The sequence below is a fragment of the Rhizobium sp. 10N427 genome, assembly GCF_056394605.1.
This window is the reverse complement of the sequence record NZ_JBFTID010000006.1, coordinates 279,836-334,378: the sequence shown is the minus strand read 5'-3', so window position 1 is coordinate 334,378 and position 54,543 is coordinate 279,836. Positions and strand designations below refer to the sequence as shown.

The following is a 54,543-nucleotide window of genomic DNA, read 5'->3' as shown; positions in this document are numbered from 1 at the left end:
CTCGGCGACCTGGCCGACCGTTCCAACCAATATGGTACAAGGCTGGTCAAGAGCGGCAACCGCGCACGTTTGACGATCGCCGGCTAGGCCGGACCTCTCCGATTACTCCGGTTCGTTCTCCTCAGCGATGGTGCTCAGCAGCGTCGCAACCTTGCTGCGGAGGCGCGGTGACAGACGAAGGACGCTTTCAATCAGCTGGCGTCCCTCGGCTGTCGAGATATAGGCGATCCGGTCGTCGACATCGGCGACCGCCAACGGTTGTTGGCCATCAGCAGGTTCGGGCAATCCGACAAAGAAAGTCGAGACCGGCGTGCGCAAGCATGCAGCGACCTGGTAGAGCATCGATGCGCTGACCCGGTTGCGGCCGTTTTCGTATTTTTGGACCTGCTGGAAACTGACACCGATCCCCCTGGCGAGATCGTTCTGGGAAACATTCGACTGGATGCGCCGGATGCGGATCTGCTGGCCGACATGGCGGTCGACCGGATGAGCATCGGTCTGTGCGACCTCTGCCGGGCGCCGGGCCGATCTAGCAGAACGATGGCTTGCTGCGGATTGACGGTTCATTACGAACTCCCCGTGAGAGAGTTTCAAGCGGTACGTCCCCGCCTGAAGAAACTCACTTAACCCGTTGATCGGGGAGTTAGTAACCGTACACGACGGCCCTGTGACCTTTAGTTCCGGGGAACCTGGACATACGTCACAGGCTCCTCGACCAAAGGTAAAGGAGTTTGATGCCGCATCGGTCGGCATCAACCGCGTGTAGGGGTTACTAAGCCCCAAGGCAGCACGTACTGCCTCATCCAGAAACATACACGCGGAGCGGGCATGTTTCAAGACAAAATATGATAAGATTCAAAGACTTCTAATATTTACAACCGCTCACGCAGGAAGTGGCGGAGTGCGAGTGCCAACCACTTAGGCGAAGGCCCATGGACCACGCATCGTGCTGGCCGTTCCGTTGGCAAGCGCTGCTGCCAGTTCGACCCATAAGGGGTCATCGATGAAGCTTTCGAGGCAACCGCAGGAGCGGTCAAACGTCTTGGCACCATAGCGCGACAGCAGGGAGGGCACCTCGCCGTTCCTCGAATTGAGCAGCGCGAAGGGTTCAACTTCATCGCTGATTACCCGGTGCCCCCACGCTCCGGCTCTCTTATCGTGCAGTATCGATCGCAGAAGGTCATCGTCCCGCTCGCTATCTACTAGCCCCGAACAGAATGCATAACGCATCAATGGATAGTAGACAGTGTGGCGGCTGCCACCGAGCATCCTTATACCTGGAAGAATGGCCATCACAATGAAGACCAGAAACAGATTGGGAACGATCCGCTTTGCGGTCAGCCCGCTCATGAGTCCCTCGGGCGTAAATGCAATCCCTTCGCCAACGCCGTCAGCCGGCTTCAGGATGCCGGCCTCGAGCAGCATCGGATAGATCCGGCCATTATCGCATCCCCAGAAATAATGCGTGCTATTCTTCAGCCAGTTTCGCCAGGGTGTCGACGCAAGCCGATCGACCGCTCGAAGCATTGTCACCGGCAGCGTAGCATCGCCCAAGAACTTCGAGTGTAGCCAGGAATTCGGATCAGCCAGATGAGAAACGACGAGATCAATCACGTCGTCGTCATCAAGTTGGAGGAAATCGACGCGGGGATCGAAATACTCGAGCCACAATCTCTGGTTTGCGGCCTTGATTGCAGCTGCTCCAGATGAAAAAGACTCTTCCGGCAAGAACTCGCGAAGTTTCTGGATGGCAGGTGAATGACTCGTGTAACCATCGGCCGGCTGCAGCCGGAATTCATAGTCCCTGTTCTGCGCTAAAACACTATAGGGTATCATCTCGCGGCGGCTGAGGCCGAAGACGTTCACGGCCTGCCCATCGAGGCGCAGCCAGCCCGGTCCCTTGCGGCTCTTTTCGACAAATTTCACGGTCGAACACGCATAAGACACATAACTGGTAGCGTTGCGCGCTCGGAGTCCGAGGAGGCTGAAGATATGTGTGTAGAATGCGTCGGGCTCTATAAGCAGATGTAGGTGCGGCCCTGTCTGCAGAACCGGGAAACTGTCGATTTCTTCGGCAATCCTGTCGGCCCTCGCGGTATCAAATCCAACTTTAATTGCTTTCTGTCTGATCCAGCGGCACATAGCGTGTCTTGCATGAAGGCGTGTCGAGCAGGTGAGATCCGATCGAGTTTCAAAGAGTGCGGCGGCATAGTCTCGGACCGGGCGATCGCGATAGACCCGCGACCAGGGAAAGAGATCGAACAGCACAGCGAGAAGCCGCTCACGATCGATCGACGACGCCGCGCTCATGTCCCTGACCAACTGCGAGACGCAGCCGCTCCTCTATATCGCAAGATAAGTAAGGCGCCGACCAGCAGCATGAGAAGACCAAAAAAGCCGAAAACAGTCGCCGGTGGGAAGCTGTTGCCGGCTGTCGCCACGGCAGCATATGTCAGCAGCCCCAGAGCCACGCATACGGTATGCAATTGAGCCCTACAGCGCCCCAGCGCTTCGATCGGAACCACCTGTTGGATATGCACATCGATGACGATACGGGCGACGTTATACGCAATGCCGAGCACCGCCATCTGGAGAAAGGCAATATTGATATTCTGGATGACTAGGAAAACGGCCAGCACCGAACCAGAAATCAGAAGCAGGCCGGCCTGGCTCTGCAACCGCACACCCCCTATAAACACATAGAGACAGCCCACAATGGATCCCGCCGCCCAGAACGCTTCGAGATAGCCGAACTCGAGAGCAGACCTCCTGAACTGGCTCAGCACAAGCGCTGACGCAAGCACGCTGACGAGCATGCCCATCGCATAGATCAGCGCGTAAACAACCGCGATGAGCCGCAAAGGCTCAGGCGGCAAGGCGGTCGGAAAAATGCCCCGGTCCCAGATCCTCAGGTGCGGTGCCGGCGTCATCTTTAGGATTTTAAATCCTCGGGCCGATAGCGCGCAGAACGACATCACGTAGCAGCACAAAGGCAGGAGCAGGGAAAGCGCGTGCGGGATCATCGTCAGCAACAGGCCGGCAGCGACGGCCGCAATCAAATTGCCTATCTGCATGTTGATGTAGGACATGGAGTTGACGCGCGCGAGGCGATCTGGAGGTGCCAGCGCCGGGATCATCGCCTGAAGTGTCGTCAGATAAGTTCGGTCGATGACGGAGTAGGCAATCCATGAGACCGTTAGAACAGCCAGTGGATTGAGCAGACAGAGGCCTAGAATGGTCAGGGCCATCAGGATCATTCGCAGTCCATCGCACACCAAGCAAACGAGTTTGCGCTCATAGCGATCGGCGATGATGCCACCGAGATTTGTTGTGAGAAACTCCGCGACGCTGCCAGCAGCAAGAAGAATAGCGACGAAGGCAGGACCGTTGCTGATATCCACGCCCATCCAAGCCACGATGACAAAGTAGGCATTCCGACCGGTTGCCGACGCGCCTACACTGGTCATGTAATGTCTACATAGATCAGGTCTCGATAACGACATCATATCCGGTCCGCTGTTCAGGAAGCCCCCATTCCTGCACAGCCTATCCAAGCTCACCCATTCCAGCTTTCAGGATTTTGACATTATTTCTCGCTCTTGCCCCAGACAGAACGATAGACATTTGGCGATACTCCCAGGACCTGCGTAAAGGTGGTCGACAGGTGACTGGCGCTTGCGAAGCCGCAGATGAAGGCGATCTCCGTGACCGTACGCGGAGTGGTGCGCAAGAGCATACTGGCGTGCTCCAGCCTTCTGCGATTGAAATAGGCATGGGGACTGACACCCGTCGACTGTTTGAACGCACGGCTGAAATGTGCCGTACTCATCCCAAGGTCTTGACATAGCCCGGACAGAGTGACCCTCTCGCCGACCTCGCCCAGACGATCGAGAACGCGCTTCAAGACAGTCGGCGCCAAGCCACCTTTGATCGGCCGTTCGGCATGATTGATCCGCCGGGATAGGTGCCCGAAGATGGTTGTAAGATAGCCCTCGACGATCAGGCCGCTGGCATGGTCGATGCGCGGGAGCTCCGCTGCGATCTTGCGTGCAGCAAACTGGATCGCAAGGTCGTGAAACCCCAACTCCGGCCGAAGATCATCCGATCGGCGCGGATCATCAAAAAACCGTCCGGCAAATGCGCGATCAACCGCGAGGAACAGGTAGGCCGCAGTATCATCACCGTCGTCCCATCCGCTCCATGTCCGGCCAGGCGGGACATAGGCGAGAGAGCCCTCGGGCCGGGCAACAAAGCTCGTGCGCGTCCCATCGATAAAATTCTCGCCGGATCGGGCCGCGCCCTCGAGATTCAAAAGTATTGCATGCATGTCACCCCCGACCCGGATTTCCTGTCGCGTCAAGCCGGTGCGACGCACAAATTCAGCCCTGAAACCCTGCCACTGTTCGTGACGTTGCACGACGACGTCGGCCGTCGATGACCTCGTATGTTCGTTGTCGAAATCTATTGTCATTGTCCTTACCACTAATCACAAAATCAAAAATAGAAGGCTACCGTAATTTACCGATGGTTGCTAATCAAAGACGGGTTAATCGAGGGTGGAATTTCGTATCAAATTTATGAAAGTACATCAAAATTTTGAATGCGGACGGCCGGACGGCGCATGCACAATGCCCACCAGTAAGCCGCCTCCGCACTTCCTTCAGGTAGTAGCGGTCTCGCGTCATGAAGGCGGAGCAGCGGCGCAGGCGAAGGGCCGTTTTTGACATGCAGGACTTTACGGATTTCATCGCCGAGTGCGACCGTGCGCCTCGGCTTAACGAACTTGCTGCGTTTTTCTCGTCCACTGCGGCGGGACGCTCGGGAATGCCGTCCCAGCGACCGGACGTTGACCGCCGCCTTCTTCGCCGGGGTTCATTAACAGCCCAATTTATAGCGCTCCATGAAAAGCGTCAGGGGCCGTTCGACCAGCACTACCTCAGCAGCATCCCCTACAGATTTGAGGAGGAATGTCGTTTGGGAACGGCGATTCTGCGCTACGCCATAGACCGAAGCGAGCCGCTGAGTTTGTACAGCCTTGGGACCGCCGAAGCCACAATGGCCCGAACCATTAGTGAGATCGCCAATGGCCACGTGAAGTCTCTGTCATGCAGCCCGAACGTAGAAAATGAGCGTAGCTTCTTCGCCTATGGCAAGCCGCCCCACGCGTTCTTTTTCCACGGTCCCTTCCACCATCTTACACCAAGCGTGATCGCGAGCCGTGAAGATTTCCGTCCCTTCTCAAACGGCTTCGACATCATCATGGAGGACACGACCTTCCAAATGTATTCACCGAACAGGAAGGATCAGATTGGTTTTGTCCGACAACACTTGAAGCCGGATGGTATACTTCTCCTTGTCGAGAAATGCCGACATATCGATCCCTCTGAGTATCGACGACGCGAATATCAGAAGGATTTTGGCTTCAAATCCCGTCACTTTACCAGTGAGCAGATCCAAGCCAAGGAAGATGAAGTTCTAACACGGATGAACGGAAACGAGGTTACGCTCCGGCAGATTGCAGACGCCTTAAGCGATCACTTTGTCAGTTCCTTCGTGACTTGGAACAGCGGCAACTTTTATACAATTGCCTCGAGCAATAGCCCTCGGAATTTGCAGCGCCTAATTAGAAAGATGGGAAGGCCAGCGCTCCCGACCGAATACGTATATCAAGCGCTACCTTCTCGCCTCTACGACCACCTGGCGCGCAGTGACAAAAGGCGCAGACATGTTTAGTCCCGGCAGCAACCTACTCACTTCCTCACGACGCGGCGCGAAAACTCCGAAAAGCATGCTGAACCACACTCATCGTGGCTCTTTGAGGTCGATATCGAGAGGGGTCCCATTTTCGGATTTCTGCAGCGCGAACACCGAGTCTAAAATAGTAGCGACGGTGCGCAGCGTCGATGGCGACAGTGACTGGATCATCTTGGTAATCCGACGCCTCTCGTTCGCTTCCTCCTCGGAGGCGCCCCAAATATGAGGAGCGGCCTTGAAAAGCAGATCGTCGGGGTAGATGCCGAGGACCTCGCAAAGATGAAGGATTTGCGTAGCATGGAGTTTCGTTATCGCGCGCTCGTATCGTCCGTAGACCTGCTCCAGCGAGCCAATCAGGAGAGCAAGCTCTGCCCTGGATAGATCCTTCTCGATTCGAAATTGTCTCAATGATGCAGCGATCGCTTCGTCCATCTCCTGAGGCGTGGGGATACCAGCGAACCCGGGCCGCCGATAGATAGGTCGTTCTACTTTCGGGTCCTCCGTCGGCTCGAGCCCCGCCTCGTTGATAAATTCGTCAGTCCTAGCCGTCATGCATTCCCGCCCAATTCCGTGCGGAGAGTTATATCACCCGCGCTGCGATTGGCTATGTGCTTTTCACAAATCCGATGGTGCCTAGCGCTTTTCGATTCAAAGTCAGCTGCCGCTTCAACACTACAACACGTGTCAAAAATGGATAAAGACCACGAGGCCCGAGCCGAACTGGAACTGCTCGCAAACGCACATATTCGTTCCGCGCTCCGGCTTTCTGCCTTTGAAAGCCGGGCGCGATYAGGCGATCCGGTGAGCGTCGAGTTCATCAAAGCGGCTGCTGATGAGGCTTCGTCTCGCGAGGCCTTGATCGCATGGACCGCTCCGGATGCCGATCTCCTGACGGAGAAACTTTTGCACCTGCTCGTCAACGTTATCGAGATGGACAGAGGGTTGGACGACATCTCTTTAGGTAAAATCACAGCCGAAGTGACCCGCTTCATTGGCCGAACTTCCGAGCCTCCGTGCGGGTCCTGAACTCCCCCGCCTTACGAGAGATATTGCAGCGGGCCGTGCTATCGACAAGATACGACTACGACCAATGCGGGCGGTCAATGCTGCAGGTGCGAAACTCTCCCCGATCTATTTACTCAAATCAAAATAGAATCGGGAACTGACTTGCGTTTGCGGGTCTCTGATATCGAAGAAATAGGGTTGCTGACGGCGCGGCCGGGCTACGTATTCCCTGTATCCACATCCCCGACCTCCGTCGTAAACTCTTGTAATACCGTCTCTGACTTCGGTTCGCGCGCCCTCGCCGCCCCTTCCAAACTGACGTCGACCATCGTGACAGTCACTTACGGCCCGGGTGCAGCGTGACAGCTCCGAGTTAGCAAAGCCGTCGCGACCGTGTTCGCCCGCGGTTGGCGACCAGCCGGCCGGGCACTCGGCGAATGCTTCATACCCAGGCTTGCCGGCCGCGCCTTCTGGGCAGGTCGGCCAAGAGAACCCGGGCTTTTTCATCTCCGAGATCAGTCGGTCCATTGGCGGATGGCACTCCGGTACCCCGTGCCAGGATGGATTGGACGACGCCGCACACAGCAGTACCTCGCATCCCCACTCGTTGGCAAATGCAAGGCGTGGACAGATCGCAATCAAAAACGCGACAATAACAACGAAAATGTGCTTCATGGACTTTTCCCAGATGTTCGTCAGCGGTCGGTGCGCTTATGCAAGCGCCTGGCGTCCGCAAAGGATGGCGAGATTTCGAGGCGCCTTTCACGCAAAAGATTGTAGTCGGCGATCGGTCGTCTGCTGACAGTCTTGTCGACCGCTTTCTCGCGCCACTCATCCATGTCGAGGACGTACGTCGCCCACATCCCGTAGCGCGCCCTCCTCGCCTGGCTTTCAGCCAGATGGTAGCCGATCGACAAGCCCACGTTTTCCACGGCCCTCGCCCAGCCAACCCTGAGGAGCCCGAGCGCAAGATCCCGGCCTCCGGCCCGGCACTGTCCGGCCAGGCCATCACGCCCTGCCAGAACACGACACTCCACCCGCCTGTTTTCGATCGTCCGCTTCAACCAAGCCTTGGCGAACGCCCCGCAGGGCACCGGCTTGAGCTTGTCACCATTTGCCTCGGCACGGTCCGGATCAAAGGCCCATTGCGGCAATTCGCATGTGTCGATGCCAGCAAGCCGCACTCGAAGCTCATATCTTGGAAGCCAAAGTGTCCGGCCGTCGATGACCGATGCGTCACCGGTCAATGTAACGATTGGCTGGATGGGCGATGTCGGATGCAAGGCCTCTTGCCCTTCCGGCAGAAGATCTGCCGCGTGCGTCACGCTGGCGACAAGCAAAATGGCCAGAACGGCCCCGCATTGCCTCATCCTCATTTCTGCGCCTTCCTTTGGGACTCCGCTGGTCCCAAAATCAGTGCGGGATGCTGCACATCCGCGAATTGCCAAAGCCCTGCCCTGGCCGCCCTCGCCCGTTGCTCAGCAACCGCATAAGCTGGGTTTGCGGGAAGCCCGCGATTGTCGAGCGCTGCGAACGCGTAGCCGCTGCCCACAAGGGCGGTGCCGAGATCCACCGTTTGATTGCCAATCGCAGCCGAGCAAACGACGTAGGCAAGCTCGGATGTGATTACCAAAGGAGTGCAGCGCGGATTAGTATCCTTGATGAAGGCAGCGAGGAAAGCCATCGAGGCATCGCCGCAATCGAGCCGCTGACCCGTCGCGTTTGTAAACCAGGTGCCGCGCAAACAGGACTGGACACCGAATAGCCGGTATCGCTTCCCATCTTCGAGCCAGGTATCGCCGGAGACCAGGGTTACGCCGGGGTGGATAATAGTGATGTCCGGCGGAAGGGAAGCAGCGGCCACATAAGCACTGGCGCCCAACCAACAGGCCGCTGCGAGGCGTACGATATCCCCTTTCATCTGGGTACCCTTGGATCAGCCCACATCCCAAACCCCTGGCGGCCGATCCTTTCAGCATCCGCCAAGTCCGGACGCATCAGCGTGCCATCCGGCTTCTTCGCAAGCCGCAAGGCACCGAATGACAGGAGTTCCTCCTCGAGATTGTCGACGCTGTCGAGCGCGCCCGGAAAATAGTAATATCCGAAGCACGTGACATCCTGCTTGATCGCATTTTCCTCAGAGACGAATGCCCGGCAGAGGATCACCTTCGGTGACGTCAACAGAATCTGGAGCTGTTGCTGCGCAAAGTCAGCGCACGAGCCCGAATAGTTCTCTCTCCGATTGACCATGTCGCCGGCACAGGGCTCAAGGCCATACAGGTGCAGGCTTGTCTTGCCGTCGACGACAATGTCCAAGGACGAGGCAGCTCGAAAGCCAGTCGAGGAGGCATATCCTTTTCGCGACACAACGGTTTTCGCGCCATCATAATATTCAATGACCAGCACCGCTTTGCCGGGCGCTGTAAGAGATTTGATGTAGGCCGGATCGACCGCGCCCACTGCGAAGGCGCCCTTCACCGCGGTCAGCAGCGCCGCCAGCGCCACAGCCCATATGGTAGTGCTTAGAACTAAATCTGTTCGGTCCATTTCATCTCACTCCTAGAGTTGAGAGCGGCTACCTGAAAATAATTAAACCTATTTCAGTTCATTTTGCAATTGACAATATGGAAGAATTGCTGTCGCTTGCCGTCGAATGCAACGCACGGGTAGCCCTATGTTCAACAGGTTTTTCCTCAGCCTCACCGCAACGCTAGCATGCCTTTCTGCCCCGAAGATCCATGCGCAGAGCCTAAAGACCTTTGATTCTGAACGGTTTTATGCCGCTGCAGCTGGAGAGAGTGCCAAGCGCTCGATTAATGCTACAGAGTTCGCGATCGACGGTTCAGGCATCGTCAGCCGGGTTATCCCTCGCTCTCAAGAAAAAACCTATTTTGGTTCAATATCGAGTTTGAACCCCGATGATGCGGATACTGCTACAGGCAGCACATTTCCGCTGAAGACGGAAACCGAATCGGTTCATCCAGGCCTCACATCGGTTCAGGGACCCTGCGGTCCCTCCCCGGCGTCGATCGAAGAAATCAAAACGTTGGTGGTCATCGCAGCAAATCGGTACAGCGTCGATCCGGACTTTGCGTTGGCCGTCACATGGACGGAAAGTCGCTTTGACCGCGTTCGAAATAGCCCCAAAGGCGTTCGCGGACCAATGCAGCTTATGCCGCAGACGGCACGGCTCTTTGGTATTACCGATATTTGCGACCCTGTCGCAAATATCGACGGCGGAGTGCGCTATCTGCGTCGCCTCCTCGATGAGTTCAAAAACCCGATCATTGCTGCCGCCGCCTACAATGCGGGTGAGCAGGCGGTCTACGACAGCGGCGGCGTGCCGGCCTATCCCGAAACCGTCCGCTATGTCTCCTCTGTCATCAACCATCAGTTTGGTTTTCCCACCCCGATCACGGCAAGGGCGGACGGCAAATCACCCATCGAAATCAGTGAGACCTCCACGATCGACGTCATCGGCGCGCGAGCACCGAAATTCGTCAGCGGCGTCATGCAATTCTGAAGCAAAGGAGCAGATCATGAAACCTGTCTCATCGCCCCGCCGGAAGCTTCTGGTAAAGGGTATGGCCATCGTTGGCGCATTTGCCCTCGTACAGCTTGCCTCCGCTGATCTTGCCATGGCGCAAGCGACCAATCAGGCGTTTGCGCCCCTCCAGACGGTCGTGCAGGCGGTCGTCGACTTCATCACCGGGCCTTTTGGTCGGCTCATTGCCATCATTGCCGTCATTGGCCTCGGATTTCTCGCATTCGCTGGCCGGCTAAGCTGGTTCACCGCAGGCGCGGTCGTCCTCGGCATCGGACTGGTCTTCGGGGCGCCCGCGATCGTCGATCAGTTGATCTCCACGGTCGGGAACTGATCCATGGCGACCGCTCAGGATGACAAGCCTCACTTGACCCCGCTGGTGATCGGCCTCACCCGGTCACCCACGCTCTGGGGCGTCCCCTACATGGCGGTCGTCCTGGTGATTGGCCTGACGATCATCGCCTGGCTCGTGACCAACGCACTTTGGGCACTGCTTACGGCGCCTGTCGCTTATGCGGCTCTCTTCACCCTCTGTAGCTGGGATGCACGCGTGCTCGACGCGCTGCAGGTCTCCAGCCGCCTGACGCCCCGAACGCCGAATAAGACGTTCTGGGGCGCCAATTCCTATGGGCCCTGACCATGCTGAGCGTTATCCGCGAAGAGCTCGGCTTCGGCCCGATTGGCCACCGCGAACGGCCCATGGCAAAGCACATTCCCTATCTGCGTCATGTTGCAGACACCGTCATCAAGCTTGATGGCGGCGCGCTCATGAGCGTCATCAAGCTGGACGGTCTTTTCTTCCAGACGGAAGATCAGGCCGAGATCAATATGCGTTCGCTCGTGCAGAACACGCTGATCAGAGCCCTTGGCTCCAGCCGGTTTTCGCTGTGGTCCACCGTTGTCCGGCGGCAGGTCGATACATCCATCGACGGTGAGTTCGACGATCCTTTCTGCGCCGAACTCGACAGGCGCTATGCGGCCTCGCTTGGCGGCAAGCGCATGTTCACCAACGAACTTTATCTTACGGTACTTCGATCGGGGATGCGCGGCGCACTGGCCGCAGGTGATCGCGCGCGCCGACTGATCGGTCTCGCGTCTGGGCGCGATGGGCAAGCTGATCAAAGCCGAGAAACGATCAACGAGCTCGAGGAACTTGTCGGCAATATCGTCCGTGACTTGAACAAATATGGCGCAAGAGCGCTCGGCATCCGCTCGATCGAAGGGTCGCCCTATTCCGAACCGGCAGAATTTTTGAACTCGGTCCTCACCTGCGGAGTACAGCGAAAGATGCGCTTGCCGCGCATGGGGCTTTCGAATTTCGTTGGCACATCGAGGCTGCATTTCTCCAGGCGGACCATGCAAGCGCAAGGGCCGGTTAAGCAAGACGACCGCTTCGGCGCGATGCTGTCGATTAAGGAATATCCGCCCTTCACCGGGCCCGGGATGTTGGATGGCCTGCTTCAGGTGAACCACGAATTCATCCTGACTCAGTCCTTCACGCTTGCAGACAAGCCAATCGCGCAGGAGCGGATTACACGTCTGAAGCGACAGATCGGCGCTTCGGACGAGGCTGGAAGCGATGTCGAAACCGATATCGATTTCGCGCTGAACAGCCTTCTGAACCAGGAAGCCGTCTTCGGCTTCCACCATCTGTCGCTCCTCTGCCTGTCGCGGGATCTGGACGGGGTCAACAAGTCGGTCTCCGACCTTGGCGCCTGTCTTACTGACATGAACATCAACTGGCTGCGCGAAGATCTCAACCTGGAAGCGGCCTTCTGGGCGCAACTGCCTGGCAATCATGCCTATATCGCGCGACGCGCCATGCTCTCAAGCGCCAACTTTTCCGGCCTTTCGTCGATGCACAATTTCGCGGCCGGACAACGAGAGGACACGCACTGGGGAAGCCCGATCACCATCCTCGAAACGACGAGCCAGACACCCTACTGGTTCAATTTTCATCGGCGCGATATCGGCCACTTCCTCGTCACTGGACCGACCGGATCCGGCAAGACAGTCGCCCTCACCTTTCTCTTGGCCCAGGCCTTCCGAGTAAAACCCTCACCGCGCGCTGTCTTCTTCGATAAGGATCGCGGCGCGGAAATTTTCATCCGGGCAATGAACGGCTCCTACGAGATCCTCTCACCCGGAACTTCTACCGGTTTCAATCCGCTGCAGCTCGAGAACTCCGGTGAAAACCGGGAGTTTCTCCTCCGTTTGCTGAAGGCGATGCTGCGCAAGGATCGCTCGGATGCCTTCGATCAGGAGGAAGAAGACACGCTTGAGCGCGCGATCGTGCGGATCATGTCCGAACCGGTGGCGGAGCGAACGCTCGTCAACTTTTCCGGTCTCCTGACCGGCCGTTCACGTGCCGATCCTAACGATCTCAATTCTCGGCTTCGGCCCTGGATCGACGGAGAAAAGGCTTGGTTGTTCAATGCAAGGCACGACGTCTTGTCCTTTTCCGGCCGCCGCGTATTCGGCTTCGACATGACGAGCATCCTCGACAACGACGAGGTTCGCACCCCGGCTCTGATGTATATCTATCACCGTCTTGACGAGCTCTTCGACGGCACGCCTGTGATGATCTTCATGGACGAAGGATGGCGCCTGCTGCGAGATCAGACCTTCAGCGACTTCATCGTCGACAAGATGAAAACGATCCGCAAACTGAATGGTATTGTCGGATTTGGCACCCAATCGGCTGCCGATATCGTGAACTCGCCGGCGGCCCATACCCTGATCGAACAGTCGGCGACCAATATTCATTTCCCGAACCCCCGCGCCGACGAGGAAAGCTACATCAACCGTTTCGGGCTGACGGCGAAGGAATTCGGCTTCATCCGCAATACGCCGCCCGAAAAGCGCTCCTTCCTCATTAAGCACGGCAATGACAGCGTCATCGCCAGGCTCGACCTCGGGTCTATGCCCGACCTGATCAAGGTCCTCTCCGGGCGCAAGGAGACCGTCGAAGAATGCGCAGCGCTTCGTGATCAGTTCGGTGACGACCCCATGGGCTGGCTCGCGAGGTTCTGCGGCTGGGAGCAGCAACCGTGAGAGGCAGCCGCACTCCGACATATGCCACCGCCGTGCTCGTGCATCTCGCATGCGGGCTTGGCGTTGGTCCCTATCCTGCAATGGCCGACGTACCAACGATCGACAGCACCAATTTCGACCCAAGAGATCGTCGAGACAAAACGACGAGCAATCTCGAAGACACGGATCACGACCGTTACACCATCCACACATCCGTAACCTGCTCGATGTATCGGCCGGGCCAAAAAAACGATCCGGTCGGGGCTGCGCAAGCCAACCCAGAAATCGCCGGGCTCGCCCGTCGGGTCGCGCAGGAACAAGGCGTCGACGAAAGCCTCTTTCTCGCTCTCATCTATCAGGAAAGCCGGTTCAATCCCTGCGCCAAGTCCGCCGCCGGCGCGACTGGCCTGACACAGCTCATGCCGGCGACAGCGGCAGGCCTCGGCGTTGACGAGAACAATATCGAAGACAACCTGCGCGGCGGCGCGCGATATCTGAGAGAGCAACTGCTAAAATTTGGCGGCGATACCAATCTGGCACTTGCCGCCTACAACGCAGGTCCGGGAGCGGTCAGCAAGTATGGCGGGATTCCGCCGTTCAAGGAGACGCAAGGCTACGTCGCCTCGATCACGCGGGACTGGCTGCCGGCCTTCGGTGGCTCAGACAAGTCGGGGATTCCCCTCAATTTTGGCGGTGGGGAGACCGCCTATACCGGCATGCGGTCATCGACGCTCAATGCCATGAGCGCAAGCGCGTCGACGTCGGACAGCCTTGGCAACGTTGCAAGTTGGTACCAGCAACTGGGCGCGATGCAGACCGGTACGATCCAGGACAGTTGGGACCAGAATTCGACGGCCCGCAACGCCAATCTGGAAATGATGAACAACGTCATCAAGTTGACGACGGCGATGGCCGACCTCGTCAATTCTCGCAATGCGATGTCGGCAGCCAATCTTTCCGGATCATCACGGACAGCCGCCGGCAGGTCCAATGATACCTCGCCGCGCGATACGACCGGCTTGTGCGACCCCCGACAGAACCTGGTGTGGAGCGACGAGCAAAACGGCTGCATTCAGAAGCGCCCCAATACCAACGATGTGCGGCTACTGCTTCAGCCGCAATGAAGGAGGACTGCAATGATAATCAAGGCCTCGTGCACATTGATCCTGTTCTTGTTGCCGGCAGCCGCGCTTGCCGACGTTCCGGTGATCGACAAGACCAACTACGCGGTCGCCAAGCAGACCGCGGATACGACGGACAAGATCCTCGATACCAACAAGAACATCCTGACGACGGTGCAGGATACGCTGAAGGCGGTGACGGGTGACCGCGGCAGCACCGCCGCGCCCCTGAAGGACCTGGCGATCGGCAACGGCTTCAGCATCTCCTCCATCCCGTCCTTTGATCGCATCCTCAAGGAGGGCGTTCCCAATTTTGGATCGATGGGCGGCGATATCGCCAAGGCAGCCACCGTTTTCATCAATGGCTTGCAGCTGGTGAAAAGCCTGTCGGGGAAGGAAAACAGCAGCTTTTCCGGTGACAAGTCCTACGAGCAGCTCGTCAACTCCGTGCTCAGCGTTTCAGCGCTGATCAACGGATCACAACAGGCAATCGAAACGCGAAGGAGCGCTTTTGAGCAAGCAGGGTCGCAGATCGGCAGCGCTCAGGACATCAAGGGGTCGATCGATCAGAACAGCCAGCTCCAGGTCCAGTCGGGCCTGACGTTGAACGAGATGATCGGTGTGATGAACGGCGCAGTCTCAGCGCTGCAGGCGGAGAACCAGCGGCGCCTGACGGATATTTCCAACACCAAGAAGGCGCTGAGCTACGGCAACTGAATCATGAAAAACGCGATCCTGAATGCCGCAGTCGTTGCAAGCCTGTCGATGTTGGCAGGCTGCGGCACGGTCAAGGAAAAGACCGCCCCCTGCAAACGGCCGGCCAACCTGACCTCCTTTGCTGCTGATCCCCGAAACGATTGCGGGCCGATGCGGGCGGTCAACAATCCCGCCGCCGCCTTTGCCGCGATAGGCATCCCCGAACCAGGCGGCAAATAGGGTCTCAAGATGCAAGATTTTCTGGGCGATCTCCTTCAGCGGATTGAAGATTCCGGCTCGAGCTTCTCGCAGCAGGCCTATACCGTTGTCGGCAACGAATTAATGCCGCTCTTGCGGATCATGCTGATAGTCTATGTCGCCTGGTATGGCCTGCAACTTGTTATGGGCACCTCGCGTCTATCGGTCGGCGAAACCATCGGCCGGATTGTCAGGATGATGATCATCCTGGCGCTTGTCGGCTCCTGGGCAAATTTCAATAACCTCTTCTACCACTGGCTCAACGACACACCCGAGGATGTTGGTCGGGCCATTCTTGCGGCTTCCGGAACGGGGATTACCGATCCCACCAATGGCCTGTCGCAGATCTGGAAGACGGCCAACGAGGCGGCCTCGGCTTTCGCCGAGCAATCGGGCTACTTCTCCATCCTCCCCAGCATGATTGGCATCCTGACCATAGTCGGCGCCGGCGTGTTCATCGCGATTGCGCTAGCGATCCTCATCCTCGCGAAGGTGATGCTTTGGGTGCTGGTCGGTGTCGCGCCAGTCTTCATCGCCTGCATGCTGTTTGAACGAACCCGGGGATATGGCATCGGCTGGTTCAATCAGGTCCTGACCTACGCGCTTATTCCACTGTTCATTTATGTCATCGCCGCCTTTCTGATCGCAGCGATGAGCCCGGAGCTCACCAAAATCGATGCAGCAAGCGGATTAAGGACCCTCACCCTTGCCGACGTCGCAGGCTTTCTGCTGCTCTGCGTCGCCGGTGGATTTGTCATGCTCTACATCCAATCGATCGGTCAGGGGATCGCCGGCGGGATTGCCGTTGGCGTCGGCAGCGCCGCACGCCGCATTTCGCAGTTCGTCGGAATACAAGTTCCGCTGACGGCGGCGCGCGGCAGCACAGCTGCCGGCCGAGGTGCCTATCGCGCTGGCCGCTCCCTTGCCAGCAGGTTCAGCAACCGCGGTGGTGGCGACGAAGACACCGACGGAGCGCGGACCGCGATGCAAACGAAGATTTCCCGCCAGGGCCTCCCAGGCTGATCAACCGGATATGAAGCACCAACATGGCAGATACCAAAGAACTTGACCTTCGGACCTATTATCAAAGCGGGGACATCTGGGAGCAGGAGATCGTCAAGAAGGCGAAGCGGTCCCGTACCCTTGCCTGGTTGGTGACGATGATATTCGCTGGCATAACGTTGCTGAGCCTGCTGGCTTTGGTGATGCTCGTGCCGCTGAAGAGCTTTGAGCCTTACATCATCGAAGTCGACAGGAACACCGGCTATCTCGAGGTCAAGAGCGGTCTTACCCGACCGGCCAACCTCACTGAACAGCAGGCCATCACCCAAGCAAATATCGTGCGCTATATCCGGTCGCGCGAGGGTTACGATCCCTATGCCATCGAGCAGAATTTCGAGATTGCAGCACTCCTGTCGACCGGCAACGCTGCCCGCGAATTGCAGGATCTCTACAGCGCCGCCAACGCCAAAAACCCTGCCAAGGTCTACGGAAAAACGAAACGGGTCACAGTCGAGATAGCATCCGTGACGTTCCCGAACAGTTCTACCGGGATCGTGCGGTTTGCCACGACGGAAGTTTCCGACACCGACGCGGTCACCCGTCATTGGATCGCGGTTGTTCGCTATCGCTACACGGACACGCCGGCGACCAACGAATGGCGCTTCGAAAACCCGCTTGGCTTCCAGGTCTACGACTATCGACGGGATCAGGAAACAGTAACGGAGAGCAATCGGTGAGGCGGTTCTTTCTAAACGGCTTTCTGCTCGCAGCATGCATAGCGAACACATCGAACGCGGTTGAGACGCCAGCCGCCGGCCGGCTCGATCCCCGCGTGACCAGCGTCGTCTACCAGCCGAACAATGTCGTGCGTGTTTTTGCGACTTACGGCATCTCGACGATGATCATCTTCGACGAGGACGAAAAATTCGAGACGATTGCTGTTGGTGACACCTCAAGCTGGGATGTCGTGCCAACCGACAAGGGCAACATCCTCTTTGTAAAGCCGAAAGCGAAGGATGTCGCGACCAACATGAATGTCGTGACCACCAAACGCATCTACTACCTTGAGCTCAATGACTATGCGCCGGAGGACAACAAAAAGGTCTTCGGCATCCGTTTCGTTTATCCCGACAAGGATTTGAATGCCTCGCTGCGGAAGGAGGCCGAAGCGCGCGCCGGCTATCCGAACATTTCCAGCATCGACAAGGCGAACGTCAACATCGACTACTCCTTCTCCGGCGATACGGCTCTTAAGCCGCTGATGGTGTTTGATGACGGCAAGAAAACCTTCTTCAAATTCGGTCCGAAGGTGCCGGCGATCTTCGCGGTGAACAGCGACTTTAGCGAAACACTGCGTAACTTCCGGCGCGAGGGCGAATACATCGTGGTCGATGGCACCGCGACGCAATATACGCTGCGCGATGGCGACCAGTGGACCTGCATCTTCAATCTGCGCAAGCCGGATTTCGGCCAGCCTGAGGCTGATGTCTTCGGCCCCCTACCTGACGGCCGGGCGACGACACGACGAAGGAGCGGCAACTGATGCAGCGTTCTCCAGAACTGGAAGCCATGCTCGCCGGCGACGAGGTCGCGGTGCGCGATAGCCGCGCCCGTCGGAAACACCTTCTCGGCGGGACCGCCTTGCTGCTTGGTGGCGCAGCCCTCGTCTACGTCGTCTTCTTCGGAGCTCAGAAGCCGGCGCACGATGCCTTGCAGGGCGACGAGGAATTTTCGACAACAACCTTCAGGCCGCCGTCATTTCTGCGCCCGGAGCCTCAACCCGATCCAAAGCCAGCCGACAATATCATCCAGATACCGGAGCCGCCGCCCGAAAAACCTGCACCGCCCGACACGACCGAATTTGCCGTGCCGCCACCGCCGGCGGTTGCCGCAGCAACGCCTGCGGCCGAGCCCGAACCGGAAATATTCCCAGAGCGATTCCGCTCGAAGCAGATCGTCGTCGATTCCGCGAAGGGTGAAAGCGACGGATCATCATTCGGTGGCAGCAATGCTGCCGGCGGCCCAACGGTGGCGGGCGAAGATCGCAACAGCAAATTCCTCGCGACAGCGTCGGCCGTCGGCGACCGGTCAGCCCAGGCACGCAAGATCGACCGGATTGACGCGATGATCCCCGAAGGCACGCTCATCCCCGGTATCCTCGAAACTGCGATTAATAGCGATCTGCCGGGCCAGATCCGGGCAATCACGTCCCAGGACGTGTATTCCTTCGATGGTAGGCGCGTCCTGATCCCAACGGGCACGCGACTGATTGGTGAATACCAGTCGGAGGTGACCCGTGGGCAGAAGCGCATCTTCGTCATCTGGACCAGGCTGCTGCGTGACGATGGCGTCACCGTTCGGCTGAACAGTATCGGAACGGATAGCCTCGCACGCTCCGGCCTCACCGGCATTGTCGACAACAAGTGGCGTGAGCGTTTTGGCTCCGCAATCCTGCTCTCGATTGTTGGCGCCAGCTCGTCTTACCTGACGGGTTACGGAAGCGGCCAATACAGCTCGGGCAGTGGCAACGGAGAATCCGATTCCGACCCGGCTGCAGACCTCGCGCGCGAAACGATCGCCCAGACCTTCTCCGACATGGCAAACCAGGCGCTGTCGGAGAACCTCAAAATTCCACCGACCATCAGTGTGCTCCAGGGCGAGCGCATTTTCGTCTACGTCCGGCAGGATCTCGACTTTTCCGCCATGTATCCCGATCCGGTCGAGGAAGCACTGAAGGAGATCAAACATGAACGAGGCCTCGATCAAGGTCGTAGCCGGTAACGATCCGTATTATTTCCTGCGCCGCGCCCTGGCGCCGCTCGGCGAGTTCCTCAATGACCCCGGCGTCATCGAGATATCGGTCAATAGGCCAGGAGAAGTGTTTGTCGAACGCCTTGGCGCGGACGCAATGGAATTCCACGCCATTGCCGCCCTGACAGCTAAGGAGATCGAGCATATTGGCGAACGGGTCGCTTCGGCCAGCAACCAGTTCATCAGCCGGATCAATCCGTTGCTCAGTGCCGCACTTCCCACAGGCGAGCGCATCCAGATTGTCCTGCCTCCGGCTGCCGCGGACGGTGGCTCGATCTCGATCCGCAAGCAGGTCGTCAACGACTTCACGCTGGCGCAATATCGCGACAACGGCGGGCTCGACAGAGTGTCCGTCACCGTTGGCGGCGCGAGCGAGATCGAGACGAGGCTGACCGCTCTGCTCGAAGCCGAGCGGATCCATGACTTTATTGAAACGGCGATCCGCGAACGTGTGTCGATGCTGATCAGTGGCGGCACATCGACGGGAAAGACGACGTTTTTCAACGCCTGCCTCAAAAGCATCGATCCGCATGAGCGCATCTTGACGCTTGAAGATACCCGTGAGCTTTTCCCGCCCCATCGCAACAGCGTGCATCTGCTGGCGTCACGCGGCGACCAGGGCACGGCGCACGTCTCGATCCAGACCCTGCTTGAGGCATCGCTTCGTATGCGGCCGGATCGTTTGTTCGTCGGCGAGATCCGCGGCGCAGAAGCATTCGCCTTTCTGCGTGCGATCAACACTGGACACCCCGGAAGCATGTCGACGGTTCATGCCGATACGCCAACCGGCGCATACGAGCAACTCGCGATGATGATGATGCAGGCCGGCATGTCCTCCGGCTACTCCAAGCAGGATCTGATGTCCTACATCCGCATGGTCATCCCGATCGTTATTCAGTTACGGCGCGACGGCGGGCGAAGAGGCGTCTCCGAGATCTTCTACGCAAGGCGGACAGCATGAGCCGGGAATATGCCGCCGTCTACCTGTTCTTCTGCGCTTTGCTCGCAGTCGCAGTCTGGATGCTTGCCTATTCGCTGATTTTGCAAGTCGTTTGGAAGGATGGGCGCGTCCTCCATATGATGACGACGACCAACCCGCTCGTCCCGTTTCAGCAATTTGCCGCTTATATCGGCAACCGGCCGCTTCAACTGGTCGCCTGCGCAGCCGCGATCCCGGCATTGGCTGCCGCTGTCGCAGCCGCGATGTTCGGACTTCGACGACCATCCAATCCGTTGGGAGACGCGGCGTTTCAGGATATGGCTACCCTGCGGCGCTCAGGCTGGTTCCGCAAGGATGGCCATGTCCTCGGCGCCTACGGTAGCAGTATCTTGAGGCGAAAGGACGATCGTCACCACCTGATCATCGGACCGACCCGCTCCGGCAAGGGTGTCGGCTATGTCATCCCGAATGCGCTGATGTTTCCAGGCTCGATGATCGTCACGGATCTCAAGGGCGAAATTTTCGAACTGACGGCCGGATACCGGAAATCGCGAGGGCATCAGGTATTTCTGTTTTCGCCAGGGTCGCCGAAAACGCATCGCTGGAATCCGCTTGACTTCGTGCGGTCCGATCGCGGCAGCCGTACGATCGATATCCAGAATATGTCAGCGATCTTGATACCGGAGACAGTCGGATCGGAGAATGCCGTCTGGCAGGGCACGGCCCAGCAGGTCATTGCGGGTATCATCAGTTACATCCTGGAGAGCCGCCACTATCACAATCGGCGCAATTTCGGCGAAGTGAATGCTTTCTTCAATGCCGGCGTCGATCTCCAGGCCCTGATGAAGCTTATCAAAGAGAATGAAACGGATCTGTCACGCTTCACGGTTGATAGCTTCAATGCCTACATCTCACTCAACGAACGCGCTGCGCGCTCGGCGCTCCTCGATATCCAGAAGGCGCTGGCTCCGTTCCGCAACGAGCGCGTGGTCGCGGCCACCAGTATCACCGACATCGACATCGCCTCTCTGCAGCGGCGACCGGTCACAATCTATCTCGCACCCAACATCACCGATATGACCATCCTTCGACCACTGCTGACACTCTTCGTTCAGCAGATCATGGATCTCCTGACCCGCGAACATAATCCGGCTGCCCTGCCCGTCTACTTCCTTCTCGACGAATTCCGGCAGTTGAAACGAATGGACGAGATTCTCAACAAACTGCCCTATGTCGCGGGCTACAATATCAAGCTAGCCTTCATCATTCAGGACCTGAAGAATATCGACGAAATCTACGGTGAAACCGCGCGGCACTCGCTGCTCGGCAATTGCGGCCTTCAACTCATCCTCGGCGCCAACGACCAGGCAACCGCCGATTATACCTCTCGTGCACTTGGGAAGCGGACGATCCGCTATCAGTCAGAATCGAGGACGGTCGAGTTGATGGGGCTTCCGCGCCGCACCAAGGTCGAGCAGATTCGCGAGCGCGACCTGATGATGCCGCAGGAGATCAGACAAATGCGGGAGGAGAACGCGATCCTGCTGGTAGAAGGTCAACGGCCAATCCAGACCAAAAAGATCCGCTACTACAAGGTCGAACCGTTCAAGACCGCTGCTGCTGCTCCGTATCGCAATGTGGTTGAAATTCCTGAGGTCGAACTCACGCCGATGCCGATGGTGCCGGCTGTGCTGCAGGACTACAGACAGTCCCCGACCGAAAACCTTGAAAAGCCTGAACTTTCACAAGCAACCGACAAAGAAGCGTCTCCTTCGATAATGCCGAGAAGGACCCGCACTGTTGATCTCGCTTCGAAGGGCAGCATCCCGATGCAACAGGCGCCTGAAAAACTCGTGACAGCAGAGCTGCGTCTCATGAAGACGGCACAAAAATTGAAGGCCGCTGTCGAAAGAGTAGTCGATGACAATCCCAATCTGTCGCTAAAGCAGCGAAAGAGTATTCACGACATCCTTGCAAACACCGTCCCTGATCCGGCGGAGATTGACACCTAGCAACAGCATGCAGCCTACTATAGAACCTGCGCTGGCTCGCCGCTGGCACCATAATGCGTGTGTTGAGAGCGCCAATTCACGACACCATGGGAACGCTCCGTTAGCTGTCTTGCGCCATAGGTTTGTCCCTTTGACGGCAATCTAACGTCCGCAGTCACCACGACGACTAGCAGACCGCCCACATAGCCTTCCATCCCTCGAAGAGGCACACGGAAAGTCTGTCATCAGCTCTTTCACTTGAGGTCGACAAGACATCCTGCATCACGTCAGGCCCCTGCCTAGACGGTTGTCAGCGTTAGCTCTGGATCAACCAATGGAGCCGACAATTGCTTGAGACGGGCGCGACCCTCATCTGCCATCAAAACGGGAGAGCATGTTTCTCAATTGGTCGTTCTGTGTTTCCAGTTTTTCGGCAAGTGTGGCCCTGAGCTGTTTGATATCATCATCCAAGCTGAACGCTGCGGTAACATATTCCCCCCGCTCGTCACTTGGCGGCGTCTCAACGAGTTTGGTTGGGGCTTTGGCCCCTGCGGACTTCAAGGAGACCCGAGACGCCTTGGCCGCTTTCTTCTTAGTTCGAAGATCGTAGGTAGGTCGAGCATCGCTGATCGTTAGCGCATCCTCAGAAACTTGATGCGCATCTCCGGGCTCTTCCGCTATCTCGGTGTGCGTCAGCTGTTCAGTCACCGTCGAGTTTTCCGAGGATACGTGGTGGGCCGAGACCCTGAGGACGACGCGCTCATGCTCGCGTACCATCGCATCTGCAGCCGGGGCGGCCTGTGTGGTCCTCAACTCGTCAGAGGCAACGCTCAACGAGGCCTCTACGCTACGGGGAATTGCCGGCTCATGGGCTGGTTTTGCAGCTTGAGCCGGGGCCTTAGACCTAAATTTCGAGATAATGTTCCATGGCGACATCGACGTTCCCTCTCGCTTGACGCGCCAATATACGCGGCGCAGAGACCGGATCGGAAAGTCCGATCGGGCGAACGATTCTCTACATGGAGTTTAACCGATGGCGGATGCGAAGCAAACCATCCGCCATCGACAGGTGATCACTTCAGTCCAAGACGGCTGCGAAGATCAGCGTTCTCACCGCGAAGCTTTTCTGCCAGCGATTTGCGGAGGCGCTGATTTTCTTCCTCGAGCTGGAGAAGTTCCGCGAAGTCGTCTGCCAGAGGAGATGTGGCCGCTGTTGGATTCGCAGAACGGTTTGGCCCGCGTTTGCCTGTCGTTGGGCTTGCTGCTGTGCGCTTACCGCGGGTCGCTGTGGTGCTGGCAGCTGCCGGCGATGCAGCAACCTCGGTACGCTTGGGACGACCACCACGGTTTTTCTTAACGGGCTCCGCAGTCGTTGCAGCTGCCTTCGCATCCGCCTTTTTGACACGAGGTGCACGTTTCTTCTTTGCCGGGGCTTCCGGCGCTACAGCGGCTGTGTCTGGAGCGATGCTTGGATTGTTTTCGTCGGCCATTGGCGTATCTCCTTGTTTGGCAATTTCGTTGTCGTTCGTAGATTCGAGGCTGTCAATATCGCATGCGATACTTCAGCACTCGAGCATAATGCCCAATCTAGTTTGCAATTGTCTTGATGCGCATCGTTGGAGATCTCACAGCGGCACCGAATGTCGGGCGAAAATGATGAGTGCGATGACACACCACACTAAGCCGCCTGACGCGAACGCGCCCTTCAGTACACCTAACGTGTGCCGGATTGTCAGCCCGAACGTCGTTCCAGAGATCACGACGAATACCGCGCCGAGCCCCAGAAGCATGTAAGGGGCAACTGGGCCGGCCCTCGGTGGGATTTCCAGCAAATACAGAAATGCGAAGGCTGAAGGGATCGCAAGCACTACGGAGGTGGCACCTTTGATACCGCCGCGGTTTGATACCACGCCGCCTATAGCACCGCCCTACACGGCGGCGTCTAGACCGATGCTTACTGCGGTGAAGTTTTCCCTTACGTTCACGAGACTGCGCTCCTAATTATCCGGTTAGCGAGCGCACGGGATCGCCGTTCTATTGAGGCGACCGAAGTGCTCAAAAATTGAGAATAGGACTCTCCCCGCTCGGCTCTCCGACAGACAGTCAATTCGCAAAGGAGCACGCCTGTTACGAATACAGCGTCTTCGTATCGTCAATGTAGCCCATTTCGACGAGCTCCGAATTGATCAGATCGGAGGCCCTCTCAATTGAGCGATTGAGGGCCCGAAGATCAATTTGCGACGATCGTCATCCACCGAGTCTATTTAGGTTTTTGGAGCGCACGCAGACCATACGAACCTCAGTGGAACCGGCCCGCAAAGGAAAACCCTGGCTTAGGCTACCCGCCTCCGCTCGGCCTCCGCCTTGATAGCGGCGTCCTTTGCCATTTTGATAAGGTACACAACAAACGGTTGATCGCTGAATTCGGCGAGTTTTTTGGCTGCTTCGAGATGATCAATCAGATGAACCTGCGACATATAAACCTCCGTTGCAAAGCGCATATTCAGTATTGCTAATGGACATTAATCAAAGCTTACGATGCGAGGTTTGGTCCGGCACCGTACAACTACAGGGGCTGTGGGTGGCGTCTCAGGATCGTCGTTGCCGACGATCAGGTGACGACGACGCAGTCGCGAGAATGGGATAGCGTGCAAACACTATGCCGAGCTCCAGCAGGGCGGCCACCACCTGATCCTTTGCCACCACTATGCTTTCCGGACATGGGACCAGATGGGAAAGAAGTCTATAGATCTGCACGGTCACTCACACGAGCGGTTGAAGTCCCTTCCCCGCCAATCGGCGTCGGAGTTGACGCACAGGGGCTGCGTCCAGTCACCCTCTATGTGGTCCTTCGGAGAAGTCGGCGGCCGACGAGGAGTGAGGTAGCGTTGAGGACGATTAGCACGCGAGACGCCGGAGGACGAAAGCTGCCGGCGACCAATTCTACAGGCTATCGCGCCATTATGGCGAGTTATCTTCTGTCTTCGGTTAAAGTCGGAACATTCAACGCGCGTGCTCGTTCGCTACTAACCCAAAGAGGAGGAGCAATCATGACCAATGTCTACAACGAAAGCGCGCCCGTATACGCGGGTGACCTGGCCAAAAGTACTTTGACTGCATTCTTTGACAGCCGGAGCAACGCCGAGACTGCCATCGAAAAGCTGAGGTCGGCAGGCGTCGCCGACGTCCGTCTAATGCCGGGCTACGAGGCTGACGGCGAAAACGTTGCAAGCGAAAGGGAAGGTTCCGGGTTCTGGGCCGGGCTGGCCAACTGGTTCTTTCCCGACAATGACCGCGACGTCTATGCCGAGGGCCTTCGTCGCGGCGGCTTTCTCGTCTCCGCTTCGGTCGACGACAGCAACTACGACACGGCCCACGACATACTTGACGACGAGGGATCGATCGACATGGACGAGCGGGCGGACCTGTGGCGCGCCGAAGGCTGGTCGGCCGACGGATATAACCAGCAGGCCTTAGCGTCCAAGGAGGACGTGTTCCAGGCTGATGCGACCGCAGGCAGCGCGACCGGTATCGGCCGATACAGCAGGAGTTCCAAAGCGACTTCGCCAAGGGTTCGCGGATACGATCTGGCTGAAGACGTTTCGAGCGACGTTGTCGACGACGTTATCCCGACCGGCCACCAACGCGACGTGTCAGAGGGCGACCGCAATGCTAACGAACGGATGTCGCAAAGCCAGTCGATCGACGACTTACGGCAGAGCCAGAGCCTGCCAGGCAGTCGCTGATGCCGAAGACTTTCGAAGCCGCGCACGGTCAGCGCGGCCTCGTATGACTGTATCTGTAAGTGCGTTCGATTTCCGCTGCCTTTGATGCCATCTAGCGGCGGTTATGCGGCGAGCCCGATCAAGGTTTGAGCCAACGCCTTCCGATTGTATGGCTTTGTGAAGAAAATTCCGCGCTCCGGCATCTGGTGGAGGAGCGGTTTCGTCATCGCTGATACAACAAGTATCTCAATCGGCGGATATCGTTTACGCACGGCTTTTGCGCACACGAGGCCATTCATCGAGCCCGGGATGTCGATATCCGTCCAAATTATTCGAATACCAGGCTCCGCTTCCAATAGCCGTAGAGCGTCGTCCGCGTTGGTTGCTTCGAAAACCTCGAAACCAATATCTTCGACAAGGTCCAGCGCCATCATCAAAAGAAGCGGCTCGTCTTCGACGACTAATACTTGGATCACCGGATCCTCCCCGTTAAGTAGTGCGAACTGCCAGCCTGCAAGGGAGCCCCATAGCTTAATGACTATAATCGAAGGATGCATTATCGAACCTGAGCTCGCTGTCTGCGGCGTTCCGCGAGCTTGAAGCTCTGGGCCGCTCCACATCCACGCAAGAGGCGTCGGCCCTTGCTGCCGAACAAGCCTTAGGTGGTCTCGAATTCAGTGAAACCCGAGCAGAAACCTCAAATACGAGCGCTTTCAAAATAGTGGGAAACACCATATCAGCAGTATATTAGTGTTGGGGCGGGCAGCGTGAACGAAAACTTCCAAAAGGACATCGCTAAAGTCCAGCGAATTTCTGCGGTCCCATCGATACTCGATGTCGTTTGCCGATCGACAGGCATGGGGTTTGCTGCCGTAGCCAGCGTGACGGAAGAGCGATGGATCGCATGTCAGGTCTTGGACAATGCCGATTTCGGGTTGCCGGCGGGTGGCGAGCTGAATGTGGAGACCACTTTCTGTCATGAGATCCGGCAGTATCACGAGGTCATCGCCATCGACAATGTGGCTGAAGACCCGATCTACAGTGACCACCAAACACCGCGGATCTACGGCCTCCAAAGCTACATCTCAGTGCCGATCATACTTCCCGACGGAACTTTTTTCGGCACTTTGTGCGCTATCCACTCCAAGGCAGCGAAGGTCAATAACCCCGAGACAATAGGTACCTTCAAGCTGTTCGCAGAACTGATCTCCTACCATCTTGACGCAAGTGACAGGCTAGATGCCGCACAACTAGATCTTGATCACGAAAGAAAGCAATCCGAGCTGCGTGAACAATTCATCGCCGTACTCGGCCACGATCTTCGCAACCCGATCGCCAGCGTGGACGCCGGGATCAATAGGCTTCTACGGGACGGCTGGACCGACAAGGCGCCACAACTGTTACGCATGATGAAGGCAAGCCTGGTGCGCATGGCGGGACTGGTAGACAATGTCATGGATCTGGCGCGCGCGAGGCTCGGCGGCGGGATCAATCTTGACTTCGATCCCGACCGAACCGTTGAGGACACGATCGAGCACGTCGTTCAGGAGTTCAAAATCGCCCATCCCGAAAGAGAGATCGAGGTGTCGGTGGAAATCGAAGCTCCGCTGCGGATCGACCATGCGCGGATAGGACAGATGTTCTCCAATCTCCTTGGAAACGCCCTAACGCACGGTGCGCCAGACCATCCCGTGCGGGTGAAGGCAATCACCACGGATGACAAATTCGAGTTAAGCGTCGAAAATCGTGGCGAGCCTATTCCGCAGCAATCTCTCAATAAGCTTTTCCAACCTTTTGAAAGAGCCGAGGGTTCGAAGAGTCACGGGTTGGGGTTGGGCCTCTTTATTGCTTCAGAAATTGCCCGCGCCCACGGAGGGACGTTGGGGGTTCTGTCCGACGAGAAGATGACTCGCTTCAGCTTTTCCATGCCCAACGAGTTTGATCCCGTTGCAAGATTGGCTCCGAAAATGAGCGCCGTTGGACACCAAGGCATTGCTGGCGCCGTTCAGGTCGCTCGCCGCCGCCGGACAGATACCGCGCCCACTTCCCGTTCTGGACGTTAGACACCGAGGCAGATCGCATCGGGCATGCATCGGGCATGCATCGGGACGATGCTAGCCCACCGTACCTTGCTCGCAAGTGTAAACCTCGGATTTAATCACCGCTGTATCGAGGTAAGGAGCGAATATCTTGGGCCCAAGAGAGCTCCGATGAGCACCAAAACTGTGCGCGTGGTCTGAGATCTTGCCGCTGCGTTATGGTCCCAAGCCGGATTCCAACCTGATTGGCATCCTCGTGTTCGCCGCTCGTATAGATCGGCGAGCCGCAGTTGGAGCAAAAGTATTGCATTCTTCTGCGGCCGTTAGCGGCGGTCTTCACGTACAGCGTTGGATGGCCAGAAGTTAGGCGGAAGTTCTCACGTGAGGCCGTTACGGTCACGCGGTACGCCGCACCCGTAAGCCGCTGGCAGTCGTTACAATGGCAGATCGTGACGTCCTGGGCTTGGACCTTAGCGACGTACATGACCTGTCCACACTGGCACGCGCCGTCGATGTCGATATGCATCTCATCTCCAACCATTTATATCCTTGGCGAAATAGGGGTTGAATGCCTGATGTCGATGTGAGTGTGTCAGATTTTCAGGTCCCCTCACTGATAAAAATCGGAGTTCTTTGGAGCGCCTGCAATCCCAGCGAAACTCAGTGGGATCGAAAGGCTTGGCGGACACCTTGGCAATACCAAAACACGCACTACATGCGTAGTGGGCATGATGACTTCCCTCTTCGTCGTCTTGTCCGCTCCTAAGCTCAATTCCCGAGCACAATTCAGCGCCACCTCCCAGCGGCGCTATTTTTTTCCTTGAATTCTGGGCTATTCTGATTCCCGTGTGGAATTGCCAGTGTCGAGCGGCCGATCCTGACCGGACAAGTTTATGGTTGTGCTCGATTTTCGCCGGCGTTTGACGGCGACAAGGCTCCCCGGGGGCCGCAGACGGACACCACGGCACGCATCGTACAAAGGCCTCCGTGAAAAACAGGGCAGCGCCAATGCAGCGGTTTATGGGTTCACGACAGAGGAATTAGCAAGCCGCTACGCGAGCAAACCAGTGTCGACTTGGTCTTCACTTCACATTGTCCCACGGTTAGTCAGCGCGCTCGAGAAAATATAGACTTAACATGATGATGCCGAGATACCTCTTGACGTTGGACCGATACACCGGCAGACCCACAGCGGTCTTTCCACGGAAGCTAAACTCATAGATGTCTTGGCCGCGGAAGATCTGCCATCCATCATGCAGCCTGACGGGCTTGTTGCAACCATGCAGATGGATATCGAAGGAAGCGGCATCGCAATCCACGAGTCCGCTTTGGACGCCATCAACATGTGGAAGCTTGAACTAACGGTGGTTGCGTGATGATGATCGGTGCGGCCCAATTTAGCCGCACCGCGTAGAAGGCAAATCGCCGTGCATATCTGGCTTCAGAAGCCCCAAGACGCGGTCTACCAGTCTGCAGCGACGTTCAAAGCCGTCTTTGACTTCGTGTCTGCCTTCGCCAAACTCTGGAGAATTCGCTCGTCGGAAAACGGCTTCCCGACCACGTCGACTGCGCCGTCCAAGCCATGACCAACCTCTCGGGGCGTTCCGGTGACGAAGATCACTTTCGTACCATAGCGGTCAATCAACCTTCGGGCCAAGGCGGCTCCACTCAACCCATCTGCCAGACCAAGGTCGACCAGAGCAGCCTCGACACGAGGGGCATGAGCGAGCGCCTGTTCCACTGTGGAAACTGGACCGACCGCGGAATGCCCGGCGTCCGTAACAATCCGCTCAAGCTCCATAGCAATGAGCGTCTCATCTTCAACAATCAAAACCCGCATATGCTCCTCCTGAATATCCGGCGAGTTAGGTCACGTTTCATGCACGTCGAGGTTTGTTCACGGGTTTTTGACGGCGAGCCAGCGGCTCGATGAGGAGATGTGTGACCGCTCGCAATGGTACGACCCGACTCTCCACATGCTACGGCGCTCTAGCCCTACCTTTAAGCAAGGCTGTGGTCGTAGCCCTCCTTTCCAGCTGCCCGTCATCAGCCCTGCCTGAAGCAAGGTTGCTTGCATAAGATGCCGCTCATGAACTTGGAGACGCGAGATGCGAATTGTCATAGATACCATCGATACAGAAGGTGGGTGTCGTGCGTTGATCGTAGAACCGATCGATTGCGACGGCATCGTGCTGATTGTTCGGCGCAACGCGAGGGATATCCGAATTCCACTCTCCGCTATCGCAGACTGGAGCCCGGTAGACGGTGAAGAAGGGTCGCTTCCGCTTGATAGCTGGATTAAACGACGACACGATGTCGTTTGCTTCTGACGTTGTTTTTCTGGTTGCAGGCTTCAAAAAGCCATTGCATGTTGCTGCCCGTAAAAACGCCAAGGGGAACAAAAATGGCAACAGGTACAGTCAAATTTTTCAACATGGACAAGGGGTTCGGCTTCCTCACCCCGGATGGCGGCGGAGCGGATATCTTCGTCCACATCTCCGCGCTTCAGGCGTCCGGCATCCAATCCCTGCGCGATGGTCAGAAGGTTTCGTTCGATACGGAGCCTGACAAGAGGGGTAAGGGCCCCAGAGCCGTCAACGTGCAGCTTGAGACCGCATGAGGCTGTATGCCCCTGCGGTGCTGCCACAGAATTCTGTCGCAAGTAAACGGTGCCTTAGAAAGATAATCTTGGTCGGTTTCGGCACTCTACAACTACGCTTCGGAATTGAAAGCCGAGGGATTGGGCGTCTTCAAGCCAAGGCGAACGCTTTGGCCTGATGCCCACGAAAGTGCAAAATGAATGCCTGAAAAATCCTGCTCGGTGACCTTGCCCAGCTCGGTCACCCAAACGATGTATCTGTCTCCGCGAAGGATGAGATCAACAGCCGACTGTTTCCTTTTTTCGTCCCATGATCAGTGGAAATACAGTTTCGTGCGTCGGGATCGTGCGAACCACTAAGGTTGACGCGCTTCGCCCAACGCAGCCAGCAACTCGCTTTTGGTTGTATATCCGGCCTGCAAAAGGTCGAAGAGGCGCGATACCAACGAGCATCCCTCCTGGCTGTTCGGACTGACGCGGTGAGTTTCACACCACTCAGCCATGGCCTCAAATACCGGTGTCACGTCATCACTGAACGAAATCGCGCGGAATAGCTCCGACATAGATCGCCCTCCTTGTTAGAGGGGCGAGAGCTCGTATTAACTCCCAAGCGGCCGTTGCCATTGCATTCCAGCCGACGAACAAACATACGCTTATAGGTCGATGCCGCCAATTAATTTTGACATGGTACGGTCTCACAAATTGCCCAACCTCAGAAAAGACTCTGAACTCTGCCGTGACGTCATGGTCAACGCGCTCGTTTGGGGATCTTCATACATTGGAGGGCAAAAAGTGAAACGGATCGAGCCTCGGCGTACAATTTTGTCGCAATATCGCCCATCGATAGTGAAAAGCTAACTAACCGAAACCAAGTCCGGAGTTGCCGATGTCCGACAAATCCTGCCCAGTCCCAACGCCCGAAGAGCGAAAATACATTGAGATCAAGGACGCCGCAGAGCGCGCGATGCTCGACAAGGTTTTCGCGGCTATCAATGACGCTGCCGCGGAGGTCGCGGACAGATTTAGAGAGGCCGGACTGGCGTTCGAGCCAACAAGCGCCGACTATTTTAAGTTCACGGTCCAGCAGGTCATGTTCGTGAGCTTGAGCGGGGGAGATCCCAACACTATGGAGGGCGGCGATGCCGAGATCGGCCAGCGCATTGTCAACAACGGTCAGCATATTATCGACCACTACTGGCGGAGCGCTGGCGAGATAACTAACGACGGCTAGAGCCTTGGCGTCATCCGTTCCGGCATGAAAGCCATATCCTCTTCGTCTGAGCTACCGCGCCGCTTCTCGACGAATGGCCTGATGTCCTCGGTAGCCAAGTAACGGAGCCTGTCGATACCGTCAGTCGCAGCGTCGTATATGACATTCGCAACCTGTTTGCTCGTCGCCAAGCCACGCTTCTGGGCCTCAGCAATTGCTGGCCTCTTGGTCGACCTGCAGATGATTGACTTTGGTCTCACCGAATACCGCCGCAGAACTGATCTCTACCCCACGGTCACCTTGGAGCCGGGATCGCTGATGGTCGTTCACACGGAAGGCGAGCAAGCATACGCTGACATGGTAAGAGGCAATCCTCCGACCTTCAACCGTTCAGGGCGGGCGGCAGTCGATCGACTGAGATCAAGATGTTTAGTCAGCGCGGACCACGGTGGTCGCTTGAATGACGCTCTGAACGGCGCTCACTGCCATCATCGATTGTAGGACTTGGCTGGAACCGTGCATCCGCAGGCAGGTCGCTGCGTGAAACATCCACCCTTTATGACGTCACCGCGATGCCAACGCGGGGGATCGGGCTAACCAGCATCTTCGCGAGGTCAATGCCGCTCAGTCCGCCCGGCATATCGACATCGGTGAAAACCGCGTCGATATCGAGCACGTCTGCCAAGAAGAGGCGGATGAGCGGCTCATGTTCTACGACGCGTTACAGCTTATTCATCTCGGTTCCCCGTGGTTGTTCAGGGAGGTAACGCGATACGGGGCTCGGCTCCCAGGGGATCACGGTGTGGTGGTCCCGTTGTTTTCTAGCAACGTCGTCTGATGCCCCCGAGAGCGCGCGCGCTCGTCGCCCCAATAGCGTCTGTCGCAGTCTGCTACCTTTTCGCATGACCTGTTTCAGGACCCTACCCCCAACGCTCCCCGCCCCGCACCGCGCCTCTTAGGCGATTGCCCGACGGTGCCAGTGGGCAGACGTAACGGCTGGAGTACGAGCAGGACGGGAAATAAGCAAAGTTGAAGTCGAGAATGGCGCTTCCGTCCGGGCGCAACGTACCGAGGTCTGCGCCCTTGATCGTATCGAGAAGGTAGCGCCCGCCTCCGTAAGTTTCGTTGCCTGAGGTGGCGTCAGTGAAAGGTAGGAATACTCCGCCGCCGTAGCCCTCGATCCAGTAAAGCGTCAGTTCTCCTCCAAGCACATCCTGTAACCCGCCGGTACGTGCGAAGGCACGCATGGTCAACTCGCCATCAGCGCCCGTCGCAACGGTGATCCGTTCCTCGCGTGTTTCCTCGAGGCGGACAGTCAGACGCAGCGAAGGATCATAGGGAAACATTGCGGGGCCCTGATAACCTTGTCGGTCCTGGGCCTCGATGGGTGATTGGGGATGCCCCCGGAACAGTTGGGAACGGGTGTCGCACCACGTTTGCCAGGCGATCGCGGGGTCTTCGCTCGTTCGGATATTACAGTAGAGATCCGCAATGGTTTGCCGCCACTCCCACAGTTGCTCGATCGAGTTCACCGGACGCTCCTTTTGTAAAACCTTGCCTTCGCCGCCCGACCCGGTGGTCGTCGCGATCACTTGGGACTCGGCTTCATCAAACATAGGAACGGCCATCCGAAAGCCAACCGGATTCCCGCTAACTTCCGGTCTGGTCGAGACCAAAAAAATATGGCTCATAAAGCGGGAGAGGTTTGCCGGCGGCTTTGGCGAAGGCGCGACCGCTATCGCCCCCTGAATCCCGTGATGCTACGCGAAACCTTAGAGCCAGCGCAAACACCTCGATGGCTATTCCTTTTGGCAGTAGTTCGGAATCTCTAGTTACAACGTGGCGGTGTTCTCAAAAGAAGGCGTGTCCACACGAAAATCCGAATAGCCGATCAGCGGCGATCAAGGTCATCGGGCGATTGCTTTCGTCTTCGGCTATGATCGTAATCGTGTTGTGCGCGTCCGTCGACGCTCTTTACACTTCGCTACGCTTCAAGAGGTAGTCCAGGCCGCCGGATCGATACCAACGGAAGCCGTACGGCTCGAGCACCATTCGATGCTTTCCGCCTTGGTCGATATGGCTATCGTGGCCGTCGAGAATGTCGATCAGCACCGACGCGTCTTCGTTGTCTTCGATCCGGAAACTGATCTCGACAGGCTTGTCGTGGAAGCTGTGGATGATCGCCAATACGTTCCTCCTCCATTCGTAACGCAGGATCAGGACACCGGGATCATCGCAGTCGATGACTGCGAATTCGCCCCAGCCGATCTCCGGTGCCTCTTTCCGCATGCGGATCATCCGCTCGGTCCAGTTCAGCATGGATTCGCTGTCTCGGCGCTGAAACGCGACATTGACGTGATCGTATCCATATGGCCCATCGGAAATCACCGGTAGGACCGGCTTCTCGCCTTTGGTGAAACCTCCTTGCGGTTCGTTGGACCACTGCATCGGGGTGCGCGCGCAATTCCGCTCGGGAAGCGTCAGGTCATCGCCCATTCCGATTTCGTCGCCATATCGGAGGACGGGTGTGCCAGGTAACGAATACATCAGGCTGTACGCCAGCTTGAGCCGGCGGACGTCTCCCCCAAGCATGGGCGCAAGCCTGCGCCGAATGCCGCGGTCGTATAGCTGCATGTCCTTCTCTGGCCCGAACGCGGAAAACACTGTTTGCCGCTGACTTTCCGTGAGCCTGCCGAGGTCAAGTTCGTCATGGTTCCTCAAGAACACGCCCCACTGCCCGGTCTTCGGCAGGTCTCCAGTGTCACGCATCGCTTTGACGAGCGGTCGAGTATCAGCACTTGCCATTGCATAGAATAGCGCTTGGTTGACATGGAAGTTGAACATCATCTGCATTCGGTCGCCGTCATCGCCGAAATATTCGAGGTTTTCCTTCGGCACGACGTTGGCCTCGGCGAGGATGATGCTGTCACCCTTCCGCCACTGAAGAAATTCTCGGAACGTCCGGAGCATTTCGAACTGCTCCCTGGGTTTCTTGACGTCTGCGCCCTTCTCGGCGATGACGAAAGGCACGGCGTCCATGCGAAAGCCCGAAACGCCGAGCTGAATCCAAAAACCCATAATTTTCAGAATTTCAGCCTGGACGAGCGGGTTCGCGGTGTTCAGGTCGGGTTGGAAATCGTAGAAGCGGTGGAAATAGTACTCGCCGGATTGCTTGTCCCGCGTCCACGTTGAATTCTGGACCCCTGGAAACACCATCCCTTCGTCGGCGTTTTCCGGCTTCGTCTTCGACCAAACATACCAGTCTCGGTAACGGGAGTCCTTATCCGCCCTTGCCTCCTTGAACCAGGGGTGCTCGTCGGAGGTGTGGTTGACGACGAGATCGATAAGAACGCGAATGCCCCGTTGTTTTGCGCCATGAGTGAACTCGACAAAATCACCGAGCGTGCCGTAACGAGGATCGACGTTATAGTAGTCGGACACGTCGTAGCCGTCATCTCGTCCTGGTGACGTTTGGAAGGGCATGAGCCATATCGCTGTGATGCCAAGGCCCGCCAAATAGTCGAGACGGCGCTGCAGCCCCTGGAAATCGCCGACGCCGTCACCGTTCGAGTCCATAAACGTTTCGACCGACAAGCAGTAGACAACGGCATTCTTGTACCAAAGATCGTTAATCATGGGTGTTGCTCCCGCCACCGAAGATGGTGACGGAAGCGCTTTAGAGCCCGAAAAGTTCCGAGCGCGCACGCGGAGCGGTTCCTATCGGTGAGTGTCTGGCGACTACATCTTTGAAGATGCGAATATCTGCCTCGTTACTCGCCGAAGGTCACGAGGCCGTCGATGTCGATTGCGTGGCCGTCGGCGTCGTCGACGTACCTACGAAAGCCCCGTGGCCGGGCGCGTCAACTTTGCGGATGAGCGTTCCCCAGCCTGCACCAACTTTTCGAGGAGCGGCTCGACTTCGTCCTGTCTGGGGACGTTGTGCGAAAGCGATGTTGCTGCTGGACCGGGACCAGCCTTGCGAGAGATGTGGTCCTCCAACGACGATCTGCGGAAAGTCCGAGGACGAACCCGTTCTTTTGGTAGAAGACTATTTCGTCGTCCTCAAATATCGGCTTCCAGCCGAACCTTTCAGAGAAAATCGGTGGGAGCATTTGAGGTCGGAAACACCAAGCGCAAAATAGCGGAAATTTGCTGTTGCATGACCAACACCTCTCATTCGCAGCGAACGCCGTCGATTCACGGGCAGAATCCGTGGCTTACGACCTCTCATTCACGGAATATAGGAAGATCGGACCAGCTGTGGCGGGAGGTCTGTTTCCCAGTCAGCCAGGTGAAACCGGCGATCGCCAGCCAAGCGACGTGCCGATCGGCGCTCGGCTTCAGCTCGAAAAGGTCACACCCTTAACAGCTGGTCAGCGACAGCGGCGACATCTTCGCCGAGAGGGCGGTCTTCCTCAACGAACGGCGACAAAACGCGAACGAACGAATGCGTCTTTGCCGTCTCTCGACCACACCGATGGTGCGGACGCAGGTCGACGGCCTGAGCGGCGGCGAGTAATTCGCAGGCAATGACAAGCCGCCACAGGTCGAGCATCTTGCCGAATTTTCGAACGGCAAGCGCCGATTGCGTCGCATGGTCTTCCACGCCCTCGGACACGGTGAGGAAATCGAGCATCACCGGGTTGGCCTTGTGCCGGATATCAGCCATCAGCGCCGCGACCGTCTTCTGCAAAGGCACGAAACCGGCCGATGGTCCGCCTGCGAGAGAAAGGTAGCGCGGCAAGCCATTTCGGGCCGAACCGGTCAGCTGGATGAAACGGCCAGCGGAGGCCGAAGCCGCTTGAGCGACCGCGAGGCCAAGTGTCTCGAAAGCCAGTGCGAGCGATGGTGTATGAAAATTTCCGCTCGACAGAACCCGCTTTTCGTCGATCAGCACCACCGGGTTGTCGGCCGCCGCGTTAAGCTCGGTCTCGACAGTGGCTCTGGCTGCAGAGAGCGCCGTCGCCAGGGAACCGTGAATGGGTGCGAGGCAGCGAAGGCTGAGAGGGTCCTGCAGGGCCGTTGTTGTCTCGAACAGTGTCGATCCTTCGAGCGCGCTCAGCAGGCGCGCCGCTTCCTCTGCCTGCCCGGCTGCCGGACGGGCGGACTGTATTCCCGGAGACAGGATAAGCGGATTTCCACCAAGCGCCTCGAATGTCAGGCTGGCTGCCTTCCGCTGGGCATCGAAAATGCGTTCCGCATCGAAGAGAAACAGAGCGCCTGTTCCGACGGATAAGGCGGATGCGTTGATGAGGGAAATCCCATCCTTCGGCAGTAGCCGGGCAGGCGAAAGGCCGGCCAGCCGCAAAGCCTCCTTCGCAGGGTGGAGCGTCCCCAGGAACTCAGCCTCGCCCTCACCCACAAGCGAGCGGGCCATGGCAGAAAGGACGACGAGATCGCCCGCGCCGATTGAACCCAGCGACGGCATGACAGGATGCACCCTGGCATTCAGCATCGCAAGCAGCGCCTCGAAGGCCTCAAGCGAGATGCCCGAGCCGCCAACTGCCAGCGTGGCGATCCGCGTGGCCAACACCGCGCGCGTCGCGTCGCGTTTCAGCGGCTCGCCGACGGCCATCCCCCGTCCACGAATGAGGGTCAGCTGGAAAGCCTCGAAATCGCCAGTGACCGCCGTCTTGAGGTTTGCCCCAAGGCCGGTATTCATCCCGTAGATTTGTTGCCCGGCGGCTGCCGCCTCCTCGAGGATGCGGCGAGCGGTCAGCAGACGGCCGCGAACGGTTGAGGATGCGGCGACCTCCTGATCATCTCTGGCAATCGCGGCGATATCCTCGATTGTGACATCTGCGCCGGAGAACTCGATCGTCATGCGAATCTGAGCCTCTGGCCGATGCCTTCCTTATGGGCCTTCATCAACAATGCATGCCCAAGGGCTATATCGCTCAGCGACAGGCCACGATGCCAAAGTAGGATCGTCTCGTCGTCGTTCGCGCGCCCCGTCTTTAACCCGGCGACGACATGGCCAAGCTCGGCATGCAATGTCTGTTCCGAGAGGCGGCCGGTCTCCACGTGAGCCCTCAGCGAGCCGAATTTGCCGGATCTGCATTGGCCCCAGTCATCGACGACCAGCTTGTCCATAATATCCGTCAGCGATAGTTCGACCGCGCTCATCGTCCCATACGGGACGACGAAAGCACCCTTCTTGATCCATTCCGTCTTCAGCATCGGCTCTGGTTCGGAAAGACGCGATGCCTCGACGACGATGTCGGCGTCCTCCACGCAGTCGCGCCAGTTGTCGACGACGGTTATCTTCTTCCCGAGATCGGCTTCCAGCTTCGCACCGAAGGCTTCGCGGCTTTCAGTTCGTCGCGAATGAACGCGAATTTCGTCGAAATCGAAGAGATGGTCGAGAAGACGGACATTCCAGTAGGCCGTACCCCGCGCACCGATATGACCAAGCACCTTGGAGTTCTTTCTCGCGAGGTGGCGTGCGCCGAGCGCGGTAACCGCGCCGGTGCGCATATCAGTAATGACAGTCGCGTCGAGGATCGCTTTCGGCACGCCTGTGCGTGGATCGAAGAGGTTGAGAACGCCGAATTCGGAAGGATAGCCAAGTTTATAGTTGTCGACGTAGTCGCCGACGACCTTGATCCCTGCAAGGCCGATGGGTGCAACATAGCCGCGCAACACGTTGAAATGTCCGTGGAAACTCGCGTCGGGCTCGAGGTGGACCCGTGGCTCGATGACGGTCTGGCCATTGCCCTGGGCTTTGAGCGATGTCTCGATGGCGGCGAGGATTTCGGCGTCCGTCAAGGCCAGTGCTTCGATGTCGAAGGCGTTCAGGTAGTCGATATAGATCGGGTCCATTGTCATCTCTTTTATCGTTTGGACGGCGCACCGACGCCGAGGTTTTGGCGCAGGGTGCTGCCCTCATAAGTTTCGCGGAAGAGGCCACGGCGGCGTAGTTCCGGAACAACATGGGTAACGAAATCCTCAAGCCCCGAAGGAAACAGCGGTGCCATGACATTGAAACCGTCAGCAGCCCCTGCCTTGAAACGCTCTTCCATCGCGTCGGCGATCTGTTCGGGTGTCCCAACGACCTGCCAGTGGCCGCGCGCACCGGCGAAATGGCGAGCCAATTCGCGAATGGAGAGGTTCTCGCGCCGGCCGAGATCGATGATCAACTGCTGCCGGCTCTGGATCAGATTGGTCGGTGGCATGTCGGGTAGAGGCCCGTCGAGCGGATAGGCCAAGAGGTCCTGGATACTGAGATAGCTCGCCAGCAAGGCGACGCCGACCGCGTCCGGGATCAGTTCCTGGAGCTCGCGATATTTGGCCTTCGCCTCGCCTTCGGTGGACCCAATGATCGGCGAGATGCCCGGCATGATCTTGATGTCGTCTGGCTGGCGGCCGTATTTGGCAATCCGCGCTTTGACGTCGTCGTAGTAAGCCTTGGCCTCCCCCAGCGTCTGCGACGCGGCGAACACCACATCGGCAGTACGCGCCGCCAGTTCCTTGCCGACGTCGGAAGCTCCTGCCTGAACCATGATGGGGCGGCCCTGCGGCGACCTTTGGCTCTGGAGCACCCCCCCGACGGTGAAGTGCTTTCCGCGATGGGAGAGCGGATGGAGCCTGTCGTGGTCGAAGAACCTCCCTTCCCCCCGCGGAAGATACGCCCCCTGGTCGACGCCATCCCACAGAGCGAGCGCCGCGTTGGCGAACTCTTCGGCACGCTCATACCGCTCCGAATGCGGACGCAAGCCGCTGCTTGCGAAATTCTCGGCCTCCAGCTCGCTCGCCGACGTCACGAGGTTCCACCCCGCCCGACCGCCGCTCAGTTGATCGAGCGAGGCGAAGGTCCGGGCCAGCCCGAAGGGATCGTTGTAGGTGGTCGACGCCGTTGCGACGAGGCCGACATGCGAGGTGTTGACGGCAAGGGCCGCCAGCAGGCTCAAGGGCTCGAACCCGGTGGAGCGGGCCGCCTGACTCGCCATATCCGGATTGCGCTCGCGGATTGCGGCTGCGTCCTCCACGAAGATCATGTCGAACTTGCCACGTTCCGCTGTGCGCGCAAGCTCGATGAAATGGGCAATGTCGACACCAGCGGGCGCGTGGGCGTCGGGATGACGCCAGGCAGAGATATGATGGCCGCCGGCCATCAGAAAGGCCCCAAGACGCATCTTGCGATCGCTGCTCATGATGCGCTCTCTTCAGTGGCAGGATGGGGAGGACGTGGAAGTCCAAGATGCGACCGCAACGTCTTGCCTGTTTTTGCCTCGATCAGCCCTCGCCTGCGCAATTCCGGCACAACGTCGGCAGTGAAGGCGTCCGCGGCCGACAATGTCGGCGGCAGGATCGTGAAACCATCGACCTTCGCCACTGTCTGCCACGTCTGAAGCGCGTCGGCGATTTCGGTGAAGCTGCCGATCGAAACAAGCCCCGCAGGCACGTCGAGATTCGTGCTCTGCAGCCTATCGTATTGCGCTTGCGCGATCTCGCGGGTGGCAGCGGCGAAGGGAACGACGTTCGACAGCAGCCGCACATCGCCGCGCGAGCGACCAGCCGCCTCCAGCGCGGCCTCGAACAATTGAACAGCTTCGACTGTGCCTTCTCCCGATGTCTCCTGAAGCAGCACCACTTCGCCGAACTCGGCAGCAAGGGCATAGTCCGCAGTCGTCAAAAGGTGCGCGATAACCGGCCGGCCCTGAGGCGACCTGTTGACGTTGAGCGGTCCCCGGACCGAGAAATGTTCGCCCTGATGATTGAGAACATGCATCTTGGTGGGATCGAAGAAGCGGGCATTCTGCTTATCGTACACGAACGCGTCGTCCTCGAAACTGTCCCAGAGAGCCCGGACGAGATCGATATACTCACGGTCGCGCGCGGGCTCACCCGCTGACGGGATGTTAAACCAGCCGCTGCGGCCCTGGCTGATCTGATCGAGCGATGCAAAGCGGCGTGCAAGATTGTAGGGCTCGTGCTGAAATGTGGCCGCTGCTGCGAGCAACCCGAGACGCTCAAGCTTGGTGGCAAACGCGGCAACGAGCGTCGTGGGCTCGAAGGGTGTCGCGATAGAAGACAGCGCATCCAGCGGCCTAGCACCATGGAGGTCCGCGATCAGCGCGAAGTCGAAGCCGGCGTTCTCGACCTTTACCAGCTGCGACAGAAGCGCCTCAAACGAAAGCTCTTTGACGTCCGCGCCTTCGCGCCACGCCGACAAGTGATGTCCGAAAGGCGTAAGCGAAAATCCGAGAAGCATGGACATCTCCATTTTCAAATCGAAAAGATCGCATCACGCGTCAGTCTCCCGATGACCTCGTCACCGTCGACGACCGCCAGCTGGTCGCAATCTGCTGCAACCATGAGCGACAGGGCTTCGCGCAGGTTGGCGTTACTTGGAACACTGGGGGCCGTCATCGGTGACGGTCCCGCCGTCATCGCGTCTTCAACTGAAAAGAGACTGAGACGTTTGATCGCCCTGTCGATGCCCACGAAACTCGATACGAAAGCGTTTGCCGGGCGCGAGAGGATAGCGTCCGGCGTATCGTATTGGACGATCTTGCCCGACTTCATGATGGCGATACGATCACCCAGTCGAATCGCCTCGTCGAGATCGTGGGTCACGAGCACCACGGTCTTGCGAACGCGTTTCAGGATTTGGCGAAACTCGTCCTGGAGGCGTGTGCGGGCGATTGGATCGATCGCTCCAAAGGGCTCGTCCATGAGCAGCACGGATGGATCGGCCGCAAGAGCGCGGGCAACGCCGATGCGCTGCCGCTGGCCGCCCGAAAGCTGACGCGGATAACGCTTCAGCATTTCGCCCGGATCGAGCCCTACCAGATCGAGTAACTCATCGACGCGCTTGGCGGTTCGGGCTTGTTCCCACCCGAGTAGGTTCGGAACTGCGGCGACGTTCTCGCCAATCGTCATGTGGGGAAAAAGCCCGACGTTCTGGATGACGTAACCGATATGCCGGCGCAGTTTCACGGGATCAGCCTCCGTGACGTTTTCGCCGTTTACGAAAATCCGTCCTTCCGTCGGCTCGATCAGGCGGTTGATCATCCGCATCGTCGTCGTCTTGCCGCAACCGGACGGGCCGATCAACGCGACTGTCGAGCCCTCGGGCACGTCGAGCGTCAGGTTCTCGACCGACGGCGCAGTGCTTTCGCCGTAGCGCTTGGTGACGTTCTCCATGCGGATCATACGGCAGCTCTCTCTGAAAAAAGCAGTTTCTCGACGCGCCCCAGCACGAATTCGGTCGTCAGCGCGAGTATGGCGATCGGCACAGCGCCGACCAGAAGACGGGACATGTCCATCACGCCGATGCCGGTAGCGATAAAATCGCCGAGCCCGCCACCGCCGATGAAAGGAGCAAGCGTCGCACCTGCCAGAACCTGGACGGCAGCGGTGCGGGCACCGGCAAACATCGCGGGCGCGGCGAGCGGGATGCGGATCTTTCGCAATAGCTGGCTGCGGCTCATTCCCATGCCGATTGCAGCTTCGACCGCGTCCGCGTCGACGTCGCGAAGGCCAACAAAGGAGTTCAGGAGGATAGGTGGCAGCGCGAGCACGGTGAGAGCCACGATTGACGGCATGAGCCCAATGCCCAGAAGCGGCAGCATGATCGCTAGGATCGCCAGGCTCGGGACCGTCCTCAAGCCGTTGATGACATTGATCACGGCGAACGCCAGTCGGCCATAGGTCACGATCAGTACCGCGAGCGGCAACGCAATCACCAGCGCGATGGCAAGTGAAATGCCCGACATCAGGAGGTGCTGCCCAAGGGCGCGGAAAAACTCCGTCTGATGGTCGACAATCCAGAAGAAGGCCGTGCTCAGCATCGCCAACCTCACTGCCAGCCGACGAGCCGCTTTTCAGCGCGCGTCAGAAGGAAATCGAAGATGATCGCGAGAAGCGCCGTCAGAATGCCACCGACAAAAATTTTCTCGGGATACTCCTGGTCGATGCCGATCAGGATGATGGTTCCAAGCCCGCCACCGTCGATGAACGCCGCAACCGTGGCAATTCCTATTACCGTGACAAGCGCGATGCGCGTCCCTGATATGATCAGCGGCATCGCAAGCGGCAGCTCGACCCGAAAAAGCCTCTGCCAGCGGCCGTAGCCCATGCCGTCTGCAGCCTCAAGCACGTCGGCCGGAACGCCGCGAATGCCTGTAACGACGTTTCGCAGGAGGATCAGCAGACAGTAGGAGGACAACCCGATAAGCGCCGGCTCCATGCCAAGCCCGACGAATGGGATCAAGAGTGCAAACAGCGCAAGGCTTGGAATAACGAAGATGATATTCGTCACGGTCAGTGCAAAGGCGTAGAGCCTTGGACGCCTCGCGCAAGCAATTCCGAGCACAAGCGCAATCACCATGCCGATCAGCACCGACGTGATCGACAGGAGAAGGTGCTGCCAGACGGCAAGCGCTATCTCGGGAATGTGCTTGGGTGCCCAGTTCAAATGGAAACGATCCTGCCTGCTGTCACGCCGATACGGCCAAGAGGAGAACTTGGCCGCATTTTGCTTCCGGGGGAATGAAAACCTTCACGGTAATCAGATGCCCTGCGACTTCAAGAATTCCGCGGCGACGTCTGCCGGTTCTTCCTTGTCGCGGTCGACCTTGGCGTTGAGACCACGCATCGTGTCATTGTTGAGCAGCGGGCTGATCTTGTTCAGTACCTCGGCAATCTTGGGGTTCTTAGCGAGAGCGTCCTGCCGGACGACAGGCACGAGATAGTAAGGCGGGAAGAGGTTCTTGTCGTCGTCAAGGATGACGAGCTTGTTATCTGAGATCTGCCAATCCGTCGCGAAACCGTAGGAGACATCGAGGTCCTTGCTGGTCAAGGCGCTGTAACGAATTCCGAGCTTTGCGAATATCTTGAACTCCTTGAATTCGATACCGTAGGTCTGCTTCAAGCCCGGCAGACCGTCCTTGCGTTCGCTGAACCCGCCCTCTGCGCCGAAGGTCAGGTCCTTGGAAACAGGGCCGAGGTCGCTCAAGGTCTTGAGCTTGTACTTCTCGGCCGTCTCCGGCAGCGTAATAATCGCGTAGCCGTTATTGATCTTTGTCGGCTCGAGAAGCGTCAGCTTCAGGTTCTTCTCGTAGTAGCCCTTGACGTCGGAATAGATCTTCTCGGCGGAGCCCGACAGGTCGCCCTTGACGACTGCCGCGAGAGCGGTGCCGGTATATTCCGGATAGAGATCGATTTCGCCGTTGGTCAAAGCGGTGTGCGCAACAAGCGTCGCGCCAAGATTCAGATGACGATCCACTTCAACGCCCGCCTTCTCCAAAGCCTGGGCATAGATTTCAGCGACGACGAACTGCTCGGTAAAATTCTTGCTGCCGATCTTAACCGCATCGGCATGGGCCGGTGCGATGGCTGCGACGGCAACGAAAAGGCCCGCAATCATCGCTGCCAAGGTCTTCGAAATCATTGCATTCCCCTCTTCGTTGACTTCACCAAGTGTTTTAAAAGCTCTGAATGACTTCGGCGCGCAAACGCGTGCCAATTTCTGCCTATCTAGGAGAAAATTGCCTTTGGGCCAGAGCTCGGCTTTCATCCGCGGTGACCGACCCGTGGGGGTTCAAATTTGGTTTTGCCGGCAGAATTGCTTCGCAAAAATCATGATATGGTAGAATCGACTACATCTTGCGTTTTGATGACGGGTGGACGGACTCGGCGGCGGCCATCTTCATGAAAGCCTACTCCCATAAGGAGTCTCGCTGTAGCCCATTCGTCGCTAGGACAATTTTATGACTGCACACTAGACGCTCCGCTGGTCCAACTAGCGAATGCAACACTAATCGAGGTGATTTCGAGACAGTGACCGGTCGGATTTGTCGTCTCATTGTGCCCGAAGGACTGCCTACCCGGTTCTGCGTCTGATCCCTTATTCCAACACATACAAATAACCAATCACTTAGGGACTGAACCTATGCTCTCCAACGATCAGAAGCTTTCTTTCGCAGAGCTCTTCACGAGCCGCCGTCCGACGACCGAAGGCGAGGCAGATGCCTATCTTGAGGTGGAAAGCTTTCAGATGTTCGCCCCCCTTCATGACGGTAGCCATTTGGCCCGGCTTGCCTTGTCCAGTACAGAGACCATGGACATCGCGGTCAATCCGATCTGTGCACTTCGACTAGCGGCGACCCTTCTTGATCAGCTTGCCAAGTCAGGAGACTTTGTCGTCGATCTTTCGATTTACGATGCCGAGACGGGAGATCAGTTGGCACGTGTTCGCCCTTCAGGCTCCGTCATTTCGTGAGCTTTGCCACATGTGAGACACGTCCACTTGAGAAGTTTCTATTTTGGGATGGAAGACAGACATGCTTCCTGTGCAAAAAGCGATAATCGGACGACTGGGCGTCTCCAGAGTATTCAGCCTGGATGCGGAAGCGGCAAAACGCATATCTTTCCTGGAGAGCTACATGAGGGCATCGGCATGCCGCGTTTATGTCCTGGGTATCAGTGGAGGCGTCGACTCCCTCACCGCCGGGTTGTTGGCACAGCGCGCAGTCACGAATCTCCGAGCTTCTAGCTACGATGCGCGGTTCGCCGCTCTGAGGCTGCCTTACGGCGACCAGGCAGACGAGGTCGACGCGCAACTGTCGTTGGATACCATCAAACCCGACAGGATCGTCACCATCGATGTCAAGCCGGCCGCCGACGCTATGATGGCGGCCATATCAAAAGACGCAGGTGACCTTCTGGAGGTTGACCGCTTCCACTTCCATTTGGGGAACGTTAAAGCTCGCCAGCGCATGATCGCCCAGTACGCTCTAGCGGGTGCCACGCGCGGCCTCGTAATCGGCACCGCCCATGCAGCGGAAGCATTGATGGGCTTCTACACGAAGTTCGGAGACGGAGCGGCCGACATCCTACCCTTGTCGGGCCTCAACAAGCGTCGTGTTCGTGCCCTCGCCCAACATCTCGGCGCACCCGAGCAACTCGTGTTCAAAACCCCCCACGGCCGACCTAGAGAGCGATGCTCCGTTGAGGCCCGACGAAGATGCCTACGGTGTAACCTACGACGAGATCGACGATTTTCTGGAAGGCAAGGAAATCAAACAAAGCTCGCTGGACCGCATCGTGACGATGTATCGTGCGTCGGAACACAAACGCGCCCTGCCCGCTGCACCATCGGAGTAAGCGCTAGACGATGGCAGTCCAAGGGGGCCAATCGCTATTTCGGATAAAATTTGGCGGCCGTTGCGTGTCCCAAACGGTTTTGGCTGTAACAGGATCATTCGCGATCGCCGCCGTCTGAGCACTGACTGGCAATCGCGCCCACCCATGGAGCCCAGATAGATAGCGGCTCCGCGCCCATGGCGAAATCTAGGGATACCGGAGCACTCTCGTTCCGTTACGTTAGGCGACGACAGTGTCCGCTGTCAGTCGGCCGATGGCGACCTCCATTGACCGATCTCCTGATATTTACGGCCCTCTTCACCTTCCGTGAGAGGGCCTTTTTTTCGGCTATTGGCCTTCTCCGAAACCAAAGGGTCCGAGGGCGCTCGACCTTCAGGAAAGGGAGCGACCCTCTCACCCCGCGCGCAAGCCTCACGCATGCGCCGGCGGACGCGGCTTCGGAGGCTCGTGTGATGTGGGGTGGCCGATCTAAAATGGGGTCTTGGCGCTCCCTTCTCAAGACCGTGACGTGACGCGTCCGTTACAGGACAAAGCGTGTTGATGCGTTTGAAGGAGCGGCCACACCTTCCCATATGGACGAAATCCCCAAAGGAAAAATTATCATGGTGAGCAGGATCAGAAAGACACTGACTGTGGAACAACGGGCGGCAGCTTTCGAACATACCAACAAGATTGCTACGGACTTCGCCGACGAAGAGCGCCGGCTTCGCCACGAAAAGAGCGAGCGTCTACGCCGGATAAGGCTCGCTGGGAACCAAAATCCGACCTCGAAATAGTTCGGCGGAACCAGAATTCTGCTTCGCCGTTAAATGCGGCGAGAAGGAGCATTGAAATGGATCAGATTTCGCACATACCGCAGTCGACAGCTGCCAGCCTCAAGGCGTCTCGTATAGCCAAAAACTACAGCTTGGAGGACCTCGCGATCGCCACTGGACTGACCGTATCCGAGATTTCAGTCGCCGAGGATGAGCTGGGCACAGCTCCATCATCTCATGTTGAGCGCATCAAACACGCGTTGGCATGAACTTATGACGCCAACTCGATTGGCGCTCTCCGCCCCACACCCTTATGGGACACCCAAGGGGAAGTCTTATGCCCGGCACTTTTTCTTCCATCAGCGTATTCGCATTCGACCTCGATGACCGCGGCCAGGCCGTACAGGCTTGGGAGACTGTTGTTGACGCCTCCGACACTGAAGGGATCGAGGAGGCGAAACAGATGGCGTCCAGCCACGCTGGCGTCCTTGTCGTTCGTCGTGATGGAAATCCGGTCGTCGGCGAAGAAGGCGACCCGGTTGTCGTGTATCGCTCCGGAAAGACGGACGGTTTCGACTGACGGTCTACGGCCGCTGCTCTTGAGGGCAACGACACCTTCGTACTCAATGTCATGAAAAGGCAGCCATATTGGACCAAACTGGGGAACCGTCGATGGGGATTGCCGATAGGCAGTCTCGAACCATGGAGAATAAGATGGCACAGGAAACTACTCTCGGAAATCCAATCCCTGTCGGAGTTATCAGCTCTGGCGCTGATGACACCCAGCCTGCACTTCCCGCTCCTAGAGGACTGGAGGGCCTTGCTTGGCCGGAGTTTTTGGCCGCCGACACACTGTGGCTCACGCCGTTGAAAATCGGCCTCGCGACGACGCTGGCCGCGACGGCATTTGCCCTCAACCCGTTCTTCGCTTTCAATGTCGGTGATTCCGATGAAATCGCACCATGAGCTGTGGCGGGCAGGAATGGATGGTATCTGGGCAGGAGGCCGTATCCTCGCGACCTTCGAGCGGAATCGAATAATCGTTCACCAAGATAATAACGTTGTTGGAGTTCATTAGACTAGCTGCAATTTATTTCCGCAATGACAGCGAGTACCGGGTATGCCGACGTTCGCCGGTACGCGTCAGCGCACCGATCTCCACGAGCTGCTGAAGATCGCGTGTTGCTGTAGCGCGGGATGTAGCTGTGATCGAGATGTAGTTTTCGGCACTTAGCCCCCCCTTGAAGCCTGCCGTGCCTTCCTTGAAGATGCGCGCGACTACCTTTTCCTGGCGCTCGTTGAGCCGGCCCCGGAAACGATCATAGAACTGTGCTTTCTGAATGAAGAAATCGATGCGCTCAAGCGTCGCCCGTTGAGCATCCAGGATCGTTTTCGAGAAGAAAATGATCCAGTCTGTGATATCAAGTTTGCGTTGGTGCCGCTCAAGCTCTGAGTAGTAGGCCTTCCGGCTCTTCTCGATTGTGAAGGCGAGTGAAATGAGGCTTGGCTGCCCTATGTTTTGCGCCAGGGATTTCTCGGCGAGCGCGCGCCCAATTCGGCCGTTGCCATCCTCGAATGGATGTATGCTTTCAAAGTAAAGATGGCCTACTGCTGCGCGCGTCAAAGCTTGAAGCGACATGTGGCCATCTGGCCCGGATTGATTGAACCATGCGATGAAGGTCTCCATCTCAGTGGTAACCTGGCGGGACGGGGGAGCCTCGAAGTGGATTGTGGGCTTCTCGAATGGACCTGACACGATCTGCATGGCGTCTTCATGCTTGCGATAAGCGCCAACCGTTTCAATATATCGATTTCCGGCCATCAGCATTGAATGCCACTGGAACAGTCCCTCACGACGCAGCGGCCTACGCCAACTTCGATAGACATCCGCCATCATCTCGGCGATCCCCCGCTCTTGTGGGCGGATCTGTCTGCCATCAGTGTCTAGCCCGAACTGCCGACGGAGCGATGACTGAACACTCGCGCGGTCCAGAAATTCCCCCTCAATCTCTGAGGTCTTGACCGCTTCGTCGCTCAGCAACTCAATGCGAAGTTGGTTGCTGTCGTCATCGTTGAAATGTCGAACAGCACCGATAACCTCGCCGGCGGATTGCAAGAATTTCTGCTCCAATGGTACCAGGCTTGCGGTATCGTACCTGAAGTTTGGCCAATCGGGGTTCTGCCAGTTCCATTTCATGAGTTATAGCCGCCTTCTCTATAACTCATAATTATTGCCATAGGTGAGTTATTGCAAGCCTATCTATGCCTCAGCACAAAAATCTGCAGCGCCCCATTCAAGAGCCAGCGATCGACAGGTAACCACTTGCCCTAAACATATTTTGTCAACGGGCGCCCCTATTTCCGCTTGGTGTCGACAGAAACGGAATGAGCATGACAAAACACGACCCGTCATCACGTCAGTGAAAAAGTTCGGAATTCTGCGAGCTTCGCATCGCCCCAATCACATCAAGGCGAGTGTTGGTGAATATACGGCCATCTCTGGCCAGATTGATCACCTACCGGAAATCGCCCCCGCTTCTGAATGGCCGTATCGACTGGACGATGTTCATTCAGGCCTGTGGGATCGAAGCAGGGTTGACGGCAGAACTGAAAAAGTAGCTCCGGCCAGGCCCAGATGCAATCATCCACGGACCATCCAATAAAAGGTGGGTCCCTGGATACTAAGCATGCCGGGCCTTGCGGGCGGCATAACGTCTGTCGCGCTCGGCTTTGCGAGCGGCCTCATCTTGAACAACCCGTGATATCCGGGCATTCTCTGCCGCCTGTCGCGCCTCGATCTCTGCCGCAGCTGCTGCCTCGATCGCCGCCTGTTCTTGAGCCGCAAGGGTCTCGACCCGGGTAAGCTCCTCATGCTTTAGCCGATCCCGTTCCGCACGGCGCGCCTCGCGCGCTTCAACAAGAGAGATGCGCTCGGCCTGTCTGGCGGCCTGTGACGGCTCAGCCGCCGTCTTTGCAGCTCGGTAGCTCGTGAGAAGAGCTGTCTTGGCGTCCGCAGCAGCGGAGCGTCGGTCGGTAAGTTCGTTGTTTCTGGCGTGTCTCAAATTTTTATCCTGATAGTTGTCGTTGGGATGATCAGCCGGCCTTGGCTCGTTTGGCAAGCAGCGCAGATGTTGCAGATATCCGGTCGGCTTGCTCCTTGGCGAGGCGCGCTTCGCGCAGCCTGAACGTCTTGGCATCGCGCGCCTGGGCCACGGATTCAAGCTCTTCCGCCGCATTGTTCTTGGCGAAGAACTCCGTCTGAAGATGGCCGAAGGCGGTCTCGGCCTGCTGGCGAGATTTACTATATGTCTCTGTCATTGAATGTCCTCGATGTCAGCTATGACGCCAAAACGAAAAAGGCCAGGCGAATTGCCTGGCCTCAAACTGATAGTTGCCTCCGGCGATGCCAGTACATCCGTGGTCAAAGGGAAGCAGATATCTATTAAGCGTTCTGCAGATTGCAGGCCGACATCTTGCCCGACTTGTTGTCGCGCTCGAGTTCAAAGCCGATCTTCTGGCCTTCGACCAGCTCACGCATTCCTGCGCGTTCGACGGCAGAGATGTGGACAAAAGCGTCAGCGCCGCCATTGTCAGGCTGGATGAAGCCGAAGCCCTTGGTTGAATTGAACCATTTTACTGTGCCAGTGGTCATGATGAACCCTTTCAAAGCATAGAGTGAGGAACCGCGAAGCTTATGCCACGCAGACGAAAACCGACTATTTTTGAAAGGGAAGTTCGCTTAAAACGCGGTGCCAATCGCGCGGTAGACAAAGCTCGGCAAGCAAAAGATCGATAAGCTACCTTATACGACAGGGGAGCGGGTTCGTCAACGGTTAGTTTTCGAGGACCGTGCTATTCGTCTTCTGGTTGAGCTCTCGCGCGCAAGACCCACGCCTAGTCGGGCGATAGACCGACGTTCCTCTTCTTAGCAGTTCCTTCAGATTTCGTTCAGCTTTTCCTTCTTCAAGGTCCAGAGTTATACGCCAGTGTGCATCATGCAAAATGGTCGACGCTGTTTGGCCAGAAAATGAAAGATCGACCTTTGCCAAGCACTGCAATGCTCTTAATCGTGCTGCAGTGTGAAAACTGGTCAGACAAATGGGATCGAGGCTTCCAGTGAGGCTGCAACGAAGGCCTGCCGGGAGAGCTCCAGATCCCCCTCCGTCTCAAGCGCGGCGTGACACCGGTTTATGGCGCGTTCGAAAAACCAGCCGCCCCCTGCCGGCCACTCCCGTAGCGACCGTAAGGCATCTGCCGGGCCGTATATCAATCGCGCTGCCCCGTCACCGAGGCCAAGTTGGACGGGCCGCGCCCAAGATAAGACTTGCTGCATTGCACAATTCCTTTCTGTCAAGAACATTCCGGCCGGGCGAATGTTCCGTGAACGGCTTCCAGTTAGATGAAGGGTGGTGCTTCCTGGACGGAAGCAAATCCGTTTTCGGTATGACGAAGGCTTGCTCTGATCACCGCGACGACGTTTGAGCCAAGTTCGAAATCTCAGTTGATGCCCTGGTTCGCACAGCCCGAGAACTCATCGGTAGCGCTTGCGACGGAAAATCCGGATACCCGGTTGAATGACCAATTTCTCTCCGGGAACTTAACGACAGGCGGAAGGTTTGGGTACCTGTGAAGGTCTGCCGATTTGCAGGACAAGCGCATCGGAAGCGTTCAGAAGAATCTACGCGCACGCGCACAGCAGACTAAGGAAGATGGCGCGTAAACGCGTTATCCCGCACTGTATGCGGACGTCAGGTCGCTCTGTCAGAGGCCGCAATAAGCACGAAAGGTATATCCTATGACGAAGACAATAATACCGCCGGAGACTGATGACGCCCGAGCTTTTGACAGCGCGGATGCCGACCGGCGCCGCGAGAAGCTTGGGAAGGAGGCTGGAAAGGGTCTGCGCATAGCCATGCCAGACAAGCGCGACCGGGACACGGAAAAGATCAAGACACCTGTCGAAACCGCTGCTTCCTCCGCGATCGGCACGCCAGCCGAGGGAATGGTCGAAGATGGGGAGGGGTAATCTCCCAACAGTGCCGGGTCCCAGTCGTCAGGAGGGTGCCGGCGATGACAGAAAGCCATCATGGGCTTGCTGGTAAAGCCTATCGGAAAAGAGGATGGAGGGATACCGATAGTGACAAGTGAGCCGGATGGGAGATCAGAAGCGAGAGCTTCCCGACCGTTGAAAGTCGAAGCGCTGTTACAAATCCTGACTCATTGAGTCCATCGATGACCAACCTTTTGAACTCAGTCTACAAATGCGCCAGTGCTTAATACTGCACTCTGGATTTTCCCAAAACCCACGAAGGAGCGGAAAATGCCCAACCGATCTGCGTTCGAAGTAGCAGGACAAAACATAACCGAGGACCAGCGCAATATAGCCGCTGAGGCCGAAATCGCCGAGGGTTTAATTCGCGGCGAAACTACCGCGATCGCTCGTGCCGACCTCTTAAAATGGCGGCAGTCTCTTCGATATCACTTGTTTGCGCGCGATCTAATGCAGGCAACCACCAAATCACAGCTTCGCCGGCCGCCTGAAACCTGATTGTCGCTGTCACGCAGGTTGAACCACCTGCCAACTGACCTTTTTAACACCACTCTAATTCTAGTGATGCAGGCCTGCTGTAGGTTTGTTTCAGCGTCGCTATCGCCGACTCTAAGTCTCGAACCACCGCTGGCGATTTCGTCCATTTACCTGGCTTCTTCGCCGACGGCATGGCCCCAGCAGATGATAGACGTCGTCTTCGGCTTCATAATTAATTTTAGCCAATGCAGCGCGCCAGATACCATGACTGGCGCCTTCGCATCGGGAATGACCTGGGCAACCTTTGCAATGACGAGATGGAGCGCTGTTGCTTTTCAGGCGGGAGCATCTCGACCGTTTTATCTGGTCCACCTCGCGTCAGGAAGATATTCGTCGAACCGCTCGTTTGCCGACCATGTCCGGAGACACGAGACCGAAAATACTTGAACTCCGTGACGGTATTGGGGGCCCCAGCGCGCTTTCCCTACGCGGTACGACGAAGCATGCGCGCGAGTGCGATCAGGATACAGGCGCCGATGAAGCCAGCTATCAGGTAACCAAGCCAGCCGCCTAGCGCGACACCGAAGAGCGACAGGAGAAAGTTGGCGACGATCGCGCCGACAATGCCCAGGATGACGTTCATCAGGACGCCCATGTTCGACTTCATGAACATCTCGGCGAGCCAGCCTGCGAGGCCGCCGATAATGATGGCCGCGATCCAGCCGATTTGTGCGTTTTCCATGTTGATCTCCGATGATTTCGAATGCCGCCGGCCGCGAAATTGCTGATCGGTCAGCACCGAAACACACGCAACCACCGTTTGTTCCGCCCGAGGGCGTTTCAGTCGCAGTGGGCCAGTCGTTTGCAGTGTCGACTCCGTCGCGCTACCTCGTTGCCATACCCGGAGTTCAAGTTTGAGGTGACCGGTCTGCGCGCTACCCGGAAAAGCACCGGGTTTGGAGAACGGCATGACAATCGCGCTCAAGGGCAAAGTCGTTTCGCCCGGTGACGCCACCGTGGTCGAACTCGGCGCCCGCCGTTGCTTCCGGTGAAAGTCGTCTGAGCCCCGAGGGTGACGTCTCGCTACCGGGTCTCGCCTTCGTTCATGTTGGCTGGATCATAGTTGATGTCCCAGTCCTTGACGGGCTTCTTACCTGGCGGCGTCTTATGCTCCGTCGCGTCTTCCGATCCGGTGACGACGGTTGGCTTGGCGCTGGCCACACCGGTTGCCTTTCGATTACCGACCGACTTCGCATATTGGCCGTTCGCATCCTTTTCAACRTCCGTCATCTCATTCGCCCTTCTGCTTGAGGCCGTGGGAAACTTTCTTGACCACTGGATTGGCATTGGTTTCCCCATTGGCATCTTCGGCGCGGTCCGGATCGTCCTTCGCGGGCATGTATCCTCGCGGCGTGTTTTCCTGTGGGCCCTCCCAACGAGGAGACTGGTCGGTGGTGCCTGGCGCACCGTCTTTCGGCTTATTCATTCCCATGATGCTTACTCCTTCTGCGAGGCTAACCTTCATCGCGAACGGATGTTCCGCTCTCGCACCTACGTCGGACTTTCTAAAAGAATGGCCAGACCACGATTTCTTTCCGAAGCGACGGCGGAGATGGAACCTCAGCTCTTGGGCGGACTTCCTGAGCAGACAGAAGAATGACGATGCCCGACCGAAAAATTCCCCAGCAGTGCAGTCTATTGAAATCGAACAGGCCGAAGAGCGCGACGCGTCTTGAAGGAATGGTTGAAGAGCCCCTCCGATCATCCGGGAGCGCCGTCACTCGGATCGCTTCTACGAGAGTCGCGATGCTCTTGGTGCGCTTCAACGAGATGTAGATCGCATGGCGGGCGGCCCTGCAACAGAGATGGCGTCCGGCGCGACATCTCCCGCCATGTCGGAGGCTCGCACGTTTGTGAAGAGCGTCGAGGACAAGATCCGCAAGAGGCCGATCGCAGCAGTCGCCGTCGTATCAGCCCTCGCGTTCGTGTTCGGTGCGGCGCCTAGAAGCGGCTCGCATCACAGCGAACGGATGTTATTCATGCGGCCGGGACCTGCCTCAGGGCTTTATAGAGGAGGCAGCGATGGCGGACGATCTACAGCTGGCGCGGCGCACGTGGTTTAAGACGCTCAAATTCGTGCGCTCCCGCAGGAGATCGTCTCGCTCCGGGTGGATCGTAGATCGCGGCCTTTCCCTGTAATACTGCTGGGAAGGACCAAGCTCGTGCCACTGTCAGCAAGTTCTGCGCGCTCGCGCGACGACGGCGTCGCATAAGCCGCGCGTGGTCGACGGCGAGGAGCCACAGCGGCGGTCGGTGACGGCGGCGACCGCCGCTATTTCTTCCGGCTGAGGAATGTCGACACTTCGAGCGCTGGTGTCGGCGCTTGAAAAACGGGCGGCATCTTCTGTAGACCCCAGACCG

Annotated in this window: 60 protein-coding genes and 1 pseudogene (1 of these 61 running past the window's edge); 27 read left to right on the top strand and 34 right to left on the bottom strand. The window is 57.6% G+C overall.

The genetic code is table 11. From position 1 onward, the window contains the following. A protein-coding gene (locus AC1DIJ_RS15950) for a CapA family protein (protein WP_112389218.1) crosses the window boundary here: on the top strand, nt 1-87 show its final stretch. The gene continues 1,155 nt to the left of window position 1, outside the view; 87 of the gene's 1,242 nt are visible here — the last part of the coding sequence; the start codon falls outside the window, past its left edge; its stop codon occupies nt 85-87. Nucleotides 88-102: 15 nt separating this feature from the next. On the opposite strand, the gene AC1DIJ_RS15945 is transcribed toward AC1DIJ_RS15950, so the two are convergent. From AC1DIJ_RS15945 to AC1DIJ_RS15930, 4 genes are all read right to left on the bottom strand, one after another. Then, the gene (locus tag AC1DIJ_RS15945; RefSeq protein WP_112389219.1) at nt 103-567 is read right to left on the bottom strand and encodes a helix-turn-helix transcriptional regulator; all 465 of its coding nucleotides are present in this window, start codon (nt 565-567) and stop codon (nt 103-105) included. 351 nt (nt 568-918) lie between these two features. Then, nucleotides 919-2,310 carry a hypothetical protein gene (locus AC1DIJ_RS15940; RefSeq protein ID WP_112389220.1) on the bottom strand — a complete coding sequence of 464 codons (1,392 nt, stop codon included), beginning with the start codon at nt 2,308-2,310 and terminating at the stop codon, nt 919-921. After that, nucleotides 2,307-3,467 (bottom strand): MFS transporter, encoded by a 1,161-nt coding sequence (locus AC1DIJ_RS15935; RefSeq protein ID WP_162706023.1) that lies wholly within the window; start codon nt 3,465-3,467, stop codon nt 2,307-2,309. Before AC1DIJ_RS15935 ends, AC1DIJ_RS15940 begins: the two co-directional genes overlap by 4 nt. Before the next feature lie 119 nt (nt 3,468-3,586). Continuing rightward, on the bottom strand, nt 3,587-4,471 hold the full coding sequence (locus AC1DIJ_RS15930; RefSeq protein ID WP_112389222.1) for a helix-turn-helix transcriptional regulator: 885 nt from the start codon (nt 4,469-4,471) through the stop codon (nt 3,587-3,589). Nucleotides 4,472-4,725: 254 nt separating this feature from the next. Here AC1DIJ_RS15930 and AC1DIJ_RS15925 point away from each other — a divergent pair, with 254 nt between their 5' ends. Then, nucleotides 4,726-5,733 (top strand): class I SAM-dependent methyltransferase, encoded by a 1,008-nt coding sequence (locus AC1DIJ_RS15925; RefSeq protein WP_112389517.1) that lies wholly within the window; start codon nt 4,726-4,728, stop codon nt 5,731-5,733. A gap of 69 nt (nt 5,734-5,802) precedes the next feature. Here AC1DIJ_RS15925 and AC1DIJ_RS15920 read toward each other — a convergent pair whose 3' ends face one another. After that, a complete protein-coding gene (locus AC1DIJ_RS15920; RefSeq protein WP_112389223.1) occupies nt 5,803-6,306 on the bottom strand; it encodes a helix-turn-helix domain-containing protein in 504 nt (167 codons plus the stop codon). 138 nt (nt 6,307-6,444) lie between these two features. On the opposite strand from AC1DIJ_RS15920, the gene AC1DIJ_RS15915 reads away from it, so the two are divergent. Then, entirely contained in the window at nt 6,445-6,780 is a 336-nt protein-coding gene (locus AC1DIJ_RS15915) for a hypothetical protein (protein WP_477831459.1), read from the top strand. A gap of 674 nt (nt 6,781-7,454) precedes the next feature. On the opposite strand, the gene AC1DIJ_RS15910 is transcribed toward AC1DIJ_RS15915, so the two are convergent. The 3 genes from AC1DIJ_RS15910 to AC1DIJ_RS15900 are packed head-to-tail and all read right to left on the bottom strand — an operon-like array spanning nt 7,455 to nt 9,306. Next, nucleotides 7,455-8,135, bottom strand: a complete 681-nt coding sequence (locus tag AC1DIJ_RS15910) for a thermonuclease family protein (protein WP_477831458.1) — start codon at nt 8,133-8,135, stop codon at nt 7,455-7,457. Continuing rightward, nucleotides 8,132-8,680, bottom strand: a complete 549-nt coding sequence (locus AC1DIJ_RS15905) for a thermonuclease family protein (RefSeq protein ID WP_112389225.1) — start codon at nt 8,678-8,680, stop codon at nt 8,132-8,134. The genes AC1DIJ_RS15910 and AC1DIJ_RS15905 overlap by 4 nt, the downstream gene beginning before the upstream one ends. Continuing rightward, on the bottom strand, nt 8,677-9,306 hold the full coding sequence (locus AC1DIJ_RS15900) for a hypothetical protein (protein ID WP_477831457.1): 630 nt from the start codon (nt 9,304-9,306) through the stop codon (nt 8,677-8,679). Before AC1DIJ_RS15900 ends, AC1DIJ_RS15905 begins: the two co-directional genes overlap by 4 nt. A 127-nt stretch (nt 9,307-9,433) precedes the next feature. Between AC1DIJ_RS15900 and AC1DIJ_RS15895 the strand changes: the two genes are divergently transcribed. The 13 genes from AC1DIJ_RS15895 to AC1DIJ_RS15835 all read left to right on the top strand — a co-directional run bounded on the left by AC1DIJ_RS15895 (nt 9,434) and on the right by AC1DIJ_RS15835 (nt 22,176). Then, the gene (locus AC1DIJ_RS15895; RefSeq protein ID WP_477831456.1) at nt 9,434-10,282 is read left to right on the top strand and encodes a lytic transglycosylase domain-containing protein; all 849 of its coding nucleotides are present in this window, start codon (nt 9,434-9,436) and stop codon (nt 10,280-10,282) included. A 61-nt stretch (nt 10,283-10,343) separates the two neighbouring features. Beyond that, on the top strand, nt 10,344-10,637 hold the full coding sequence (locus AC1DIJ_RS15890) for a TrbC/VirB2 family type IV secretion system protein (protein WP_477831455.1): 294 nt from the start codon (nt 10,344-10,346) through the stop codon (nt 10,635-10,637). Nucleotides 10,638-10,640: 3 nt separating this feature from the next. Then, nucleotides 10,641-10,940: a VirB3 family type IV secretion system protein gene (locus AC1DIJ_RS15885; protein ID WP_112389228.1), complete on the top strand. Its 300-nt coding sequence runs from the start codon at nt 10,641-10,643 to the stop codon at nt 10,938-10,940. A gap of 2 nt (nt 10,941-10,942) precedes the next feature. Then, nucleotides 10,943-13,357 (top strand): VirB4 family type IV secretion/conjugal transfer ATPase, encoded by a 2,415-nt coding sequence (locus AC1DIJ_RS15880; protein ID WP_112389229.1) that lies wholly within the window; start codon nt 10,943-10,945, stop codon nt 13,355-13,357. Between the two features lie 80 nt (nt 13,358-13,437). Then, nucleotides 13,438-14,460 carry a lytic transglycosylase domain-containing protein gene (locus AC1DIJ_RS15875; protein WP_112389520.1) on the top strand — a complete coding sequence of 341 codons (1,023 nt, stop codon included), beginning with the start codon at nt 13,438-13,440 and terminating at the stop codon, nt 14,458-14,460. Nucleotides 14,461-14,472: 12 nt separating this feature from the next. Continuing rightward, nucleotides 14,473-15,174, top strand: coding sequence for a type IV secretion system protein (locus AC1DIJ_RS15870; protein ID WP_112389230.1), 702 nt, complete (start codon nt 14,473-14,475; stop codon nt 15,172-15,174). Nucleotides 15,175-15,177: 3 nt separating this feature from the next. Further along, nucleotides 15,178-15,393 (top strand): hypothetical protein, encoded by a 216-nt coding sequence (locus tag AC1DIJ_RS15865; RefSeq protein WP_112389231.1) that lies wholly within the window; start codon nt 15,178-15,180, stop codon nt 15,391-15,393. A gap of 9 nt (nt 15,394-15,402) precedes the next feature. Next, on the top strand, nt 15,403-16,434 hold the full coding sequence (locus tag AC1DIJ_RS15860; RefSeq protein WP_112389232.1) for a TrbL/VirB6 family protein: 1,032 nt from the start codon (nt 15,403-15,405) through the stop codon (nt 16,432-16,434). A gap of 23 nt (nt 16,435-16,457) precedes the next feature. Next, on the top strand, nt 16,458-17,150 hold the full coding sequence (locus AC1DIJ_RS15855; protein ID WP_112389233.1) for a VirB8/TrbF family protein: 693 nt from the start codon (nt 16,458-16,460) through the stop codon (nt 17,148-17,150). Between the two features lie 23 nt (nt 17,151-17,173). Continuing rightward, the gene (locus AC1DIJ_RS15850) at nt 17,174-17,956 is read left to right on the top strand and encodes a TrbG/VirB9 family P-type conjugative transfer protein (RefSeq protein ID WP_477831471.1); all 783 of its coding nucleotides are present in this window, start codon (nt 17,174-17,176) and stop codon (nt 17,954-17,956) included. Continuing rightward, a complete protein-coding gene (virB10, locus tag AC1DIJ_RS15845; RefSeq protein ID WP_112389234.1) occupies nt 17,956-19,194 on the top strand; it encodes a type IV secretion system protein VirB10 in 1,239 nt (412 codons plus the stop codon). The genes AC1DIJ_RS15850 and virB10 overlap by 1 nt, the downstream gene beginning before the upstream one ends. After that, on the top strand, nt 19,175-20,185 hold the full coding sequence (virB11, locus tag AC1DIJ_RS15840) for a P-type DNA transfer ATPase VirB11 (RefSeq protein WP_477831470.1): 1,011 nt from the start codon (nt 19,175-19,177) through the stop codon (nt 20,183-20,185). The genes virB10 and virB11 overlap by 20 nt, the downstream gene beginning before the upstream one ends. After that, nucleotides 20,182-22,176, top strand: a complete 1,995-nt coding sequence (locus AC1DIJ_RS15835; RefSeq protein WP_112389236.1) for a type IV secretory system conjugative DNA transfer family protein — start codon at nt 20,182-20,184, stop codon at nt 22,174-22,176. The genes virB11 and AC1DIJ_RS15835 overlap by 4 nt, the downstream gene beginning before the upstream one ends. A gap of 348 nt (nt 22,177-22,524) precedes the next feature. Here the strand turns inward: AC1DIJ_RS15835 and AC1DIJ_RS15830 are convergent, their stop codons facing one another. From AC1DIJ_RS15830 to AC1DIJ_RS15820, 3 genes are all read right to left on the bottom strand, one after another. Continuing rightward, the gene (locus AC1DIJ_RS15830; RefSeq protein ID WP_162706024.1) at nt 22,525-22,863 is read right to left on the bottom strand and encodes a hypothetical protein; all 339 of its coding nucleotides are present in this window, start codon (nt 22,861-22,863) and stop codon (nt 22,525-22,527) included. Nucleotides 22,864-23,228: 365 nt separating this feature from the next. After that, a complete protein-coding gene (locus tag AC1DIJ_RS15825; RefSeq protein ID WP_112389238.1) occupies nt 23,229-23,645 on the bottom strand; it encodes an MreC domain-containing protein in 417 nt (138 codons plus the stop codon). 843 nt (nt 23,646-24,488) lie between these two features. Continuing rightward, nucleotides 24,489-24,632 (bottom strand): hypothetical protein, encoded by a 144-nt coding sequence (locus AC1DIJ_RS15820; RefSeq protein WP_162706025.1) that lies wholly within the window; start codon nt 24,630-24,632, stop codon nt 24,489-24,491. 573 nt (nt 24,633-25,205) lie between these two features. On the opposite strand from AC1DIJ_RS15820, the gene AC1DIJ_RS15815 reads away from it, so the two are divergent. Beyond that, nucleotides 25,206-25,901 carry a hypothetical protein gene (locus AC1DIJ_RS15815; protein ID WP_112389522.1) on the top strand — a complete coding sequence of 232 codons (696 nt, stop codon included), beginning with the start codon at nt 25,206-25,208 and terminating at the stop codon, nt 25,899-25,901. 101 nt (nt 25,902-26,002) lie between these two features. Here the strand turns inward: AC1DIJ_RS15815 and AC1DIJ_RS15810 are convergent, their stop codons facing one another. Next, nucleotides 26,003-26,356, bottom strand: coding sequence for a response regulator (locus AC1DIJ_RS15810; protein WP_477831454.1), 354 nt, complete (start codon nt 26,354-26,356; stop codon nt 26,003-26,005). Between the two features lie 291 nt (nt 26,357-26,647). On the opposite strand from AC1DIJ_RS15810, the gene AC1DIJ_RS15805 reads away from it, so the two are divergent. Beyond that, entirely contained in the window at nt 26,648-27,943 is a 1,296-nt protein-coding gene (locus AC1DIJ_RS15805; protein ID WP_477831453.1) for a GAF domain-containing sensor histidine kinase, read from the top strand. Between the two features lie 91 nt (nt 27,944-28,034). Here the strand turns inward: AC1DIJ_RS15805 and AC1DIJ_RS15800 are convergent, their stop codons facing one another. Both AC1DIJ_RS15800 and AC1DIJ_RS15795 read right to left on the bottom strand, forming a co-directional pair. Beyond that, entirely contained in the window at nt 28,035-28,439 is a 405-nt protein-coding gene (locus AC1DIJ_RS15800) for a GFA family protein (protein ID WP_405049613.1), read from the bottom strand. A 942-nt stretch (nt 28,440-29,381) separates the two neighbouring features. Next, complete coding sequence (locus AC1DIJ_RS15795) at nt 29,382-29,759, bottom strand: response regulator (protein WP_112389241.1); 378 nt, start codon at nt 29,757-29,759, stop codon at nt 29,382-29,384. Nucleotides 29,760-30,323: 564 nt separating this feature from the next. Between AC1DIJ_RS15795 and AC1DIJ_RS15790 the strand changes: the two genes are divergently transcribed. After that, on the top strand, nt 30,324-30,539 hold the full coding sequence (locus AC1DIJ_RS15790; protein ID WP_112389242.1) for a cold-shock protein: 216 nt from the start codon (nt 30,324-30,326) through the stop codon (nt 30,537-30,539). 335 nt (nt 30,540-30,874) lie between these two features. On the opposite strand, the gene AC1DIJ_RS15785 is transcribed toward AC1DIJ_RS15790, so the two are convergent. Beyond that, nucleotides 30,875-31,081 (bottom strand): hypothetical protein, encoded by a 207-nt coding sequence (locus AC1DIJ_RS15785; RefSeq protein WP_112389243.1) that lies wholly within the window; start codon nt 31,079-31,081, stop codon nt 30,875-30,877. 323 nt (nt 31,082-31,404) lie between these two features. Between AC1DIJ_RS15785 and AC1DIJ_RS15780 the strand changes: the two genes are divergently transcribed. Next, on the top strand, nt 31,405-31,749 hold the full coding sequence (locus AC1DIJ_RS15780; protein ID WP_112389244.1) for a hypothetical protein: 345 nt from the start codon (nt 31,405-31,407) through the stop codon (nt 31,747-31,749). Nucleotides 31,750-32,284: 535 nt separating this feature from the next. Here AC1DIJ_RS15780 and AC1DIJ_RS15775 read toward each other — a convergent pair. The 11 genes from AC1DIJ_RS15775 to AC1DIJ_RS15725 all read right to left on the bottom strand — a co-directional run bounded on the left by AC1DIJ_RS15775 (nt 32,285) and on the right by AC1DIJ_RS15725 (nt 44,125). Further along, nucleotides 32,285-32,404 carry a response regulator gene (locus AC1DIJ_RS15775; RefSeq protein WP_477831452.1) on the bottom strand — a complete coding sequence of 40 codons (120 nt, stop codon included), beginning with the start codon at nt 32,402-32,404 and terminating at the stop codon, nt 32,285-32,287. 244 nt (nt 32,405-32,648) lie between these two features. After that, nucleotides 32,649-33,344 carry a DUF1684 domain-containing protein gene (locus tag AC1DIJ_RS15770; protein WP_112389524.1) on the bottom strand — a complete coding sequence of 232 codons (696 nt, stop codon included), beginning with the start codon at nt 33,342-33,344 and terminating at the stop codon, nt 32,649-32,651. Nucleotides 33,345-33,702: 358 nt separating this feature from the next. Beyond that, nucleotides 33,703-35,364 (bottom strand): alpha-amylase family protein, encoded by a 1,662-nt coding sequence (locus tag AC1DIJ_RS15765; protein WP_112389246.1) that lies wholly within the window; start codon nt 35,362-35,364, stop codon nt 33,703-33,705. 718 nt (nt 35,365-36,082) lie between these two features. Then, nucleotides 36,083-37,552, bottom strand: coding sequence for an HAL/PAL/TAL family ammonia-lyase (locus AC1DIJ_RS15760; protein WP_112389247.1), 1,470 nt, complete (start codon nt 37,550-37,552; stop codon nt 36,083-36,085). Then, nucleotides 37,549-38,550 (bottom strand): ornithine cyclodeaminase family protein, encoded by a 1,002-nt coding sequence (locus tag AC1DIJ_RS15755; RefSeq protein WP_477831451.1) that lies wholly within the window; start codon nt 38,548-38,550, stop codon nt 37,549-37,551. The genes AC1DIJ_RS15760 and AC1DIJ_RS15755 overlap by 4 nt, the downstream gene beginning before the upstream one ends. 11 nt (nt 38,551-38,561) lie before the next feature. Next, on the bottom strand, nt 38,562-39,881 hold the full coding sequence (locus AC1DIJ_RS15750; protein ID WP_112389248.1) for an LLM class flavin-dependent oxidoreductase: 1,320 nt from the start codon (nt 39,879-39,881) through the stop codon (nt 38,562-38,564). After that, the gene (locus AC1DIJ_RS15745) at nt 39,878-40,942 is read right to left on the bottom strand and encodes an LLM class flavin-dependent oxidoreductase (RefSeq protein ID WP_112389525.1); all 1,065 of its coding nucleotides are present in this window, start codon (nt 40,940-40,942) and stop codon (nt 39,878-39,880) included. The genes AC1DIJ_RS15750 and AC1DIJ_RS15745 overlap by 4 nt, the downstream gene beginning before the upstream one ends. A gap of 14 nt (nt 40,943-40,956) precedes the next feature. Next, nucleotides 40,957-41,886, bottom strand: a complete 930-nt coding sequence (locus AC1DIJ_RS15740; protein ID WP_112389249.1) for an ABC transporter ATP-binding protein — start codon at nt 41,884-41,886, stop codon at nt 40,957-40,959. Continuing rightward, nucleotides 41,883-42,524 carry an ABC transporter permease gene (locus tag AC1DIJ_RS15735; protein ID WP_112389526.1) on the bottom strand — a complete coding sequence of 214 codons (642 nt, stop codon included), beginning with the start codon at nt 42,522-42,524 and terminating at the stop codon, nt 41,883-41,885. Before AC1DIJ_RS15735 ends, AC1DIJ_RS15740 begins: the two co-directional genes overlap by 4 nt. A gap of 8 nt (nt 42,525-42,532) precedes the next feature. Then, nucleotides 42,533-43,150, bottom strand: a complete 618-nt coding sequence (locus AC1DIJ_RS15730) for an ABC transporter permease (protein WP_112389250.1) — start codon at nt 43,148-43,150, stop codon at nt 42,533-42,535. A gap of 93 nt (nt 43,151-43,243) precedes the next feature. Next, on the bottom strand, nt 43,244-44,125 hold the full coding sequence (locus AC1DIJ_RS15725) for a glycine betaine ABC transporter substrate-binding protein (protein WP_112389251.1): 882 nt from the start codon (nt 44,123-44,125) through the stop codon (nt 43,244-43,246). A 501-nt stretch (nt 44,126-44,626) separates the two neighbouring features. Here AC1DIJ_RS15725 and AC1DIJ_RS15720 point away from each other — a divergent pair. The 5 genes and pseudogenes from AC1DIJ_RS15720 (at nt 44,627) to AC1DIJ_RS15700 (ending at nt 47,561) form a co-directional block, all read left to right on the top strand. Then, entirely contained in the window at nt 44,627-44,956 is a 330-nt protein-coding gene (locus AC1DIJ_RS15720) for a hypothetical protein (RefSeq protein WP_112389252.1), read from the top strand. Nucleotides 44,957-45,017: 61 nt separating this feature from the next. Then, nucleotides 45,018-45,840, top strand: a pseudogene (nadE, locus tag AC1DIJ_RS15715) (ammonia-dependent NAD(+) synthetase). An 832-nt stretch (nt 45,841-46,672) separates the two neighbouring features. After that, on the top strand, nt 46,673-46,864 hold the full coding sequence (locus AC1DIJ_RS15710; protein WP_112389254.1) for an XRE family transcriptional regulator: 192 nt from the start codon (nt 46,673-46,675) through the stop codon (nt 46,862-46,864). Nucleotides 46,865-46,932: 68 nt separating this feature from the next. Then, the gene (locus AC1DIJ_RS15705; protein WP_112389255.1) at nt 46,933-47,175 is read left to right on the top strand and encodes a hypothetical protein; all 243 of its coding nucleotides are present in this window, start codon (nt 46,933-46,935) and stop codon (nt 47,173-47,175) included. Between the two features lie 134 nt (nt 47,176-47,309). Beyond that, on the top strand, nt 47,310-47,561 hold the full coding sequence (locus AC1DIJ_RS15700; RefSeq protein ID WP_162706026.1) for a hypothetical protein: 252 nt from the start codon (nt 47,310-47,312) through the stop codon (nt 47,559-47,561). A 124-nt stretch (nt 47,562-47,685) separates the two neighbouring features. Here the strand turns inward: AC1DIJ_RS15700 and AC1DIJ_RS15695 are convergent, their stop codons facing one another. The 5 genes from AC1DIJ_RS15695 to AC1DIJ_RS15675 all read right to left on the bottom strand — a co-directional run bounded on the left by AC1DIJ_RS15695 (nt 47,686) and on the right by AC1DIJ_RS15675 (nt 50,928). Further along, a complete protein-coding gene (locus AC1DIJ_RS15695) occupies nt 47,686-48,792 on the bottom strand; it encodes a Fic family protein (protein WP_112446146.1) in 1,107 nt (368 codons plus the stop codon). Between the two features lie 484 nt (nt 48,793-49,276). Then, nucleotides 49,277-49,657 carry a DUF6481 family protein gene (locus AC1DIJ_RS15690; RefSeq protein WP_112389258.1) on the bottom strand — a complete coding sequence of 127 codons (381 nt, stop codon included), beginning with the start codon at nt 49,655-49,657 and terminating at the stop codon, nt 49,277-49,279. A gap of 31 nt (nt 49,658-49,688) precedes the next feature. After that, nucleotides 49,689-49,913 carry a hypothetical protein gene (locus tag AC1DIJ_RS15685; RefSeq protein WP_112389259.1) on the bottom strand — a complete coding sequence of 75 codons (225 nt, stop codon included), beginning with the start codon at nt 49,911-49,913 and terminating at the stop codon, nt 49,689-49,691. 124 nt (nt 49,914-50,037) lie between these two features. Then, nucleotides 50,038-50,247: a cold-shock protein gene (locus AC1DIJ_RS15680; protein WP_037135461.1), complete on the bottom strand. Its 210-nt coding sequence runs from the start codon at nt 50,245-50,247 to the stop codon at nt 50,038-50,040. A gap of 438 nt (nt 50,248-50,685) precedes the next feature. Continuing rightward, the gene (locus AC1DIJ_RS15675) at nt 50,686-50,928 is read right to left on the bottom strand and encodes a DUF982 domain-containing protein (protein WP_162698826.1); all 243 of its coding nucleotides are present in this window, start codon (nt 50,926-50,928) and stop codon (nt 50,686-50,688) included. 462 nt (nt 50,929-51,390) lie between these two features. Here AC1DIJ_RS15675 and AC1DIJ_RS15670 point away from each other — a divergent pair, with 462 nt between their 5' ends. Then, nucleotides 51,391-51,621: a hypothetical protein gene (locus tag AC1DIJ_RS15670; RefSeq protein WP_112389261.1), complete on the top strand. Its 231-nt coding sequence runs from the start codon at nt 51,391-51,393 to the stop codon at nt 51,619-51,621. Nucleotides 51,622-51,915: 294 nt separating this feature from the next. Then, a complete protein-coding gene (locus AC1DIJ_RS15665; protein WP_112389262.1) occupies nt 51,916-52,143 on the top strand; it encodes a hypothetical protein in 228 nt (75 codons plus the stop codon). 463 nt (nt 52,144-52,606) lie between these two features. Here the strand turns inward: AC1DIJ_RS15665 and AC1DIJ_RS15660 are convergent, their stop codons facing one another. From AC1DIJ_RS15660 to AC1DIJ_RS15650, 3 genes are all read right to left on the bottom strand, one after another. Beyond that, the gene (locus tag AC1DIJ_RS15660; RefSeq protein WP_112389527.1) at nt 52,607-52,864 is read right to left on the bottom strand and encodes a GlsB/YeaQ/YmgE family stress response membrane protein; all 258 of its coding nucleotides are present in this window, start codon (nt 52,862-52,864) and stop codon (nt 52,607-52,609) included. 341 nt (nt 52,865-53,205) lie between these two features. Further along, nucleotides 53,206-53,412, bottom strand: a complete 207-nt coding sequence (locus tag AC1DIJ_RS15655) for a hypothetical protein (RefSeq protein ID WP_112389263.1) — start codon at nt 53,410-53,412, stop codon at nt 53,206-53,208. A gap of 1 nt (nt 53,413) precedes the next feature. After that, the gene (locus AC1DIJ_RS15650; protein WP_112389264.1) at nt 53,414-53,614 is read right to left on the bottom strand and encodes a hypothetical protein; all 201 of its coding nucleotides are present in this window, start codon (nt 53,612-53,614) and stop codon (nt 53,414-53,416) included. Between the last annotated feature and the right edge of the window lie 929 nt (nt 53,615-54,543).

What these genes read in the sequence shown, in the direction of transcription:
- virB10 (WP_112389234.1), top strand. Translation starts at nt 17,956, where the DNA reads ATGCAGCGTTCTCCAGAACTGGAAGCCATGCTCGCCGGCGACGAGGTC.
- AC1DIJ_RS15650 (WP_112389264.1), bottom strand. Translation starts at nt 53,614, where the DNA reads ATGGGAATGAATAAGCCGAAAGACGGTGCGCCAGGCACCACCGACCAG.
- AC1DIJ_RS15795 (WP_112389241.1), bottom strand. Translation starts at nt 29,759, where the DNA reads ATGCGGGTTTTGATTGTTGAAGATGAGACGCTCATTGCTATGGAGCTT.
- AC1DIJ_RS15940 (WP_112389220.1), bottom strand. Translation starts at nt 2,310, where the DNA reads ATGAGCGCGGCGTCGTCGATCGATCGTGAGCGGCTTCTCGCTGTGCTG.
- AC1DIJ_RS15665 (WP_112389262.1), top strand. Translation starts at nt 51,916, where the DNA reads ATGCCCAACCGATCTGCGTTCGAAGTAGCAGGACAAAACATAACCGAG.
- AC1DIJ_RS15835 (WP_112389236.1), top strand. Translation starts at nt 20,182, where the DNA reads ATGAGCCGGGAATATGCCGCCGTCTACCTGTTCTTCTGCGCTTTGCTC.
- AC1DIJ_RS15930 (WP_112389222.1), bottom strand. Translation starts at nt 4,471, where the DNA reads ATGACAATAGATTTCGACAACGAACATACGAGGTCATCGACGGCCGAC.
- AC1DIJ_RS15880 (WP_112389229.1), top strand. Translation starts at nt 10,943, where the DNA reads ATGCTGAGCGTTATCCGCGAAGAGCTCGGCTTCGGCCCGATTGGCCAC.
- AC1DIJ_RS15755 (WP_477831451.1), bottom strand. Translation starts at nt 38,550, where the DNA reads ATGGACCCGATCTATATCGACTACCTGAACGCCTTCGACATCGAAGCA.
- AC1DIJ_RS15725 (WP_112389251.1), bottom strand. Translation starts at nt 44,125, where the DNA reads ATGATTTCGAAGACCTTGGCAGCGATGATTGCGGGCCTTTTCGTTGCC.
- AC1DIJ_RS15735 (WP_112389526.1), bottom strand. Translation starts at nt 42,524, where the DNA reads ATGCTGAGCACGGCCTTCTTCTGGATTGTCGACCATCAGACGGAGTTT.
- AC1DIJ_RS15760 (WP_112389247.1), bottom strand. Translation starts at nt 37,552, where the DNA reads ATGACGATCGAGTTCTCCGGCGCAGATGTCACAATCGAGGATATCGCC.
- AC1DIJ_RS15890 (WP_477831455.1), top strand. Translation starts at nt 10,344, where the DNA reads ATGGCCATCGTTGGCGCATTTGCCCTCGTACAGCTTGCCTCCGCTGAT.
- AC1DIJ_RS15750 (WP_112389248.1), bottom strand. Translation starts at nt 39,881, where the DNA reads ATGAGCAGCGATCGCAAGATGCGTCTTGGGGCCTTTCTGATGGCCGGC.
- AC1DIJ_RS15670 (WP_112389261.1), top strand. Translation starts at nt 51,391, where the DNA reads ATGACGAAGACAATAATACCGCCGGAGACTGATGACGCCCGAGCTTTT.
- AC1DIJ_RS15700 (WP_162706026.1), top strand. Translation starts at nt 47,310, where the DNA reads ATGGCACAGGAAACTACTCTCGGAAATCCAATCCCTGTCGGAGTTATC.
- AC1DIJ_RS15740 (WP_112389249.1), bottom strand. Translation starts at nt 41,886, where the DNA reads ATGATCCGCATGGAGAACGTCACCAAGCGCTACGGCGAAAGCACTGCG.
- AC1DIJ_RS15785 (WP_112389243.1), bottom strand. Translation starts at nt 31,081, where the DNA reads ATGTCGGAGCTATTCCGCGCGATTTCGTTCAGTGATGACGTGACACCG.
- AC1DIJ_RS15865 (WP_112389231.1), top strand. Translation starts at nt 15,178, where the DNA reads ATGAAAAACGCGATCCTGAATGCCGCAGTCGTTGCAAGCCTGTCGATG.
- AC1DIJ_RS15685 (WP_112389259.1), bottom strand. Translation starts at nt 49,913, where the DNA reads ATGACAGAGACATATAGTAAATCTCGCCAGCAGGCCGAGACCGCCTTC.
- AC1DIJ_RS15855 (WP_112389233.1), top strand. Translation starts at nt 16,458, where the DNA reads ATGGCAGATACCAAAGAACTTGACCTTCGGACCTATTATCAAAGCGGG.
- AC1DIJ_RS15745 (WP_112389525.1), bottom strand. Translation starts at nt 40,942, where the DNA reads ATGCTTCTCGGATTTTCGCTTACGCCTTTCGGACATCACTTGTCGGCG.
- AC1DIJ_RS15780 (WP_112389244.1), top strand. Translation starts at nt 31,405, where the DNA reads ATGTCCGACAAATCCTGCCCAGTCCCAACGCCCGAAGAGCGAAAATAC.
- AC1DIJ_RS15790 (WP_112389242.1), top strand. Translation starts at nt 30,324, where the DNA reads ATGGCAACAGGTACAGTCAAATTTTTCAACATGGACAAGGGGTTCGGC.
- AC1DIJ_RS15860 (WP_112389232.1), top strand. Translation starts at nt 15,403, where the DNA reads ATGCAAGATTTTCTGGGCGATCTCCTTCAGCGGATTGAAGATTCCGGC.
- AC1DIJ_RS15815 (WP_112389522.1), top strand. Translation starts at nt 25,206, where the DNA reads ATGACCAATGTCTACAACGAAAGCGCGCCCGTATACGCGGGTGACCTG.
- AC1DIJ_RS15765 (WP_112389246.1), bottom strand. Translation starts at nt 35,364, where the DNA reads ATGATTAACGATCTTTGGTACAAGAATGCCGTTGTCTACTGCTTGTCG.
- AC1DIJ_RS15905 (WP_112389225.1), bottom strand. Translation starts at nt 8,680, where the DNA reads ATGAAAGGGGATATCGTACGCCTCGCAGCGGCCTGTTGGTTGGGCGCC.
- AC1DIJ_RS15870 (WP_112389230.1), top strand. Translation starts at nt 14,473, where the DNA reads ATGATAATCAAGGCCTCGTGCACATTGATCCTGTTCTTGTTGCCGGCA.
- AC1DIJ_RS15920 (WP_112389223.1), bottom strand. Translation starts at nt 6,306, where the DNA reads ATGACGGCTAGGACTGACGAATTTATCAACGAGGCGGGGCTCGAGCCG.
- AC1DIJ_RS15945 (WP_112389219.1), bottom strand. Translation starts at nt 567, where the DNA reads ATGAACCGTCAATCCGCAGCAAGCCATCGTTCTGCTAGATCGGCCCGG.
- AC1DIJ_RS15925 (WP_112389517.1), top strand. Translation starts at nt 4,726, where the DNA reads ATGCAGGACTTTACGGATTTCATCGCCGAGTGCGACCGTGCGCCTCGG.
- AC1DIJ_RS15705 (WP_112389255.1), top strand. Translation starts at nt 46,933, where the DNA reads ATGCCCGGCACTTTTTCTTCCATCAGCGTATTCGCATTCGACCTCGAT.
- AC1DIJ_RS15680 (WP_037135461.1), bottom strand. Translation starts at nt 50,247, where the DNA reads ATGACCACTGGCACAGTAAAATGGTTCAATTCAACCAAGGGCTTCGGC.
- AC1DIJ_RS15660 (WP_112389527.1), bottom strand. Translation starts at nt 52,864, where the DNA reads ATGGAAAACGCACAAATCGGCTGGATCGCGGCCATCATTATCGGCGGC.
- AC1DIJ_RS15695 (WP_112446146.1), bottom strand. Translation starts at nt 48,792, where the DNA reads ATGAAATGGAACTGGCAGAACCCCGATTGGCCAAACTTCAGGTACGAT.
- AC1DIJ_RS15770 (WP_112389524.1), bottom strand. Translation starts at nt 33,344, where the DNA reads ATGTTTGATGAAGCCGAGTCCCAAGTGATCGCGACGACCACCGGGTCG.
- AC1DIJ_RS15720 (WP_112389252.1), top strand. Translation starts at nt 44,627, where the DNA reads ATGCTCTCCAACGATCAGAAGCTTTCTTTCGCAGAGCTCTTCACGAGC.
- AC1DIJ_RS15875 (WP_112389520.1), top strand. Translation starts at nt 13,438, where the DNA reads ATGGCCGACGTACCAACGATCGACAGCACCAATTTCGACCCAAGAGAT.
- AC1DIJ_RS15935 (WP_162706023.1), bottom strand. Translation starts at nt 3,467, where the DNA reads ATGACCAGTGTAGGCGCGTCGGCAACCGGTCGGAATGCCTACTTTGTC.
- AC1DIJ_RS15820 (WP_162706025.1), bottom strand. Translation starts at nt 24,632, where the DNA reads ATGTCGCAGGTTCATCTGATTGATCATCTCGAAGCAGCCAAAAAACTC.
- AC1DIJ_RS15900 (WP_477831457.1), bottom strand. Translation starts at nt 9,306, where the DNA reads ATGGACCGAACAGATTTAGTTCTAAGCACTACCATATGGGCTGTGGCG.
- AC1DIJ_RS15675 (WP_162698826.1), bottom strand. Translation starts at nt 50,928, where the DNA reads ATGCAGCAAGTCTTATCTTGGGCGCGGCCCGTCCAACTTGGCCTCGGT.
- AC1DIJ_RS15895 (WP_477831456.1), top strand. Translation starts at nt 9,434, where the DNA reads ATGTTCAACAGGTTTTTCCTCAGCCTCACCGCAACGCTAGCATGCCTT.
- AC1DIJ_RS15885 (WP_112389228.1), top strand. Translation starts at nt 10,641, where the DNA reads ATGGCGACCGCTCAGGATGACAAGCCTCACTTGACCCCGCTGGTGATC.
- AC1DIJ_RS15910 (WP_477831458.1), bottom strand. Translation starts at nt 8,135, where the DNA reads ATGAGGATGAGGCAATGCGGGGCCGTTCTGGCCATTTTGCTTGTCGCC.
- AC1DIJ_RS15825 (WP_112389238.1), bottom strand. Translation starts at nt 23,645, where the DNA reads ATGGCCGACGAAAACAATCCAAGCATCGCTCCAGACACAGCCGCTGTA.
- AC1DIJ_RS15710 (WP_112389254.1), top strand. Translation starts at nt 46,673, where the DNA reads ATGGATCAGATTTCGCACATACCGCAGTCGACAGCTGCCAGCCTCAAG.